Raw genomic sequence first — 57,671 nt, forward strand, 5'->3', positions numbered from 1 at the left:
CTCGCCGACCCCGACACCCTCCACCACACCCCCATCGGCGTCTTCCGCGACACCACCCGCCCCGTCTACGACACCCTCATGGCCGACCAGCTCGAAGCGGCGGTGGAGCAGTACGGGAAGGCGGACCTCGGGGCGCTCCTCACCGGCACCGATTCCTGGACGGTGACCTCGTCGGACTGAGGTGGTCGAGGGTGCGCGGGAGTACGGGCCCGGGCACCCTCGGTGACCGGGACCCGGCCCCGGTCGCCGGCGTGACCAATCACACCCCGGCGGCCACGGGCCGATCGCCCCAACGGATCCGGGCGCTCCATCGGCCCCGGGCCCGCCCCGGGGGCCGTTCGGGGGAGGCGGTCCCGAAAGGGCCTGACCTAGCCTGGAGCGGCAGTACGAGATCCGGGGGCCGAGCGCAAAGGAAGAGCGCGTCCATGGGCATCACCACCAGTTCCGTACGTCGTCGGCGTGCGGGATCCGCCGTGACGGCGGCCGTCCTCGGCCTCCTGGCGGCAGCCGCCGCGCCGGCCCTCGCCGCCACGGACGGCCCGGCCGGCACTCCGGCCCGGGACGCCCACGACACGCCCCGCACCGCCCCCCAGGGCGCGCACGACGCCGCCCGCACCGCCGCCCGGACCCCGCTGGCGATCACCCGGCTCGCCCAGGGCCCGGGCCACGACGTCGCGATCACCATCGACGACGGCCCCGACCCCCGCTGGACGCCGCAGGTCCTCCAGGTGCTGCGGCAGAACCACGTCAAGGCCACCTTCTGCATGATCGGGACCAACGCCCGGAAGTACCCGGACCTGGTGCGCGCGGTCGCCGCCGACGGCCACCGGCTGTGCGACCACACCTCCGACCACGACGAGACCATGGACCACAAGCCCGTCGCGTACCAGCGTCAGCAGATACTCGACGGCAAGGCCATGATCCAGAAGGCCGTCCCGGGCGTCGCCGTCGACTACTACCGCGCGCCGGGCGGTGCCTTCACCCCCGACAGCCGTGCGGTGGCCACCGAGAGCGGGATGCAGCCCCTGGGCTGGAGCGTGGACCCCAGGGACTGGAGCCGTCCGGGCCTGTCGGCGATCGTGTCCGCCGTGGAGGGCAAGCTGCCGCAGCAGCCGACCGTCCTGTTCCACGACGGCGGCGGCGACCGCAGCGAGACGGTCGCGGCGCTCAAGCAGTACCTGCCCTGGCTCACCGCGCGGGGCTACGCCTTCACCTTCCCGGTCCGCGCCACCCCGTAGGCCGTCTCTTCCGGATCTTGCCTGACCGACAAGATCCGGAAGAGACGGCCTAGCCCTCACCGGGCCGCGGCGGCCACGCGTTCCCGGTCGTCGAGGACCTCCAGCAGCCGGGCCGCGAACTCCCGCGGCCGCTCCGTGCAGCCCAGGTGCCCGCCCGGGAACTCGGCGAAGGCGGCCCCCGTCAGCTCCGCCAGCCGCCGGGCCGGCCCGTACAGCGCGGGCTGCGGGCGCGAGTCCCGTCCGGCGGCCGTGACCAGCCGTGCCGAGGCCTCCCGCAGAGCCGGAAGGTCGGCAGTGGTGCCCGTGAAGGGGCACAGGACGTGCTCCAGGAAGAACGGCATGTTGCCGTACGCGCGCGGCATCATCTCCCGTACCTCGGGGGCCGGTTCGTCCGGCTCCCGCTCCGGCCGGGCCTCCCCGAGGCCCTCGCCGAAGCGCTTCATCGCGGGTCCGCCGCCCTCCTCCAGGAACAGCGCCCGGACCTCGGCGAACAGGGCCCGGTACGGTGCGGGGTCCTCCAGCACCTCCACCAGCGGCGGCTCGTGCGCCACCACCCGGCGCACCCGCTCCGGATGGCGGGCCAGCAGGTCGAGCGCGACGATCGCGCCCGCGCTGCAGCCCAGTACGTACGCGGGCTCGTGCGGGGAGACCACGTCGAGCAGGCGGCACGCGTCGTCGGCCCAGTCCGCGGTCCGCTGTCCGGCGGGGGGTCCGTCGAGGGTGCTGCGGGACTGGCCGCGCGGGTCCTGGGCGACGACGGTGTACCCGGCGTCGGCGAGCGCGGGGGCGATCGCCGCGTACACGGCGGCGTCGGCTCCGCCCCCGGGGATCAGCAGCAGTACGGGGCCGCTGCCCCGCGTCTCGTAGTACAGGGTCGCGCCGGGCACCTTGAGGGTGTGGGTGGTGGGCGTGTCCATCAGCGGTCCTCCCCGTCGTCCTGCGCGCCGTCTCGCGTGCGGTCTCGCGTGCGGTCTGGCGCGCCGTCTTCCGCGCCGTCTTCCGCGTCCTCGCGGGACGGCCAGTTCTCCAGCGTCACGTGCAGCGCGTCGAGCGACCGCGCCCAGGACTCCCCCACCGTGCGGGAGTGGTTGAACCCGCTGCCGAGTTCGAGGTGGACGAAGCCGTGGAAGGCGCTGCGCAGCAGCCGGCCCGCGTCGGTCAGGTCCGGCTCGCGGAGCCCGTAGGCGCGCAGCATCCCGTAGGTCAGCTCGACGCTGCGGCGCAGGGCGGCGGAGTCCACCACCTCCTCCGGCCGGAAGCGCATCTGCGTCGCCTCGTACCGGCCGGGGTGCGCCAGGGCGTACGCGCGGTAGGCGTCGGCGAAGGCGACGAGCGCGTCCTTTCCGGAGCGGCCCGCGACGGCGTCCGCGATCCGCCCGGTCATCTCCTCGGAGGCCAGCAGCGCGACCCGCACCCGCAGGTCCCGCAGGTTCCGCACGTGCGAGTACAGGCTCGCGTCCTTGACCCCGAAGCGCCGCGCCAGCGCGGACAGCGTCACCTTCTCGATGCCGGCCTCGTCCGCCATGGCGGCGGCCGCCGCCACGAGGACGGCGGCGTTCAGCCCCGCGCGTACCACGGGACACCCCCTCGATCGTTGCCTAGATCATCCAGGCAGAAACCTAGGGGGTCTAGGTTCTGGTTGTCCAGCCACATACGGCGGGAGCCGTCCCGGCGCGCTCTGCGCCCGGACGGCTCCCGCGTGGTCTTCCCGTCGGCTCTTCCCGCGTGGCCGCTGCGCCTACTCGGCGATGTAGGTGTGGCCGCTGTAGGCGAAGACGAGGAGTTCGAGTTCGAGCTCCGGGTCCACCACGGTGCCCCCGGTGGGCTCGAAGTGTTCGTACCGGTTCCCGTTGAGGACCTTCACCTTCGCGTTCGTGTCCTCCACGTAGCGGACGCGCTCCAGCTCTTCGAGATTGGACGCGGGTCCGCCGCTGAGAATGACGTTCGGGCTCTGCACTGTCATGGTCGTCGTCTCCTTCGGCCGGGTGCGGAGGCAGCAGCCTCACTGCCTGCCCGCACAGGATCCGGGGTGCCGCTAAAGCTGGTCTTAAAGGGGAGGACCCGCGGGATCCGCCGGATCCGCGGGCCGGGGGGAACCCGTCGGCCCTACGAGGCCCAGGCCCCCGGGGCGCGGAAGTCCCCGTCCCCGACGGGCCAGTGGGTACGGGCCGGCCGGGGATCGGGCGGGGAGATCTCGGCGCCCATCATCCGGGCGGTGAGCAGCGCGGCGATGGCCGCGACCTCCTCCAGCGTGGGGGATCCGCCCACCACGTGGAAGGCCGCCTGCTGCAGCTGGGCCTCGGCGGGGCTCACAGCGGCAGGTTCCCGTGCTTGCGGCTGGGGCGCGGCACGTGCTTGCCGCGCAGCATCTCCAGCGCGTCGATGAGCCGGGACCTGGTCTCGGCGGGGTCGATGACGTCGTCCACAAGGCCTCGTTCCGCGGCGTAGTAAGGGTGCATGAGCTCGCTCTGGTACTCCTTGATCTTCATCTGGCGCACCGCGTCGGGATCGTCGGAGGCGGCGATCTCCCGGCGGAAGATGACGTTCGCGGCCCCCTCGGCGCCCATCACGGCGATCTCGTTGGACGGCCAGGCCAGCGCGATGTCCGCGCCGATCGAGCGGGAGTCCATGACGATGTACGCGCCGCCGTAGGCCTTGCGCAGGATCAGCGAGATCCGCGGCACGGTGGCGTTGCAGTACGCGTACAGCAGCTTGGCGCCGTGCCGGATCACCCCGCCGTGCTCCTGGTCCACGCCCGGCAGGAAGCCGGGTACGTCGACCAGCGTCACCAGCGCAATGCTGAAGGCGTCGCAGAACTGCACGAAGCGCGCGGCCTTCTCGCTCGCCTGGATGTCGAGGACGCCCGCCATGCACGACGGCTGGTTGGCGACGATGCCGACGGTCTGCCCGCCGAGCCGGGCCAGGGTGCAGACGACGTTCTGCGCCCACCCGGCGTGGATCTCGAAGTGCTCCCCGTGGTCGACGACCTCCTCGATCAGCTCGCGGATGTCGTACGCCTGGTTGGGGCGCGACGGCACCAGGTCGGCCAGGCGCTCGCAGCGCCGCCCGGCCGGATCCTCGGTGTCGGCGGCCGGCGGCAGCTCGCGGTTGTTGGCGGGCAGCAGCGACAGCAGGTAGCGCACGTCCTCCAGGGCGCTCTCCTCGTCGTCGTACGCGAAGTGCGCGACGCCGGAGGTGCCCGCGTGGCTGTCGGCCCCGCCCAGGGTCTCGCTGGTGACGGCCTCGCCGGTGACCGCCTGGACCACGTCGGGACCCGTGATGAACATCTGGGAGGTGCCGCGGACCATGAAGACGAAGTCGGTCAGGGCGGGGGAGTAGGCGGCCCCGCCGGCGCACGGGCCCATGACCACGGAGATCTGCGGGATGACCCCGGAACTGCGCACGTTGCGGGTGAAGATGCCGCCGTAGCCGGCGAGCGCGGTGACGCCCTCCTGGATGCGGGCGCCGGCGCCGTCGCACAGGCCCACCAGGGGCGCCCCGGTGGTCTCGGCGAGGTCCATCAGCTTGTGGATCTTCTGGGCGTGCGCCTCGCCCAGCGCGCCGCCGAAGACGCGGAAGTCGTGGGCGTACGCGAAGGCGGTCCGCCCGTGGACCAGGCCCCACCCCGTGATGACGCCGTCGGTGTGCGGCTTCCTGTACTCCAGGCCGAAGCCGGTGGCACGGTGCCGGCGCAGCCCCTCGATCTCGGTGAACGTCCCCTCATCGAAGAGGAGTTCGAGGCGTTCACGGGCGGTCAGCTTGCCCTTGGCGTGCTGGGCCTCGGTCGCCTTCTCGCTCGGACCGCGTACCACCTGCTCCCGCAGGTCGGCGAGCTCCGCCGTGCGTTCCCGCAGTGACGCGAACCGGATCTCCTCCTGGGTGCTCATGAGGACCCCTTTCGACGCAGACGCGCCGGTCCGGCCGGTGCGCGGCGACGAGCGTCCGGCGGCGGGCTAAAGCCGGGCTTGCACGCGGCACCCGGACACCGCCGGCGGCTCCGCCCGGAACCCGGGACACCCCCTACCCGGCCCGCGCGGACCCCACTGCGTGCGCCGCGCCCGGGACTTCGGGGGCCGGGGTGCGTATCAGTGGAACGTCACGTCCGAACCGCCGGAGGCCACTGTGAAGGAAATCCTCGACGCGATCGCCGCGTCGACCGCATCTGGCAGCGGTTCTCCCGCTGTCACCGCCGCCGACTTCGCGGCCCTGCCGCTGCCCGAGTCGTACCGCGCGGTGACCGTGCACAAGTCGGAGACGGACATGTTCGCGGGCATCGCGACCCGCGACCGCGACTCCCGCAAGTCCCTGCACGTCGAGCGGGTACCGCTGCCCGAGCTCGGGCCCGGCGAGGCCCTGGTGGCCGTCATGGCCTCCTCGGTCAACTACAACACCGTCTGGAGCTCGATCTTCGAGCCGCTGCCGACCTTCGGCTTCCTGGAGCGCTACGGCAGGCTGTCCCCGCTCGCCGCGCGCCACGACCTGCCGTACCACATCCTCGGCTCCGACCTGTCTGGTGTGGTGCTGCGCACCGGCCCCGGCGTCAACCGCTGGCACCCCGGCGACGAGGTCGTCGCCCACTGCCTGTCGGTGGAGCTGGAATCGGCCGACGGGCACAACGACACGATGCTCGACCCGGAGCAGCGGATCTGGGGCTTCGAGACCAACTTCGGCGGCCTGGCGGAGATCGCGCTGGTGAAGTCGAACCAGCTGATGCCCAAGGCGCGCCACCTCAGCTGGGAGGAGGCCGCGTCCCCCGGTCTGGTCAACTCGACCGCGTACCGCCAGCTGGTCTCCCGCAACGGCGCCGGGATGAAGCAGGGCGACAACGTCCTGATCTGGGGCGCCAGCGGCGGCCTCGGCTCCTACGCCACCCAGCTGGCCCTGGCCGGCGGTGCCAACCCGATCTGCGTCGTCTCCAGCCCCGAGAAGGCGGCCATCTGCCGGGCCATGGGCGCCGAGGCGGTCATCGACCGGAGCGCCGAGGGCTACAGGTTCTGGAAGGACGAGCACACCCAGGACCCGCGCGAGTGGAAGCGGTTCGGCAAGCGCATCCGCGAGCTGACCGGCGGCGAGGACGTGGACATCGTCTTCGAGCACCCGGGCCGCGAGACCTTCGGGGCCTCGGTGTACGTCACCCGCAAGGGCGGCACCATCGTCACCTGCGCCTCCACCTCCGGCTTCATGCATGAGTACGACAACCGCTACCTGTGGATGTCGCTGAAGCGGATCATCGGCTCGCACTTCGCCAACTACCGCGAAGCCTGGGAAGCCAACCGCCTCATCACCAAGGGCAGGATCCATCCCACCCTCTCCAAGGTCTACCCGCTGGAGGAGACCGGGCAGGCCTCCTACGACGTCCACCGCAACCTCCACCAGGGCAAGGTCGGCGTCCTCGCCCTCGCCCCCGAGGAGGGCCTCGGCATCCGCGACCACGAGCTGCGCGCGCAGCACCTCGACGCCATCAACCGCTTCCGCGACGGCCGTACGCTGCCGGAAACAGGATGACGGGTACGAGAGCCGCCGGGGCCGCCTTCCCCGGCGGCCAGGTGGCCCTCGCCCACGACGACGAGCTCCCCCCGGGCGGTGAGCTGCGCGCCCTGCTGGAGGACGTCCTCGCGGACGTGCGCGGCGCCTGCCCGCCGCTGGGCCAGCACCCGCCCGCCGTGGTGAGCGGCGCCCACGTCGTCGACCCGCCGTTCTACGGCAGCGGCGACATCGGGCGGATCGCCGTGTGCGCCACCGTCAACGAACTCGCGGCCGCCGGCGCCCGGCCCCTGGCCCTGACCCTGTCGGCGGTCGTCGAGGCGGGCCTGCCGCTGGAGCGACTGCACCGGCTGGCCCGCTCCGTGCGCGACGCGGCCCGCGAGGCCGACGTGGTGATCGCCGACGTGGACGTCCGGGTCGTCCGGGCCGGCGAGGCGGACCAGGTCTACCTGCACACCACCGGGATCGGCGCCTACCGCGGCGCCCCGCTGCGCACCCGCGACGCCCGCCCCGGGGACCGCGTCGTCCTCAGTTCCCCGCTCGGCGGACACGGCGCCCACATCCTGTCGGTGCGCCGGGGCCTCGGGTTCGAGAGCCTGGTGCCCAGCGGCTGCGCGCCGCTGACCGGACTGCTGGAGCGGGCCCGCGCGGCCGGGTCCGGCGCCGGGATCCGGGCCGTACGCACCGTGGCGCGCGGCGGCCTGGCCGCCGTGCTGCACGCGTACGCCCGCGAACTGGGCCACACCCTGCGCGTCGAGGAGAGCGCGCTGCCCGTGCAGTACGAGGCCCGGATGGCCCTGGAGGCCATGGCCGTCGACCCGCTGCACGCCTCCAGCGAGAGCTGCCTGTGCCTGCTCGTCGCGCCGGACGCGGTGGACGGTGTCCTGGCCGCGCTGCGCGGCCACCCGTACGGGCGGTTCGCGGCCGAGATCGGCACGGTCGTCGAGGACGGCGCCACGGCGGTCGAGCTGGTGCGCGACCAGGGCCGCGCCGTGCCCGTCACACCCGAACCGGCGGCCTTCCCCCGGCTGGCGTGAGCCCTGCCGGGGCCGTCGCCTTCGCCGGAGCCGCGGGGGCCGTCGCCTTCGCCGGACCTGCCGGGGCCGCGGGCCGGAAGCCGCGCAGCAGCACCACTCCGGCCGCCGTCGCCAGCGCCGGGAGCAGCCCCATCCCCGCCAGGACGCCCCACGCGGCGCCGGAGCCCTGGCCGGTGGCGTGCCCGGTGTCGGAGGAGACGTAGCCGGACGACTGCAGCACCAGCCCCATCAGGAACGGCCCGACGGCCATGCCCAGCCCCTCGCCGGCGCTGAACAGCCCCGACATCGCACCGGCCCGGCTGCGCCCGGTGCGGACGGCGTCCCCGGCCGCGCACTCGGCGAGCATCGCGTACAGGAACAGCAGCTGCCCCGCGTGCCCGGTGCCGACGACGAGGAGCGCCGCCGGGGCCCAGAACGGCGGCAGCACGGGCGCGGCCGGCAGCAGCAGGGCGCCCCCGGCGAACAGGGCGCAGGAGAGGGCGAGCACCCGCCGGTGACCGTACCGGGCGCCCACGCGGGTCCACAGGCCCGTGGTGAACAGACTCGGCAGGACGAACGCGGCGACCAGCACCCCCGTCATCCCGGGCCGCTCCAGGACGTGTTCGGCGTAGTAGGGGCAGCCCGCGAGCAGCACCCCGGTGCCGACGACGAGGACGGTCGCCCCGCGCAGCAGCGCGGCGAAGTCGGCATTGCCGCGCACCACGGCGAACCACGCGCGGGGTCCGGCAGCGCGCGGCTCTCCCGCGTCCCGCGGCGCCTCGCGCGGCGCGCCGGACGCGGTGGCCCGGGAGGTCCCGAAGAACACGCCGAGCGTCCCGACGGCGACCACGAGGGCGCCGAACAGTCCGGCCCAGCGGTGCCCGGACAGCCCCCCGCCGCCCGCCTCGACGACGGCGGGCGCGGCCGATCCGGCGACCAGGGCGGCGACGGCGATGCCGGCCACCCGGCCCCCCACCAGCCGCACCCGGTCCTGCGCGCTCGTGGCGATCTCGGCGGGCAGGGCGGCGTACGCCACCTGGAAGAACGCGAACGCGGTCGCGGTGAGCAGGAAGCCCGCGGCGGCCCACAGCGCCCCCGCAGACCCCCGCGCGGCCCCCGCGAACATCAGGGCGAAGGCGGCGGCCACACCGAGGCCCCCGCCCAGGACGTGGCCCCGCCGAGGGCCCCAACGGCCGTGGGTCCGGTCGCTGATCCGCCCCGCGAACGGGGTGAGCAGCACGTCCCAGACCTTCGGGACGAGGACGACGGCCCCCGCCACGGCGGCGCCGATGCCGAGGGTGTCGGTGAGGTAGGGCAGCAGGAGCAGACCGGGCAGCGTGTTGAAGGCTCCGGTCACCAGGGAGCCGGAGGCGTAACCGAGACGTGTACGGGCGGACATGCCCCGATCGTCGCCGTGCCGGGCCCGCCCCACCAGTCGGTGCTTCTCCCCTTTTCCGCAGGTCGCGGCGGTCCCCGGGCGCCCGCCCCGGACGGCCCGTCAGGGAACACCCCGACACCCGGCACCGGGGTCGCCGGTAGCCCTCCGCAGTAGCTGACATGCAGGTAGTGACGGTCCGGCGGGGGTGTGCGCGGGGAAGCCGGTCGGCGAGGCTGCCGGAGGGGGAACGCGCACACGAGGGGGATGCCCGTGCTTCACCAGCAGCAGCCGCTGACGGCGGCCCGGACGCGGGACCTCGCGGTCCTCCACCGCGAGCTGCGGCTGGCCGCCGACGGTCCCCGGTTCGTCCGGCTGACCGGCGAGCCGTGGAGCGGCAAGAGCCGCCTGCTGCGGCAACTGGCCGCCATCGCGCACGAGGAGGGGTGGACGGTGGCGTCCGGACGGGTGCCCAGGGCGGGCCGGACCCGGCCCTTCGAGGTGGTGGTCGACGCCCTGGACGACCATCTGGCCCGCGCCGACGGCACGTTGTTCGAACGGCTCGGCGAGGCGCGCACGCGCGCGCTCGCGCCCGTACTCCCCGCCCTCGCCACCCTGCCGGGAGCGGCGGAACGGCCCGACCCCGGTGCGGCGGTCCGTGCCCTGCGCGTCCTGCTGGGGCTGCTGGGGGAGCGCGGGACGCTGTTGGTCCTGGACGACGTGCACCGGGCCGGCCCCGAGGTCCTCGACCTGCTCGACCACCTCGTCCGGCATCCCCCGCAGGGCGCCGTGCTGACCGTCTTCGCGCACCGCTCCGTGCCGGGGGGCCGCCACCTGGCGGCCGTGCCGTACGACGCGCCCGGCGTCCGCCACCTGGCCCTGGGCCCGCTGCCCGCGGCCGACGCCCGCGCCCTGCTCCCGGCCGGGACGCCGCCGCTCGCCGCCGAGCTGGTGCTGCGCGACGCGGCGGGGGTGCCGGGGCTGGTGCACGCCCTGGCCCGGGGCGCCGCGCCCGGCCCGTCCTTCCACGCGACGGCCGAACTGGCCACGGGCATACCGCCGGTGCTCGCGCCCGACTCGATCGACCTGCACACGCTGTCCTCCCTGGGCTGGCGCTGCGCCTGCGCCGCCGCCCTGCTCGGCGACCCGTTCACCGCCGGCGCGCTCGCGCACACCGCGGGCGTGCCGGTGGAGCACGCGCTGGCCGGACTCGACGAACTGCACGCCGAGGGGCTGGTCCGGCCCGAGGGCACGGCCGGTACGCGGTTCTGCTTCGTCCGTCCGGCGGTACGGGCGCTGATCCACCACGCCTCGGGGGCCGGCTGGCGCAGTGCGGCGCTGGGGCGCGCCCTGGAGGCGCTGAGGGCCGAGGCCGGTACGGGGACCGGCCCGCAGGACGGCCGGCGGGAGGGCCTGCGGGAAGGCCTGCGGGAAGGCCCGGGGGACGGCCGGGAGCACGGCCGGGAGCACGGCCCGGAGGACGGCCCGGAGGACGGCGACGCCGGGGCCGCCGGGGCCCGCCGGACGCTGGCCGCGCACCTCGAACACGCCGCCGGGATCGGCCTGGAGGACATCCGCGCCCTGGCCCTGAGCGCCCGCGGGGGCCTGTACACCCGGCCCGCCCGCTCCGCCGCCGCCCTGCGCCGGGTGATGGCGGTGGGCCCGGTACCGGTGGAGGTCCGCCTCCTGCTCAACAAGGCGCTGGTGCTGTCGGGCCGCCTGGAGGAGGCGGTACGCGGCTACGAGGAGACCGGGCCGCGTTCGCACGAGGACCGGCTGCCCGGCGGCCGGACCGACACGGCGGTGTGGCAGGCCCGCGCCCTGCGATGGAGCGGCCGTCACGCGCAGGCCCGGTCCGTGCTCGACGGGGACGGCGGCCTGCCCCCGGGCGGGCCCGCCGCCGACGCGGAACGGGCGGCGCTGGCCCTGGAGCCGGGGGCGGGAGCGGACCCGGAGGAAGCCCGGCGCGCGGCCGAGCAGGCCCTGCGCACCGCGCCGGCCGACGATCCCGGGGCGCGGGGGCTCGCGTACGCGCTGCTGGCGGCCGCGTGCGCGGCGGCCGGTGACGGTCCGTCCGCCCGGGCGGCCGCGGACACGGCGCAGACCCTGCTGCTCCGGCCCGGCGGTACGGAGCCGGCGGCTTGCCTGGAGGCGCTGCGCTGGCTGGGGGCGGCCGAGACGGAACTGGGCGGGCCGGAGCGGGCCCGGCGGCACCTGGAGCGGGGTCTGGCGGCGGCGCTCGACCACGGGCAGGCGCATCTGGCGGGGCTGCTGGCCCTGGGCCTCGCGGAGGCCGCGGTGGCGGCCGGGGACGCCGAAGGGGCCCGGGCGCGCATCCGCCTGACGGCCGCTCTGGCGGAACAGACCGAGGTGCCCGTTCTCGCCGCCGCCGCACGGGAGGCGGAGCGCCGCATCGGGGAGCACGCGACGGGACCGCTGGACGCGAGCCGGATGTCCCTGCTCAGCGAACGGGAGCGCATAGTCACCGGGCTGGTGGGAGAAGGCCGTACGAACCAACAGATCGCGGCTCGGCTGGACATCAGTGTGAAAACGGTGGAGACGTATATGAGCCGGATCTTCAAGAAGCTCGGTATGAATTCCCGCGCGCAGGTGGCACATATTGTCGGACTCAGCGCCAATTACCGCTGACAACTGCCGTGCGCAAGTGCCACGGGCAGTATGTTTTCTGTGCGATCCCTATCTCTTTCACGCCGAAGCCCCGCTGTTTTCGGAAAAGTTTTTCCGAAACGCAGCGGGGCGAACGGCCCGGCTCTACCGGCGGGGGATCCGGGAGCCCGTGCTCCGGATCCTGCCCCCGCGCGCTTGTGGCCTGCTAAAGGATGGGGCTCACGGGCAGCCGACGTGCCACTCGTCGTCCTGCGGGCAGTTGAGGACGGGCAGGCTCACGCGCAGCTTGCTGATGGAGTCCGGCGCGGTCACCACGGTCTTGTTCCCGGCCTCGGAGGCGTGTGCGGCGCCGGCGGCGGCTCCCCACAGTCCGAACAGGAGAACGACTGCGGTGACGGTCTTTCGCATGGAAACGCTGTTCATGTCTAACCCCCGTGTCGACAACTTTCGTTTGCAGGAACATCCTGACCAGCGGACACGGCCCGTTCCAAGCAAAAAGGGGAGGCGTAAAGTTGCCTGGCAGCAAGTCCTGTCAGCACAACGGGGGTGGCAACGGGATGTCGGGGAGTTCCCTACAGGGGTCCGAGTTCGGCGAGTTGGACGATGCCAGTGCGTCCGCTTATCAACACGCCGTCCGATTGGGTCGTTTCGTCCGGACCGAGATCGCGTCCGCGCTGAACCTGACGGAGGCGGAAGCCGTCCGGGTCGAGGAGGCGCTCGGCACGTTCCGGCTGCTGCGCCCGATGCCGGGCCGCCCGGACGCGCTGGTGCCGGTGAGTCCCGACGCCGCGGCCGCGGACCTCGTGGGACCGGTGGAAGCCGAGATCCGCGAGATGCAGCAGTCGGTGACCGGGGTGAAGACCCAGATGCTGGCGCTGCTGCCGACGTACTTCGAGAACCGCCGCCGGCGCAATCAGACGGAGGCCTTCGACGTCGTCAGCGACGTCGGGGTGCTCCAGTCGATGCTGGACGAGTGCGGGGCCCGCTGCCGCCACGAGCTGCTGACGGCCATGCCGGGAGGGTCCCGCAACGCCAAGCGCATGGACGCCGCCCGGCCCAAGGCCCTCGACCGGCTCCGGCGCGGCGTCGACATCAAACACCTGTACCAGCACACCGTCCGCAGCGACCTCGCGACCGCCGACTACGTGCGCGCGATCACGGGCGAGGGCGCCGAAGTGCGCACCACCGACGAGGTGATCGACCGGATGGTGGTGTACGACCGGGAGGTGGCGTTCCTCCCGGAGCAGCACGTGGAGGGCCGCTTCCCGGGGGCGATCGTCGTCCGGGAGCCGACGCTCGTCGCCTTCCTGTGCAAGGTCTACGACCACATGTGGGCCGGAGCCACGCCGTTCGCGCCCGGAGGCGACGACACCGCCGACATCGCCGACGACCTCAAGCGGTCGATCATCCGGCTCATGGCACAGGGCCACAAGGACGAGATGGTGGCCCGCCGGCTCGGCATGTCGGTGCGCACCTGCCGCCGCCACATCGCCCGGATCATGGAGGAGATGGAGTCCACCAGCAGGTTCCAGACGGGTGTGAACGTCGCGCTCTACGGGCTCCTCGACGCCGACTTCGCCCCCTCGGGCGCGGACGGGGGAGATGCCGCCGGGCTGGGTACTAGCTGACGGACAGCAACCTGCCAGGTTCCACGGCTGGTTCCCTCCGCCGGACCCCCGGCAGCCTGGTGCGTGCGGCCTCAGCACCCGGTGGGGCCGGAGGGAGGGGCCAGCCATGGACACCGCCGTCATCGCCGCGGGACCGACGACCGCCGGGACCGCCGCACGGCACCTGGTACACCGTCCGCAGCCCTGGGAGCGGCACGGCCGCGCCGCCGTGCCGCCCGTGGCGGAGGAGTTCGTCCTGATGGGCGACCTGACCTCCGGCCACCCGCTGTTCGACGAGGGCCCCGGGCACTTCCACGACGTCGTCGCGGCGGCCGACATGCTCCGCGAGGTCGGCGAGTTCATCGGCCGCACCCACTTCGGCGTGCCCGCGGAGCGGACCGGCATCTTCTACCGGGTGGGCGTCGAGGTGGGCGACATCGGTCTGTGGCGCACCCGGCCCGGGGCCGCCCCCGGGAAGCTGACCACCACCATGGGCGTGCGCCCCGACAAGGTCATCGACGGGGTGCCGCGCGCGCTGGAGTTCCGCACGGCCCTGGAGATTGACGACGTGCCGTGCGGCACCGGCACGGCGAACCTGGTCTTCCTCGCCCCGATGGTGCACCGCAACCACCGCGAGCACAGTCGGCTGGCCGCGCTCGGCGCGGCGTCCGGAACCGACCGGCAGACGCCCCCGGGAGCCCCCGTGGACGCCGAGGAGGTGGGGCGCCGCGATCCGGACAACGTCCTGCTGCGCGGCCCCGTCGGACCCCACAACGGCAGGCTGTCCGTCGGTGTGGCCCTGCCCCCGCACTGGCTCGGCGACGCCACCGCGCGCGACGGGCACGTCCCCGCGCCGGCCCTGCTGGAATCCCTGCGCCAGACCTCCCTGCTCGCCGTCGGGCGCGGCTACGGCCTCGCGCCGGGGCGCAGCATGCTCGCCTCGCTCCAGGTCCACGTCCGCGGGTACGCCGAGGCCGACCTGCCGCTGCGCTGCGCCGCGGTGTCCGGCCGGCCGGGCCGGGACGCGGCGGGCCGGCGCACGGCTCCGCTGACCCTCACGCTCACCCAGGCGGGCCGGACCGTCCTGGAGGCCACCACCGTGGTCGTGGAGGACCACTGACGGGCGGTCAGCGCGCGGCGGCGTCCAGTGCCCGCCCCAGGGCCTCGGCGGCCTCGGAGTCGAGCATCGTGGTGATCTCGGTGTCCAGGGTGCGGCCCAGCCCCGCGTCGTAGACGGCCGCGCTGACGCAGAACGCGACGCCGCCGACGTCCAGGCAGTACGTGCGGAAGGCCCACTCGGCGCCCGCGCCGGGGGTGCCGTCCGGCCGGTGCACGCGGACCGGGCGGCCGTCCGGCCCGAAGCCGAACTCGGTGAACCGGAACTGCATGCCCTGCCCGATGGCCTTGCTGTAGGCCTCCTTCAGGGTCCACAGCCGCACCAGCCGCGGATTGCGCTGCGCCGGCTCCAGCTCGGTGAGGTTCAGCCGCTCGGCCGGGGTACAGATGTGCCGGTCCAGGCCCTTGCTGTAGATCTGGCGGTCCGCGAGCTCCGCGTCGACGCCGACGAGCCCGCGCGTGGTCAGGCCCACCAGCAGCAGGTCGCCGGTGTGGCTGAGGCTGATGTCGATCTGGTCGCAGCCGCGCAGGTACGGGCGCCCGGTGGGCCCGTAGGTGAGTTCCAGGTCCACCGCGTCCGCGTGCAGGGCCGCCGCGGCGGCGTGCTTGAGCAGCCTGCGCGAGGCCGCGTACCGCTCCCGGATGTCCTCGTGCGCGATGCTGCTGTAGCGGGCCCAGTCGCGGCCCAGCACGGCGCGCAGCGCGGGTCCGTCGGCGTCCCGGGGACGCCAGTCCGCGAGGGTGCCGTGCACCAGGGCCGTCCCGTGGGTGCGCAGGTCCGCGCGGACCGCCTCCCAGTCCGTGCCGTCGGCGCGCACCGCGATCGGCTCGCCCGGGGACACGGACGCCGGAGCGTTCACAGCGCACCGTCCCGGGCCACGGGCCGGGCGCCGGCGGCGGCCAGGACCTCGGTGTGTATCTGCGCGATGCTGCGGGCGCGCAGCACGGCGGAGACGGGCACGCGGCGCCCCGTCTCCTGCTCGATCAGCATGACCAGCCGCAGCAGGTGCACCGAGTCCCAGGACGGCAGGACGTCCAGGTCGGCACGGGCCTCCTCCTCGGTCAGCTCCAGGCCGAGTTCGTCACTGATCAGGCCGAGGAAGCCAGGGAGATCAGCGGGTGGTTCCTGCAGGCTCATCGTCGTCCCCTCCGAGGCACGGTTCGGTGGTCAGGTGGTCGGGTACAGGGGGGAGCTCCGCCAGGTCGTGGCGGAAGCGCAGCGAGCCGTCGGGGTCCCCGGCGGTCTCGGCGAAGCCCAGCGAGGGGTAGAAGCCGGCCGCCCTGGCGTTCTTGGCGGTCGGCCGGTGGCGGGCGTGCACGGCCGGCAGGCCGCGGTCCGCCGCGTGCGCCAGCAGGGTCGCGAGGACGGCCTGCTCGACCCCGCGCGCGAACACCCGGCAGCTGAGCCAGAAGCCGTCCAGGTGCAGCCCGTCGTCCGCGTACCGGCCGAGGACGGCGCCGGCCAGGCCGCTGTCGCCGAACCGGTCGCCGACGTGCACCGCGAGCACCAGGGCCGCCGGGTCGGCGGCCAGCGCGGCGATCCGGTCCGCGCCCAGGCGCTCCCCGGTGAGGTTGAACTGGTTGGTGCGCAGCGACAGCTGGGCGACGCGGTCGCCCTCGTGCGGTCCGGGCGGGGCGATCCGGACGCGGACGCCCAGACCGCGCAGGTACTCCTCGTACGATCCGCTGCCGCGCTCCAGCTCCGTACGGGCGGCCGCCTCGTGGTAGCGGGCGGTGCGGGCGAGGTCGTCGCCGGTCAGCCGGGGCGTGTCGAACCAGCCGTCGGCCAGCAGCCGGGTGACGTGCAGGGCCGGTTCCGTGCCCAGCGGCACCACGGCGGCGGCGGGGAGCCGGGCCCGCACCAGGGCGCGCTCGGCGGGGGAGTCGTCCGCGAAGACCAGCGCGTCGGCGCCGATGCCGAGGGCGGCGGCGATGTCCCGCAGGTTGCCGTCCTTGGGTTCCCAGTTGGCGTGGACGCGTACGAAGTCCCGCTCGCGCAGCACCATGTCCGGGTGGTCGCGGAGCACGCCGAGGACCGGGGCGGTGTCGTTCTTGCTGCTGACCGCGAGCAGGACCCCCTGGGAGGCGAGCTGCCGCGCGGTGCGCTGCAGGGCCGCGTGCGGCTCCCCGGCCAGGGTGCCGGCGGCGGCCGTGATCCCCTCGGGGCCGTCGTCGCCGAGGATCCCCGCCCACAGGGTGTCGTCGAGGTCCAGGACCAGGCACTTGCGGGTCATGCCCCGGTGGGCGCGCAGCACGTGCACGGCCTCCCGGGCGTAGGCGGCGAGCAACTGCTCGGTGTACGGGGCGTGCGTGTACAGGGCCAGGCGCGGGTCGGCGGCGGGGCCGCCGTCGGCGATCAGCGGCTCCAGGTCGACCACGGCCACCGTCGGGTGCTCGGCGGCCAGCCGCAGCAGCCGCGCGTTGAACTCCCGCCACACCGCCCCGAGCAGGGCCCGCTCCCGCTGCCCGACGAGCTGCTGGAGGCGGGTCCGGGGCAGGGGCAGGGTGTTGAGGACGAGCGGACCCGCGGCGTCCGCGGTGTGGGCGGCGGTGACCGCGCGCAGCCGCTCCAGCAGCCGGGCGCAGCCCGCCTCCACGTCCTGCCCGGTCCACGGCTCCGGGAGCTCGTCGAAGACGGCGCCCGCGTCGAGCACGCACAGGGTCAGGTCGGGCCGGTGGCGGCGCAGTTCGCCGCCGGGGTCGTGCAGGTCGCGCAGGTAGGCGCCGTGGTCCCCGGACAGCACGCGGGAGAGCAGCCCGTGCCGGGCCAGCTCGGCGACCAGCGGGTCGGTGAGCTGGACCAGGGTGGAGTGCCCGGTGACGGCCACCGTGACCAGGGGGGTGTCCGGGTGGCGGGCCAGGACCTCGGCCGCCGGGAGCGCCGCCAGGACCCGGCCGGCGCGCACCAGGTCGGTGCGGACGGCCTCGGGTTCCCGGTCGCCGTGGTCGGTCAGCCCGGCCAGCAGCGGGGCGACGCGGGGCCAGTCCCCGGCGAGGCGGCCCGCGCGGTGCAGGGCGCGCAGCTCCCGCACCGGGTCGGGGGGCGCCGCGGGGCCGGCGGGGGCGGTGGGGGAGGCGGGGGCGGTCATCCGGCGCCGTCCGTCTCCGGGACCCGCTCCAGGGCCAGCCCGCCCTTGATCCACTTGCTGGACTCGACCACCACGGCCAGGGCCCGCTCGCCCTCGCCCAGCTCCCCGGCGAGCAGGTCGAGCTGGATCAGGGGCAGGGCGTTGCCGGTGTTCCCGGTGTCGGACACGCAGGACACCTCGCGCAGCTCCGGCACGTCCATGTGCTCGGTGATGCGGGCCGTCATCCGGCCCGACAGCTGCGGGGGCAGGAGGTAGTCGAGGTCCTCGCGGGCCCAGCCGGCGGCGGCCAGCAGCTCCCAGAAGATCTCCGAGGCCATGGCCGGAACGCTCTCCTCGATGGCCTTGTAGTCCTCGAACAGCATCTGCCGGCCGGCCGTGTGGCGGGCCGCGCCCTGCCAGTCGACGATCTGGCCGGGGGCGCGGCCCCGCCCGGTGAAGCGGTGCAGCAGGCTCCGTACGGCGATGGCCTCGCCGACGGGCTCCGCGGCCACCACGGCCGCTCCCGCCCCGTCGCCGAACAGCACGTAGTTGACGAGCTCCTCGGTGGGCAGGCTGACCGCCTCGCGCCGCGGGTCGAGGAACCGGTCCGTGACGTCCCCGCCGACGACGAGGCCCGCGCGGTGCCCGCCCGCGAGCAGCGCGCGGGCCACGTCCAGGGCCTGCACGGCGCCCGAACAGCCCGCCTGCAGCTGGAAGGCGGGCAGGTGGCTGAGGCCCAGCCGGTCGGCGACCACGGTCGCGGTCGTGGGCAGCAGGGTGTCGGGCGTCGCGGTGGCCAGGACGAGGAAGTCGAGGTCGGCGGGGGCGAGCCCGGAGCCCGCCAGGGCCCGCCCGGCGGCCTCGGCGCACAGGTCGGCGAGGCTGTGGGTGAGGGTGCCGGTGCCCAGGTCCCAGCAGAAGTGCCGGGTACGGGTCCCCACGAAGAGGTCGATCCACTCCTCGCTGATCCCGAACACCTTGCCCAGCGTGGTGTTGTCCACCGGCTCGCCGGGCAGGGCGGTGCCCGTGCCGACGACGTACAGGGCGGTCTCGGTCACAGGTGTCACGGTCGTACCCCCACACTGATCCACTCGCCGACGAAGTCGGCCAGGGTGCCCACCGAGCGCAGCGCGGGCAGCAGTTGCTGCACCGCGATGCCGCCGGCCTGCGGCAGCGAGGTCTCGATCCGGTCCTTGAGTTGCATGATCATTACAGAGTCGAAGCCGAGGTCCTCGTAGAAACGGGAACGCCGGTCGACGCGTTCGGGCGCGTAGTCGCCCACCTCCACGACGGCGCGCACGACGGCGGCCAGCACCGGGTCCTCGGATCCGCCGCGCTCGCCCCCGTCCGCGACGGCGGCGGACGCGACGGCCGTCACGGTCGCCGGGCCGGACTCGGCCTCGGGAACGGGCGGGGCCACGTCGGCCCGCGGGCGGGCGGTCGCGGTGTGCCAGAAGCGGTGCTCGGCGGAGAAGGCGTACGGGGGCAGCCGCTCGGTGGTGCGCCAGGCGGGCTCGTACAGCTCCTCCCACCGCGGCTCCAGACCCGAGCGGTACAGGGCGGCGACCGTCTCGGCCAGGTCCCGGGCGCTCGCGTCCCGGCCCGGCGCCGGGTGCAGCAGCCGGATCCCGTCGGACATCCCGGACCGGCCCACGAGCTGGATCAGCTGCGGCGCCGGGCCGATCTCCACGAGCGCCGTCGGGGCGGTCCGCGCCACCAGGTCGGCCAGCGCGTCCGCGAACAGCACCGGCTCGGCGGCCTGACCGGCCCAGTAGGCGCCGTCCATCGGCTCGTCGGCCAGCAGCCGCCCGTACCGGGTGGAGGCGAGCGGGACGCGCGGCGCGGCGGGCGTGATCCCCGCCGCCGCGGCGGCCAGCGGCTCCAGGGCGGGAACCACCAGCGGCGAGTGGAAGGCGTGCGAGACGTTGACCGTACGGCAGTGGGTGCCGCGCCCGCGCAGCACCCCGGCGACCCGTTCCAGCGCCTCCAGGGTGCCGGACAGGACGGTGTTCTCCGGGCCGTTGACCGCGGCCAGCGACACCCCGGCACCGGCGGTGAGGAACTCCTCGACCGCCTCGCGTCCCGCCCGCACCGACAGCATGCCGCCGCCCTCGGGCAGCGCGTCCATCAGCCGCGCCCGCTCCGCGACCAGCCGGGCCGCCTGGTCCAGCGTGAGCACCCCCGCCGCCACGGCGGCCGCGAACTCCCCGACACTGTGCCCGAGCACCACGTGCGGCCCCGCGCCGAGCCCGCTCAGCGTCGCCGCCAGCGCGTGACCGACGGCGAACAGGGCGGGCTGCGCCCAGCGGGTGCGGTGCACGGCCGGATCCCCGTCCAGGATCAGGTCGCGCACCGAGCCGCCCAGGTACGGGGCGAGCGCCGCGTCGGCCTCGTCGAGCCGGCTCCGGTACAGCGGCGACTGCCGGTACAGGGCGGCCGTCATCCCGGGGTCCTGGACGCCCTGGCCGGTGAAGAGGAACCCGATGACCGGCGGGCGCCAGGCCCGGTCGGCGATCCCGGCGGCGAGCCGCGCGTCCTCGGCGGCCCCGCGCAGCGCCGCGGCCAGCTCCACGGTGTCGGAGGCGGTGAACGCCGCCCGGTAGGGCAGCCCCGTCTTGACCCGGTTGCTGGTCCAGCACAAAGCGGCGGCGTCCCCGCGCGGGCGGGCCGCCACCGCCTCGGCCTGCGCGGCCAGGTTGCGGCGCAGCGCCTCCGGGGTGTCGGCCGAGACCGTGAACACCCCGGTCGGCGCGGACGCCGCCCGGCGGCGCCCGGTCCGGGCCGTACGGGGCGCGGCGGCGAGCACCGCGTGCGCGTTCGTCCCGCCCATGCCGAAGCTGCTCACCCCCGCCACGACCTCACCGGCGGGCAGCCGCACCGGCGCCTTCAGCAGGGCCAGCCCCCGTTCGGCGAGCCGCAGTTGGGGGTTCTCGCGGTCCGCGAACCGGCTCGCCGGCACGATCCGGTGGTGCAGGGCGAGCGCCACCTTGATCAGCCCGGCGATCCCCGCGGCCCCCTCCGTGTGCCCGAGGTTGCCCTTGACGGAGCCGATCGCGCACGGCTCCTCGCGCGGTACGCCGTGCACCTCGCCCAGGGCCCCGCACTCGATGACGTCGCCGAGCGCGGTGCCCGTGCCGTGGGCCTCCACGAAGCGCACCTGCTCCGGGGTGACCCCGGCCCGGCGGTAGGCGGCCGCGACGACCTCCCGCTGGGAGTGCCGGTTCGGCGCGGTGACGCCGTTGCTGCGCCCGTCCTGGTTGACGGCGGTGCCCCGGATGACGGCGTAGACCCGCTGCCCGTCGGCGAGCGCGTCCTCCAGCCGCCGCAGCACCACCACTCCGACGCCGTCGCTGCGCGCGATGCCGTTCGCGTCGGCGCTGAACGGCCGGCACCGGCCGTCCGGCGAGGCCAGCCCCATCTGCGCGTACACCAGGCCCAGCGCCGGCGTCAGGATCAGGTTGACCCCGCCGGCCAGCGCCGTGCCGCACTCCCCGGACAGCAGCGAGTTGACCGCCAGGTGCACGGCGACCAGCGAGGAGGAGCAGGCCGTGTCCACGGACAGGCTCGGCCCCTTCAGGTCGAGGTGGTACGAGATCCGGTTGGCGGCCATGCCGGCACTGGACCCGGCGCCCAGCTGCGGGGTCACCCGCCCGTAGTCGCCCAGGTGCAGCTGGCCCCACTCGCTGCCCATCATGCCGACGAACACACCGGTGTCGCCGCCCGCCAGGGACCGCGGGGAGCGCCCCGAGTCCTCCACGGCCCGCCACGCGCACTGGAGCAGCAGCCGCTGCTGCGGGTCCATCGCGGCCGCCTCGCGCGGCGAGACGGTGAAGAAGTCGTTGTCGAACACGTCGGCGTCGTCGATGAACCCGCCGCGCACCGGCGTCTCGTACCCCGGCCCGAACCGGCGCGCGACGGGCTGCTCGCCGGTGGCGTCGCCGCCGCGCATCAGCAGGTCCCAGTAGGCGTCGGGACCCGGCGCCCCGGGGAAGACGCAGTCCAGTCCGACCAGGGCGACGGAGGCGGAGCTCACCGGGAGACCCCCGCCGTCGGCACCGTCACGCCCCGCGCCGTCAGATGGGCGACCAGCGCGACGACGGTCGGGTGGTCCCAGGCCAGCGACGGGTCCACGGCGATGCGGAACGTGTCCTCGATGTCCCCGCACAGGCTGAGCGCCCCCACCGAGTCCATGCCGTACTCGGCGAGCGGCACGGTGGGGTCGATGCTGTCCGGCAGCCGGTCGAGGTACACGGCGAGGCGGTCGGTCAGCCAGTGGTGCAGCGGGGCCGCGCTGTGCGGCGACACGGGCAGGGACATCCCTGGACTCCTTGCATGCGGGCGAAGGGGGAGGACGGTGGTCGGGGCCGTTGCCCGTCAGCCGGGAAGCGGGGTGTTGTGCAGGTCGTAGCTGCGCCGGTCCCCGAAGCGGGCCAGGACCTCCTGGTGGACCCGCGCCATGCACTCGGGGGGCAGCTCCACGGGCTCGGTGCCGAGCCTGCGCGTGATGCGGTGCAGGGCCGCGGCGGCCCAGGCCGGATCGGCCAGGAACGGGTCGAGCCCGTCGCGGTTGTGGCGGCGCACGCCGAGCACGGCCGCGGCGGCCAGGACCAGCACGTAGCGGTCGGTCAGCGCGAACCAGGCCGGCCCGACCGGGGTGCGGCCGTCCAGCGGCGGCAGCGCCAGCACCCGCCGGCGCAGGTCCCGCAGCTCCTCGACGAGGTGCTCCGTCATCGTGCGCAGGGCCCGCTCCACCGGATCGCGCCCCGGCAGTTCCGCGGCGGCGGCCAGCAGCGAGGCACTGAGGCTGTCGCGACCGCCGGCCAGCGCGAGCGCGTCGTAACGGAACGCCGGCAGGGGCGCGTCGGGCTGGAACAGCGCGGCGGGGGCCTCCTCCTCGGTGAACCAGGAACGGCTCGCCAGGTGCTTCAGCTGCGGGATGATCGTCGCCTGGCAGGCGACCGTCCCCGCGTGGCCGAGGCTGATCACCGGCACGTCCCGGATGTGCTTCTGCAGGACGCCGACCGTGCCGTCCCGCGTGTACAGCTGGGACCCCAGGACGGTGGACAGGTCGTACATCGTCTCGATCAGCACCCGCGGCAGCAGCAGCTTCACGGCCGCCGAGTACACGCTGGTCTCCGCCGGCAGCAGGTGCAGCGCCCGGGTGGCGACGACCGCCAGGCAGTCGTAGAGCAGCAGGTTCACGAACGCCCCGGTCAGGGTGTTCGCGGTGTGCTGCGGGTCCACCGGCGCCGTGCCGGCCGCGCCCGGCCCCCGCCGGCGGTCCACCAGCACGGCCGTACGCAGGCTCGTGTCCACGGCGGCCACCGACAGCGAGGCCATCAGGGTGCGGCTCATCTGGAACGACTGGAGCGAGGTCGTGACCCCGCTGCCGGGCGCGCCGAGCAGCGCGTCGGCGGGCACCGGGCAGTCGTCGAAGCGCACGCCCGAGAAGAAGCAGGACCGCAGGCCCACCGCCGCGGGCCGCCGCTCGGTGCGGTACCGGTCGGCGGGCAGGGTGCGCGGGTCCAGCAGCAGGGCGCTCTGCGTCCCCCCGGGGAAGTGCCCGCCGGTGCGGCAGAACAGCACCAGGGCGTCCGCCCGGTGCAGGTTGTTGACCACCGGCTTGGCCCCGGTGACCGACAGCCCGCCGCCGGGCACGGGCTCCGCGGCGATCTGGTTGCGCACGAAGTCGTTGGTGTGTGCGGTCTCGTGCTGGGCGATGGCCGCCTTCGACCCGCCCAGCAGCAGACCGCCCAGCCACGACCGCTGCTCCCGGCTGCCGCGCATCCACACGTCGGAGGCGGCCATGAAGGTGGTCATCCCGTAGCCCATGCCGAGGGACACGTCCCGCCGGAACACCGGCCGCATCACCCGCAGCAGGCCCTCGGGCGAGTCGAAGCGGCCACCGAGCTCGCGGGGGACGAACTCGCGGTGCATGCCGAAGTCGTCGAGCAGCCCCTCCGCCTCCGGGGACAGCGCGGCCGCCTGGTCGGAGGCCAGCAGGGCGCGGTGCCCGGCCGGGTTGCCGGGCGCGCCGGGGTCGCCGAGCAGGGCCTCCAGCGCGGCGGCCCGGACCCGGCCGCTCGTCGACTCCGGGGACGGCGCGGGCCGCCGCACCGGCGCCCGGGGGGCCGGTCCGGCGGCGACGGCGAGCGCGCTCACCACGCCGTCTCCTGCATGGCGGACCGGGTGCCGGCCCGGCCGGCCGGCCGCAGCAGGTCGTTGCCCAGCAGCGTGTCGCGCGGCCGGACCAGGGCGCGCACGGCCGGGTCGAGGACCTCGTAGACGCCGCTGACCTCGCCCTCCAGGAACAGCTTGCGGATCAGGGTCCGCTGGATCTTGCCGCTGGTGGTGCGGCGCAGGGTGCCGGGCCGCACCAGGAGCACATTGGCCGCGGGCACGTCGAAGTCCTGGCCGATGAGGACCTGGATGCGGCGGGCGAGGGCGCGCAGCGTCTCCCAGTCCGCGTTCTCCGGACGCACCTCGTGCACGACGACGAGCTGCTCGCGGTCCGCGTCCACGGTGAACACGGCCCCCTGTCCCGCCCCGAGGGCGGGCTCCCCCTCGCGCACCGCCCACTCGACGTCCTGCGGGTAGATGTTGCGGCCGTTGAGGATGATCATCTCCTTGAGGCGGCCCGTGACGTACAGCTCGTCCCCGTCGACCACCCCGAGGTCGCCGGTGCGCAGGAAGCCGCTCTCCCCGTCGTCCACCATGGCGTGGAAGGTACGGGCGGTGTCGGTGGGACGGCGCCAGTAGCCCTGGGCGACGCTGTCGCCGCGCACCCAGATCTCCCCGACCCGTCCCTCGGGCACCTCCTCGCCGATCACCGGCTCCACGATCCGCACCGCGAAGCCGCGCACGGAGCCGCTGCCGACCAGGGTCCGCACCGGCCGTCCCGGGCGCGGCGGCCGCAGCTCGTCGTATTCGAGGCCGGCCGCGTCGACGGTCAGCGTGCGCGGCCCGCTGCCGGGCGTGCCGCCCGACACCACGAGCGTGGCCTCGGCGAGCCCGTACGCCGGGTAGAGGCTCCCGCGGCGGAAACCGGCCGCGGCGAAGCGTTCGGCGAAGGCCTCCAGGGTCTGGTGGCGCACCGGTTCGGCGCCGTTGATCGCCAGCCGCCAGCTGCTCAGGTCGAGGTCCGCGAGCTGCTCGTCGGTGATCCGGCGCAGGCACAGGTCGTAGCAGAAGTTCGGGCCGCCGCCGACGGTCACCCCGTACTCGCCGATCGAACGCAGCCAGCGCACCGGCCGCTTGACGAACGCGGTCGGCGACATCTGCACCGACGAGGTGCCCAGCCACAGCGGGTGCAGCAGATGGCAGATGAGCCCCATGTCGTGGTAGTGCGGCAGCCAGCTGCCGAACACGTCGTCGGCCGTGGAGCGCAGGAGCCCCCGCATCGCCTCCATGTTGGCGAGGAGGTTGCGGTGACTGACCATCACCCCGCGCGGCCGGGACGTCGAACCCGAGGTGTACTGGAGGAACGCCAGGTCGTCCGGACCGGTGGGCGGCGGCTGCCAGGCATCGGCGTCCAGCCCCTCCTCCACGTCGGTGGCCAGGCACACCGTCTCGCCCCGGCCCGCCATGGCGAGCCACAGCGACACGTCGGGGGCGTGCGCGGAGTCGGTCAGCACCAGCCGCGCCCCGGTGTCGCGGATGATCCCCGACACGCGCTGCAGCCGCTCGCCCCGGTCGCCGGGCAGCGGGGCGGGAACGGCGACGGCACCGGCGTACAGACAGGCGGCGAACGCCTTCAGGAACCCCGGACCCGGCGGGTACAGCAGCAGCACCGGCTGCCCCAGGGCCCCGTGTTCGCGCAGCCGCACCGCGATGGCCCGGGCCGCGCGGTCCAGCTGCCCGTACGTGAGGTGCTCGGCGGCGGCGCCCGGGGCGTCACCGAGGAACACGTGAGCGTCGCGCTCGCCGAGTTCCGCGGCCCGGCCGCGGAGCACTTCGGTGAACGTAGCGAATCCAGTCAACGTCAGCCCCCTTCTGGCGCATCCGGGGCAACTGCCGAACGCCCGGCGCCCCTGCCGCCAACGCCTCGGCATGCTCCGCGCTCCGCCTAAAGCATGGCTTGCGGGTCCCGGGCCAGGGTGCGCGGCCCCGGATCAGGGGTTCCGCTGTCCGAAGCCGGGGGTGGGACCCGCCCTAGGGTGGCGAGGGCCGGGCAGCTGGGGGAGTCTGCCGCCACCCGTGCCACCGGAGTACCGAGGAACGGGGGCTGCATGCGATTTCGGGTGTTGGGGCCACTGGAAGTGGACGCGGCCGGCCCGGACGCGCGCCGGGTGACGCCCCGTGCGGCGAAGATCCGCGTGGTCCTCGCGACGCTGCTGGTACGAGCCGACGAGATCGTGTCCGTCGGCAGCCTCATCGACGAACTGTGGGGCGAGGACCCGCCGCGCACCGCGACGACCACGCTCCAGGTCTACATCTCGCAGCTGCGCAAGCTCCTGCACGCCGCCGACCCCGACGCGGGCCGCGAAGCCCTGGTCACCCGCCCGCCCGGCTACCTCATGCGGCTGGATCCGGACCGGCTGGACCTGTCCGCCTTCGAGGACCTGCACGCCCGGGGCCGTGCCGCCATGGCCCGCCACGACGCCCCGGCCGCCGCCGACCTCCAGCGCCGCGCGCTCGCGCTGTGGCGCGGCCCCCTGCTGTCCGACACCCCTCACGGGCCCCTGCTCGACAGCACCGCCATCCGCCTCGGCGAACTGCGCACGGCGGCACTCGAACAGCGCATCCGGGCCGACCTGCAACTGGGCCGCCACCACGACCTCGTGGGCGAACTCCAGGCGCTCGCCGCCGAACTCCCGATGCGCGAGGAGTTCCACGCCCACCTGATGGTGGCCCTCTACCGCTCCGGCCGGCAGGCCGACGCGCTGGAGGCCTTCGCCCGGCTGCGGCGCACCCTCGTCGACGAACTGGCGATCGAGCCGGGCCCGCCGCTGCAGCAGCTCCACGGCCGGATCCTGGCCGGCGACACCGCCCTGCTGCGCCCCTCGGCCGCCGCACCCTCCCCGCCCGGCGGCCCCCGTCCGACCGTGACCGCGACCGTGACCGCGGGCGGGAACACGGGCGGGAACACGGGCGGGAACGCCGTGTCCGCGGCCCCGCCGTCCGCCGTCGAACCGGAACCCGACCTGCCGCCCGCCGGCGTACCGGCCGGTGAACTCCCGCCGTCCGACCCGCTGTTCACCGGACGCGGCGAGGAGCTGGCCGCACTGGAGACGCTGCTGCGCGACGTCCCGGCGGGCGGCTGCGTCACGCTCACCGGCCCCGCCGGCACGGGCAAGACCGCCCTCGCCCTGGCCGCCGCGCACCGCGCCGACGGGCTCTTCCCCGACGGCCGGGTGTTCCTCGCCCTGCGCGACGCGGCCGGCGAACCGCTCGCACCCGCCGCCGCGCTGACCCTGCTGCTCCGCCGCTGCGGGGTCACCGGACCGCTGCCCGATGAGCTCGACGGGCTGCGCCGCACCCTGGACCGGCTCACCCTGGGCCGCAGGATGCTGTTCGTGCTCGACGACGCGGCGGGCGGGGACCGGACCGCCCCCCTGCTTCCCGCGACCCCCGGCAGCACCGCGCTGCTGACCGCCCGCCGGCCCCCCGCGGTCCCGGTCTCCCGGGTGCACCTGCTGGACGTCCTCGCCCCGGCGCAGGCCCGCCGGCTGCTGCTGGCCGCGTCGGGCCGGGACGGCGAGGACGACGGGCCCGAAGGGGCCTGCGCCGCCGTCGTCGAGGCGTGCGGCCGTCTGCCGTCGGCCGTACGGGCCCTCGCGGGCCGGCTGGCGGCCCGCCCGCACTGGACCGTGGCCTCCCTCGCCGCCAGGCTCGCCGACGAGCACGCCCCACTGGCCGAACTCCGCTCCGCGCAGCCCGGCCTGGACGCGGCCCTGCGCGGGGCCTACGACGAAGCCGGCGAACCGCTGCGGCGCGCCTTCCGGCTGCTCGCACTGCTGCCCGCCGGCCCCTTCCCCGCCACCGACGCGGCCGCCCTGCTCGGCCTGGCCGAACCGGACGCCGAAGCCGTGGTGGAGGGCCTCGTGGAGGCCCGTCTGCTGCGGGCCGAACCCCGCGGCGCCTACCGCCTGCACGTGCTGTGGCGGCTCCTGGCGGGCGAGCTCCTCACCGCGCAGGAGCCCCCCGGCGAGGTGGCCCGCGCCGTGGCCCGGCTCGCCGGAGCCCTGGCCGCCGAGGCGGAGGAGGCCGACGCGCTGCCGCACGCCGCCGAATGGTTCGCCGAACGCCGCACCGCGCTGGTCGCGGCCCTCGGCCGGGCCCACACGGCCGGGCTGTGGGAGCACACGGTGCGCCTCGCCGACGCCCTGACCGCCCCCCTGGAGGCCCACGCGGCCTGGGACGACTGGGAGCGGGCGCACACCCTGGCCCTCGACGCCGCCGAACACCTCGGCGACCTCGGCGCCCAGTCCCGGCTGCTGCGCTCGCTCGGCGACCTCGCCTGGCAGCGCCGGCGGACGGACACCGCCCGCGGCCTGTACGGGCGCGCGCTGCGGGCCGCCGACGGGGCCGACGCCCGGCCCGAGCGCGCCCGCGCCCTGACGGGCCTGGCCGAACTGAGCCTGGACGCCTCGGCCGTCACGGAGGCGGCCCGGCTGATCGGCCGGGTCCTCGACCCGGCGCCCGGGGACCCCCGCGACCACTACGAGGCCCGGCGGGTGCGGGCCCTGCTCGCCCTGGAGACGGAGGGCCCCGCCTCCGCGGAACCGCACTTCGCGCGGTGCCTGACCCTGGCGGCCCAGCTCGGCGACCGGCGGCGCGAGGCGTACGCCGTCCGGTGGCTGCGCCAGGTGCGCGGCGGCCTGCCGCTGCCGGACTGGACGGAGACCCGGCCCGGGGTGTGGCGGCTGCGCGCCGCGGGCTGAGCCGCCCCGCCACCGCCCCGCCCCGCCGAAGGGCCGCCTGCGGAGCGCGCGGGGACCGACCGACGCGCGCGACGCGTCACCACGTACCGACGTAAGGAGAGATGCCCGTGCTCACGGCGCTGGAAGGGGTGTACGGGGACCGCGCCGACGCGGTCACCGTCGCCGGCCGGACCGCCTCGTACGAGGAACTGCTGGGCGCGGCCGGGGCGGTGGCCGCCGACGTGGCCGGCGCCCCCGCCGTCGCGGTCGAGGCCACGGCCTCCCTGGAGACCGTCGCCGCGGTGGCCGGCTGCCTGCTGGCCGGGGTGCCCGTCGTCCCCGTACCGCCCGACGCGGGCGTCGCCGAACGCGAGCACATCCTGCGCGACTCGGGCGCCACCCCCGTCACGGCCGACTTCGCCCGCCGGGCCGCCTGGAGCGGCCCCGCACCGGCGGCCGACGCCCCCGCGATGGTCCTCTACACCTCGGGGACCACCGGCGCGCCCAAGGGGGTCGTGCTCGACGGCGCCGCCATCGCCGCCGGACTGGACGCCCTCGCCGAGGCCTGGCAGTGGAGCGCCGAGGACACCCTGGTCCACGGGCTGCCGCTGTTCCACGTGCACGGGCTGATCCTCGGCGTCCTCGGCGCGCTGCGCACGGGCAGCCGCCTCGTGCACACCGGCCGGCCCACCCCGGCCGCGTACGCCGAGGCGGGCGGCAGCCTGTACTTCGGGGTGCCCACGGTGTGGTCCCGCGTCGTCGGGGACCCGGAGCGGGCCCGCGCGCTGCGCTCCGCGCGGCTGCTGGTCTCGGGCAGCGCCCCGCTGCCGGAGCGGGTCTTCCGCGGCCTGGAGGAGCTGACGGGGCGCCGGCCGGTCGAGCGGTACGGGATGACGGAGACCCTGATCACGGTGAGCGGCCGGGCGGACGGCCCGCTGCGGCCGGGCGCGGTGGGGACCCCGCTGCCCGGGGTCCGCACGCGGATCGCGGCCGGACCGGGGGAGGAGATCGGTGAACTCCAGCTGACCGCACCCACGTTGTTCTCCGGCTACCTGGGGCGCCCCGAGGCCACGGCGGCCTCGTACACCGAGGACGGCTGGTTCCGCACGGGCGACATCGCCGCGATCGACGCGGACGGCACCCACCGCATCGTGGGCCGGGCCTCCGTCGACATGATCAAGTCGGGTGGGTACCGGATGGGGGCGGGCGAGATCGAGAACGCCCTCCTGGACCACCCGCGGGTGCGCGAGGCGGCCGTCGTCGGGGTGGCGGACGCCGATCTGGGCCAGCGCGTGGTCGCGTTCGTCGTGGCCTCCGGGGTGACCGGGGCCGAGCTCACCGACTTCGTCGCCACGCGCCTGTCGGTGCACAAGCGGCCGCGCGAGGTGCGGTTCGTGGCCGCGCTGCCGCGCAACGCCATGGGCAAGATCCAGAAGCGGCTGCTGCCGGCGGGGGAGGGGTGAGGTGCGGCCCGCGCGGCCCTCAGCGCGCCCCCGGGGCCCCGGCGGACCCGGCCGGCTCGCCGTGCCCGGCCGGCTCGGGCTCGGCCGTGGGGCGGTAGTGCCGCAGGAACAGCTCTTCGAGCGTCGGGGGCCGGCTGACGAGGCTGCGCACCCCCGACTCGGAGAGCACCCGCAGGAGCGTGCCGAGGTGCTCGGCGTCGACCTGGGCGGTGACCTTCGTCCCCCGGACCTCCAGGCCGTGGACCCCGGGCAGCTCCTCCAGGCCCTCGGCGGGGGCGGCGAGTTCGGCGGTCACGGAGGTGCGGGACAGGTGCCGCATCCGGCTGAGCGAGCCCGTCTCCACCGTGCGCCCGTCGCGGACGATGCTGACGCGGTCGCACAGCGCCTCGACCTCGGTGAGGATGTGGCTGGACAGCAGGACCGTGCGGCCCTCGTCGGCGGCCTCGCCGACGCAGCTCTGGAAGACCTCCTCCGCCAGCGGGTCCAGGCCGGAGGTGGGCTCGTCGAAGACGAGCAGTTCGGCGTCGGAGGCGAAGGCGGCGACCAGGGCGACCTTCTGCCGGTTGCCCTTGGAGTACGCGCGGCCCTTCTTGCCCGGGTCGAGCTCGAAGCGGTCCGTCAGCTCCTTGGCGGCCCGGGGGTCGGTGGCGCCGCGCAGCCCGGAGAGGAAGCCGAGGGCCTCGCCGCCGGAGAGGTTGCGCCACAGGTTCACGTCGCCGGGTACGTAGGCGATCCGGCGGTGCAGCGCGACCGCGTCGCGCCAGGGGTCGCCGTCCAGCAGCCGCACGCGGCCGCGGTCGGCGCGGATCAGGCCGAGGAGGATGCGCAGGGTGGTGGACTTCCCCGCGCCGTTGGGGCCCAGGAAGCCGTGCACCTCGCCCTTCTCGACGCTCAGGTCGAGGCCCTTCAGCGCGTGGGTGCGGCCGAACGACTTGTGCAGTCCGGCAATCTCGATTGCCATCATCATATTTCGGAAGATACCTTAGTTTCAGAATATCGTGAAGCTAGTGGAAGGTATCGCCTGACGGTCGATCACGGGGAGACGGTGTGGACGCGAGTGCCGGCGCCAGCGAGCAGCGGGGCTACAACGAGGAGGTGTCGGCCTTCGTCGAGCGGTTCGCCGCCGACCTGGTGGCCGCCGGAGTCCCCCGGATGCCCTCCCGGGTCTTCGCGTGCCTGCTCGCCGAGGATGCGGGCGCGCTCAGTGCCGCGGAACTCTCGGAGCGGCTGAGGGTCAGCCCCGCGGCGGTGTCGGGGGCCGTCCGCTACCTCGCCCAGGTGCACATGGTCAGCCGGGAGCGGGCGCCGGGCGAACGCCGGGAGATCTACCGCGTCCACGCGGACCTCTGGTACGAGGCGGTCACCAGCCGGGACCAGATGCTCAACCGCTGGGCGGCCACCCTCAAGCAGGGGGTCGAGGCGCTGGGCCCCGGTACGCCGGCGGGTCTGCGGGCCGAGGAGACGGCCGACTTCTTCAGCTTCGTGAAGCTGGAACTGGACTCGCTGATGGACCGCTGGCGGGCGCACCGGGGCGAGTGATCATCCGGGTGGCGAGGGTGCTGACGGCCACCGTCGCGCCGACCGACACGGCCAGGCCCAGCCAGGCCGTGTCGAACCACCGGTTGCCGAGGTGGCCGAGGGTCACCAGGTAGGCCGCCCACAGCAGTCCGGCCAGCGCCGACCAGCCCATCTGGCGCGGCCGCAGGGCGGGCGAGGTGCCGAGGGCGATGTCCAGCACGGTCCGCCCGGCGGGGACGAAGCGCGCGGCCAGGGCGACCCGGCCGGCGTGCCGGGCCAGGCCGCCCTGGAGCCGGGTCGTCGCCTGCCGCCACGCGGGGTGCCGGTCGAGGCGGGTGTGCAGCCAGGAGGATCCGCGCCGGGCCAGCAGGACCAGGGCGAGGTCGCCGAGGAAGGACGCGGCGGCAACCGCCAGGACCGGCAGCACCGGGGGGATGTGGTGCTGCGCGGTCCAGGCGGCCGCGGCCACCACGAGGGTGCCGCTGGGCAGCACCGGCAGGAGCGAATCGCCGAACACCGCGGCCAGTGCGAGGGCCAGGATCCACCAGGAGAGCGGAAGGGTGCCGGCGTTCATGTCGGGCTGCATGTGTATGACTCTACCGAACATTCAGAAATTTGTGAACTTACATAAATGGCCAAGGGATGATGCCGCGAGGAGCGTGCGGGCAATGGTGCCGCGGGCGGGGCGCCGTCGCCCCGCCCGCCCACCCCCTAGTACGTGTGGAAGCCCCGGCCGCTCTTGCGGCCCAGGAAACCCGCGTCGACCAGGTGCTCCAGGTGCCGGGCCGGCACCAGCGACGGCTCCCGGAACGAGGCGTGCAGACTGTTCTGGATCTGCAGCGACACGTCCAGGCCGATCGTGTCCAGCAGCGTCAGCGGGCCCATCGGATAGCCGCAGCCCGCCGTCATCACCGTGTCGATCTCCCCGGCGGCGGCCCGGCGCTCCTCCAGCAGCCGCACCGCGCTGTTCAGGTACGGGAACAGCAGGGCGTTGACGATGAACCCGGCCCGGTCGCCGATGCCGACCGGGTGCTTGCCCAGCCGCCCGCACACCTCGTGGACCGTGCCCAGCGCGTCCTCGGCCGTCAGCACCGTGCCGACCACCTCCACCAGCCGCATCACCGGAGCCGGGTTGAAGAAGTGCATGCCGAGCACGTCCTCGGGGCGCGAGGTCACCGCCGCGCACTCCACCACCGGCAGGCTCGACGTCGTCGTCGTCAGCACCGCGCCCGGACGGCACACCGCGTCCAGCCCCCGGAAGATCTCCCGCTTGACCGGGAGTTCCTCGGCGACCGCCTCCACCACCAGGTCGCAGTCGGCCACCGCCTCCAGCGAATCCGCCGGAACCAGCCGCTCCAGCGCGGCCCGGCCGTCCTCGGCGCTGATCCGGCCCCGCTTGACCCCGCGCTCCACGGAGCCCGCCACCTTGTCCAGCGCCGCCTTCGCGCGCACGTCCGTACGGGCCACCAGCCGGGTGTCGTACCCGGACCGGGCGAACACCTCGGCGATGCCCGACGCCATCGTCCCGGAACCGATCACCCCGACCCTGCGCACCGGCCGCGACGGCCGCCCGCCGCCCGCGCCGCCCGCGCCACCCGAGGCGCCCGTCGCGGCCACGGCGGCCCGCGGACCCGACGGCCCCTCGGGCCAGGTGTGGAACCCGCGGCCCGCCTTCGCGCCCAGCAGCCCCGCCGTCACCATGTGGTCCAGCAGCGGCGGCGGCAGGAACTGCGCCTGCCCCGTCTGCTCGTACAGCCCGCGCAGGGTGTCGCGCGCCGTGTCCAGACCGATCAGGTCCAGGTGGGCCAGCGGCCCCAGCGGCAGCCCGCAGCCCAGCATCATCGCCGCGTCGATGTCGTCGCGCGACGCGTAACGGCGCTCGTACATCGCGATGGCGCCGTTCAGGTACGCCATCAGCAGCCCGCCGCCCGTGAAGCCCGGCTGGTCGCTGGAGGCCACGGCCGTCCGGCCCAGCGCGGCCACCAGCTCGCCGGCGGACCGCCCCACCGACGGATCGGTCAGCGGCGTGGTCACCACCTCCACCACACCGCCGTCCGGCGCGTGGCCCACCGGGTGCAGTCCGACCGTGCGCGGCAGCCGCCCGCACGCCGCCGCCACCCGGGTCACCGACAGCGAGGTCGTCGTCGCGAACACCGCCCGCGGACCGCACAGTCCGTCGGCCCGCCGCAGCACCTCCGTCTTCAGCGCGAAGTCCTCCGGCACCGCCTCCACGACCAGTTCACTGCCCGTGATGGCCGCCAGGTCGGCCGTGTACGTGATCCGGGCCCGGGCCGCCGGATCCTCCAGCCCCGGCTCGGTGCGCTCCCGGCCGCCGGCCACGGCGTCGCCGTCCGCCTCCACGGCCACCACACGGGCTCCCGCCGAGGCGAGCGAACGGGCCAGCGCGGAGCCGACCGTACCGAGGCCGATCACCGCGACCGCGGAGAAGGGCAGGGGACCGGGAAGGGGTGCCGCGGATGCTGCCGTCATGCTGCTGAGTCCTTTCGGGGGGCGGGAGCCGCCTCCTCGTCCCAGCGGACGAGAACCGTGCCCAGGGACATGCCGCCGCCGAAACCGGCGAGCAGCAGGACGTCCCGGTCCCGGAACGCCCCGGACCGGTGCGCCTCGTCGAGGGCGAGGGGAATGGAGGCGGCGCTGGTGTTTCCGTGCTCGGCCACGGTGAGGTGCGTACGGGCGCGGGGCAGGCCCAGCCGGGGCACGGTCTCGCCCAGCATCACGCCGTTGGCCTGGTGCGGGACGAAGTGGTCGACCTCGGACGGCTCCAGACCGTGCCGGTCCAGCACCTCGCCGACCGCGCGCGGCAGTTCGGCGGCCACGAAGTCGCGCACCCCGCGCCCGTTCATCCTGAAGTGGTGCAGTCCCCCGGCGACCGTCTTCTCCGAGGCGGGCAGCCGGCTGCCGCCGGCCTCGACGTGGATCAGCTCGGCCTGGTCGCCCCGGCTCGCCAGGTGCGAGCCGAGGACCCCGTAGCCGGACCGCACCGGGCCCAGCACCACGGCGCCCGCGCCGTCACCGAACAGGACGGCCGTGCGCCGGTCCTCGCGGTCGATGATCCGCGAGTACACGTCGGCGCCGATGACCAGGGCGTGACCGCGGACCGAGCCGTCCTGCTCCGGCAGCAGCCGGGCCGCCGTCACCAGACCGAACACGAACCCGCTGCACACCGAGTTCAGGTCGAATGCGGCCGCGTTCACCGCGCCGATCCGGTGCTGGACCAGACAGGCCGTGGCCGGCTGCGGGGAATCCGGCGTGGACGTCGCCATCACGATGCACGACAGGTCGGCCGCCGAGATCCCGGCCGCGTCCAGCGCGGCCCGCGCCGCCTCGACCGCCAGGTCGGAGGTGGCCTCGGACTCGGCCGCGTACCGGCGCTCCCGGATGCCCGTCTTCCGCCAGATCCAGTCCTCGGTGACCCCCGCCCGCTGCGCGACGAGCCGATTGGAGACCGTGTCGGCAGGCAGATAAGACCCGGTTCCCAGAATTCCTATTGCTGCTGTCATGACCGGCTCCTCACCGTGGAGGTGGCAGAGAGTGCGGGAAGTGCGAGAACTGCGGGAAGTACGGGAAACGCATTCACCGCGGGGTGCTCGAATGGGACATTCAGCAATGGTTCTCGGAGCCCGTTGCGGGCGGTAACCCTTGCTCCGCCCCCTAGCCGCCCCTAGTGGCCCGGCACACCGATGACCGGGAGATGTTTTTAGCCGACCTTTAGAGCTGGAGGTCAGCGTCTCGACGGTCTGCATGGAATTCCCCCGGTCCTCGGTCCGCCCGCGCGCCCGGCGGAGCCCTGAAGACACATCAGGCAAACAGGCGAAGGGGGAGATCGTGGCTGACCCGGTGAATTCGGTACGGCAGACGACGGCGGCTCCGGAGGAGTCCGGTACACCGGGCCGTACCACCGGGCCGATCGCGGTCATCGGCATCTCCTGCCGGTTCCCGCAGGCCGACGGACCCGCCGCGTACTGGCGGCTGCTGCAGGGCGGCACGGACGCCGTCACCGACGCGCCCGAAGCGCGCCGCGACGTCGTCGCGGCAGGGGCCGGTCCGGCCGCCGCCCGGGGCGGCTACCTCGACCGCGTCGACACCTTCGACGCCCGGTTCTTCGGGATCTCCCCGCGCGAGGCCGCGGCCATGGACCCGCAGCAGCGCCTCGTCCTCGAACTCGCCTGGGAGGCCCTGGAGGACGCCGGCATCCTGCCGGGCACCCTCAAGAACAGCGGCACCGGCGTGTTCGTCGGCGCGATCTGGGACGACTACGCCGATCTCGTGCGCCGCTCCGGCGGCGCCGGAGCCGGAGCGCACACCTTCACCGGGCTCAACCGGGGCGTGATCGCCAACCGGGTCTCGTACACGCTCGGCCTGCACGGGCCCAGCCTGACCGTCGACACCGCCCAGTCATCCTCCCTCGTCGCCGTGCACCTGGCCTGCCAGGCCCTGCTCAGCGGGGAGGCCGACCTGGCCATCGCCGGCGGTGTCAACCTCCGCGTCACGCCCGCGAGTTCCGAGATCACCGCCGGATTCGGGGCCCTGTCGCCCGACGGCCGCTGCCACACCTTCGACGAGCGTGCCAACGGGTTCGTACGCGGCGAGGGCGGCGGCCTCGTCCTGCTCAAGCCCCTCGACCGGGCCCTCGCCGACGGCGACCGCGTCCACTGCGTGCTCCTCGGCAGCGCCGTCAACCACGACGGGGCCACCGACGGGCTCACCGTGCCCAGCCCCACCGCCCAGGCCGAGGTCATCCGCCGGGCCCTGGAGGCCGCGGGCACCGACCCCGCCGAGGTCCAGTACGTCGAACTGCACGGCACCGGCACCCCGGTCGGCGACCCGGTCGAGGCCGCCGCGCTCGGCACCGCGCTGGGCACCGCCCGCGACGCGGCCGACCCGCTCCCCGTCGGCTCCGCCAAGACCAACATCGGCCACCTCGAAGCCGCCGCGGGCATCGCCGGCCTCATCAAGGCGGCCCTCGCCGTCGGCCACCGAGAACTGCCCGCCAGCCTCCACCACCGCACCCCCCACCCCGCCATCGACCTCGACGCGCTGCGACTGCGGGTGCAGACCGAGGCCGGACCCTGGCCGCACCCCACCCGCCCCCTCGTCGCGGGCGTCAGCTCCTTCGGCCTCGGCGGCGCCAACTGCCACGTCGTCCTCGGCGAGGCCCCGGCGACCTCCCCCGCCCCCGCCGCCTCCCCCGCCCCGGCCGCCTCCCCCGCCCCGGCCGCGGACACCGAGCCCGCCGCGGACACCGAGCCCGGCCGCACCCTGCTCTTCCCGCTCTCCGGCCGCGGCGAGCCGGCCCTGCGCGCCCAGGCCGCCCGGCTCGGCGCGTACGCCGCCGGCCACACCGGCACGGCCGCGGACCTCGCCCACGCCCTCGCCGCCACCCGCACCGCCCACGAGGACCGGGCCGTCGTCCTCGCCGAGGACCTCGCGGGCCTCACCGCCGGACTCGACGCGCTCGCCACCGGAACCGGCTCCGCCCACCTGGTCCGCGGCCGGGCCGCATCAGGCCGCACCGCGTTCCTCTTTTCCGGACAGGGCAGCCAGCGCCCCGGCATGGGACGCGAACTGCACGCCGCGCACCCCGTGTTCGCCGCCGCCTTCGACGAGGTGTGCGCCGCCCTCGACGCCCACCTGCCCCACCCGCTGCGCGAGGTCGCCTTCGCCGCCCCGGGCACCGACGGAGCCGCCCTCCTCGACCGCACCGCCTGGACCCAGCCCGCCCTGTTCGCCTTCGAGGTCGCCCTCCACCGCCTCCTCGGCCACCTCGGCGTCCGCCCCGACTTCGTCGTCGGCCACTCCATCGGCGAACTCGCCGCCGCGCACGTCGCCGGGATCCTCTCGCTGCCCGACGCGGCCGCGCTCGTCGCCGCCCGCGGACGCCTCATGGACGCCCTCCCCGAGGACGGCGCGATGGCCGCCCTCCAGGCCGACGAGTCCGAGGTGACGCCCCTGCTCGCCGGGCGCACCGACCGGGTGTGCGTGGCGGCCGTCAACGGCCCCCGCTCCGTCGTGGTCTCCGGGGACGAGGACGCCGTCGACGCCCTCGCCGCGCACTTCGCCGCGCTGGGCCGCAAGACCAAGCGGCTGCGGGTCAGCCACGCCTTCCACTCCCCGCACATGGACGGCATGCTCGACGCCTTCGCCGCCGTCGCCGCCTCGGTCACCTACGCCCCGGCCCGCGTTCCCGTCGTCTCCAACCTGACCGGACGGATCGTCACCGACGGGGAGATCGGCACCGCCGAGTACTGGGTGCGCCACGTCCGCGAGGCCGTCCGCTTCGCCGACGGCATCCGCGCCCTCGACGCCGCCGGCGTCACCACGTACGTCGAACTCGGCCCCGACGGCGCCCTGTCCTCCGCCGGACGCGACTGCGCCGGCGAGGACGCCGCCTTCGTGCCCGTCGCCCGTACCGGCAAGCAGCCCGAGCCGCAGTCGCTCAACGCCGCCCTCGCCCGGCTGCACACCCTGGGCGCCGCCGACGGGCTCGACTGGCAGGAGCTCCTCGGCACCTCAGGCCCGGCGCCCCGCCTGGACCTGCCGACCTACGCCTTCCAGCGCCGCCGGCACTGGATCGAGGCGGCCCCGGCCGCGGAGGCCGCCACCGACCCGGCGATCGCCCCGGCCCCGGAGCGCGCCGTCACCGACCACGAGGACGAGGACGAGGACGCGGAGACCGGCTCCCGCGCCGGCGCCCTGCGCACCCGCCTCACCGCACTGCCCGCCGCCGACCGCGAGCAGGCCGTGCTCGACCTGCTCCGCGCGGACATCGCGGCCGTCCTGCGCCACGACGAACCCGGCGACATCGACCTGCGCGAGACCTTCCACGAGCTCGGCTTCGACTCCTGGACCGCCGTCGAACTGCGCGACGGCCTCACCCGCACCACCGGCCTCGCCCTGCCCAGCAGCCTGCTCTTCGACTACCCCACCCCCGTCGCCCTCGCCCGCAACCTCGCCGACCGCGCCCTCGGCGACCCGGCCGGCCCGGCCGCGACCGCCCGCCACACCGGCGGACCGGCCGACGAGCCGATCGCCGTCGTCGCCATGGCCTGCCGCTTCCCCGGCGGCACCGACTCCCCCGAGGCCCTGTGGGAGGTCCTCGCCCACGGCCGCGACGTCACCGGCCCCTTCCCCACCGACCGCGGCTGGGACCTGGAAGGCCTGTACGACCCCGAAGGCCGGCCGGGCACGCACTACGTGCGCGCGGGCGGCTTCCTCGACGGCGCCACCCTCTTCGACCCCGCCTTCTTCGGCATCTCCCCGCGCGAGGCCGCCGCCATGGACCCGCAGCAGCGCCTGCTGCTGGAGACCTCCTGGGAGGCCCTGGAGCGGGCCGGCCTCGACCCCCTCGCCCTCAAGGGCACGGACACCGGCGTGTTCATCGGCGCCACCTTCCAGGACTACGGGCCGCGCCTGCACGAGGGCACCGAGTCCACCGAGGGCTACCTGATGACCGGCAGCACGCCCAGCGTCGCCTCCGGCCGCATCGCCTACACCCTCGGCCTCGAAGGACCGGCCGTCACCGTCGACACCGCCTGCTCCTCCTCGCTGGTCGCCCTGCACCTGGCCGCGCAGTCCCTGCGCCAGGGCGAGTGCACCCTCGCCGTCGCGGGCGGCGTCACCGTCATGCCGACCCCCGGCCTCTTCGTCGAACTCACCCGCCAGCGCGCCCTGTCCGCCGACGGCCGCTGCAAGTCCTTCTCCGCCGACGCCGACGGCACCGGCTGGGCCGAGGGCGCCGGCGTCCTGCTGCTGGAGAAGCTCTCCGACGCCCGCCGCAACGGCCACCAGGTCCTCGCCGTCATCCGCGGCTCCGCCACCAACCAGGACGGCGCCAGCAACGGCCTCACCGCCCCCAACGGCCCCTCCCAGCAGCGCGTCATCCGCCAGGCCCTCGCCAACGCGGGCGTCACCGCCGACACCGTCGACGCCGTCGAGGCCCACGGCACCGGCACCCGGCTCGGCGACCCCATCGAGGCGCACGCCCTGCTCGCCACCTACGGCCAGGGCCGCGACGCGGACCGGCCGCTGTGGCTCGGCTCCCTGAAGTCCAACACCGGCCACACCCAGCAGGCCGCCGGTGTCGCGGGCGTCATCAAGATGATCCTGGCCCTGCGCCACGGCATCCTGCCCAAGACCCTGCACGCCGAGGAGCGGTCCCCGCACATCGACTGGTCCGCCGGCTCCGTCGAACTGCTCACCGACGCCCGCCCGTGGCCCGACGCCGGGGAGACGGGCCACCCGCGCCGCGCGGGCGTCTCCTCCTTCGGCATCAGCGGTACCAACGCCCACCTCATCCTCGAAGAGGCCCCGGCGACGCCCGAGCCGGACACGGAGGCCCCCGCCGCCGCCGGACCGGTGGCGTGGCTGCTGTCGGCCAAGACCGAGGACGCCCTGCGCGAGCAGGCCCGGCGGCTGCGCGCCCACGCCGCCGCACACCCCGACACTCCCGACACCGCCCTGGCGGCGGCCCTCGCCGGGCACCGCTCCGTCTTCCCCCACCGCGCGGCCGTCCTGGGCTCCTCCCGCGAGGAACTGCTGGCGGGCCTGGAGGCCCCCCTGGTGTCCGGTGTGGCGGACGCGGGCGGCAAGACGGTGTTCGTCTTCCCCGGGCAGGGGTCGCAGTGGGCGGGTATGGGTGTCGAACTCCTGGATTCCTCGCCGGTGTTCGCGGCCCGGTTCGCCGAGGTCGCGGCGGCCGTCCAGGCGCATGTGGACTGGTCGGTGGAGGGGGTGCTGCGCGGGGAGGGTGACCTGACCCGTATCGAGGTGCTCCAGCCGGTGCTGTTCGCGGTGATGGTGTCCCTCGCCGAGTTGTGGCGGGCCGCCGGAGTCCGGGCCGACGCGGTGGTGGGTCACTCGCAGGGTGAGATCGCCGCCGCCGTCGTCTCGGGTGCGCTGTCGTTGGAGGACGGCGCGAAGGTCGTGGTGCTGCGTTCGCAGCTGTTCGCGGACGAGCTGGTGGGCCGGGGCGCGGTCGCCTCGGTGTCGCTGGGCGCGGACGCGGTGCGCGAGCGGCTCGCCCCGTACGGGGACGCGCTGTCGATCGCGGGGATCAACGGTCCGGGCACGGTCACGGTGGCCGGTGAGGTGGCTCCGCTGGAGGAGCTCGTCGCCGCCCTGGAGGCCGAAGGGGTCCGGGCGAAGATCATCCCCTCCACGGTGGCCTCCCACTGCGCCCAGGTCGACCGCCTCAAGGACCGGATCCTGGACCTGCTGGGCTTCGTAGAGCCCCGGACCGGATCCGTCCCGCTGTACTCCACCGTCACGGGCGAGGTCCTGGACGGCTCCGGACTCACCGCCGCCTACTGGTACGAGAACTGCCGCCGGCCGGTGTCCTTCGAGCCGGTGGTGCGTTCCCTGCTGGCGGACGGGTTCCGGGCGTTCGTGGAGTCGAGTGCGCACCCGGTGCTGACCTACGGGCTGGTGGAGACGGCGGAGGCGGCGGGCGCGGAGATCCTGGCGACGGGCACGCTGCGGCGCGGTGAGGGCGGCCTGGCCCGCTTCACCACCTCCCTCGCCACCGCCTGGACCCACGGCGTCGACGTCGACTGGAACTCCGTCCTCACCGACTCCGGAGCCACCGCGGCCACCGAACTGCCCACCTACCCCTTCCAGCGCGCACGCCACTGGCTCGACGCCCCGGCGGCCGGCGCCGCCGACGTGTCCGCCGCGGGTCTGGCAGAGGCCGGGCACCCGCTGCTGGGCGCCTGCGTCCGGGTCGCCGACGGCGACCGGTTCCTGCTGACCGGCCGGATCTCCCTCCAGGGCCACCCCTGGCTCGCCGACCACGGCGCGCTGGACACCGTCCTGCTGCCGGGCACCGCCTTCGTCGAGCTCGCCGTCCGGGCCGGTGACGAGGCCGGCTGCGCCCACCTCGAAGAGCTCACCCTCGAAGCCCCGCTCGTGCTCGCCCCGCGCGCGGCCGTCCAGCTCCAGGCCGTCGTCGGAGCCCCCGACGGATCCGGCCGCCGCTCCGTCGCCGTCTACGCGCGGCCCGACGATGCCGACACGGACGCCGCCTGGACCCGCCACGCCAACGGCTTCCTGGCCCCCGCCCCCGCCCCCGCCGCCGACGCGGACCTCACCGCCTGGCCACCGGCCGGTGCCGAGCCCGTCGACATCGAGGGGTTCTACGAGCGGACGGCGCAGGCCGGTTACGCGTACGGGCCCGCGTTCCAGGGCCTCAAGGCCGCCTGGCGCGTCGGTGCGACGGTGTACGCGGAGGTGGCCCTGGACTCCGCCCAGCGCGAGGAGGCGGCCGGTTTCGGCCTGCACCCCGCCCTCCTCGACGCCGCCCTCCACGCCGAACAGCTCGTCCGCGCCGCCCGAGGCGAGGACTCCGGCGTCCGGCTGCCCTTCGTGTGGAGCGGCGTGTCCCTCCACGCCACCGGCGCCACCGCACTGCGCCTGCGCATGACCTCCCTCGGCACCGACACGGTGGCGCTGGACGTGGCCGACGCCGAGGGCCGCCCCGTGGCCGCCGTCGAGTCCCTCGTCCTGCGGCCCGTCGCCGCGGGAGCCCTGCGCGGCGCACACCGCGACGGACTCCACCGCGTGGAGTGGTCGGCGCTCCCCGCGGCCGACGCCGCCGCGCTCCCCGACTGGACCGAGCTGGGCGGCGCAGCCCACCCCCGCCTCGCCGACCTCACCGCCGCCCTCGACCAGGGGCTCGCCGTCCCCTCCACGGTCGTCTACTCCCGCACACCCGGCACCGGCACGGACGCCGACGCGGACGGGGCCCGGACCGCCGAAGCCGCCCGCGCGGCGACCTCCGAGGTCCTCGCCCTCGTCCGGGACTGGCTCGCCGAGGACCGGCTGGCCGCCGCCCGCCTGGTGATCGTCACCCGGGGCGCCGTCCCCGTACGCGCCGGAGAGGACGTCACCGACCTCGCGCACGCCCCGCTGTGGGGCCTGCTGCGCTCCGCCCAGACCGAGAACCAGGACCGCTTCGTCCTCGTCGACCTCGACCCGTGGGAGGGCGGCGGTACCGACACCGCCCTCGCCGCCGCACTCGCCACCGGCGAACCCCAGCTCGCCGTCCGCGACGGCTCCCTGCTCGCGCCCCGGCTGGTCCGGGCCACCGAGCCCGCGGGCCGCCGACCCCTCTGGAGCCCGGAGGGGACGGTGCTGGTCACCGGGGGTACGGGGGCGCTGGGTGCGCTGGTGGCCCGGCACCTGGTCACCGAGCACGGGGTGCGGCACCTGCTGCTGACGGGCCGTCGTGGTCCGGACGCCCCGGGTGCCGCGGAACTGGTGGCGGAGATCAGCGGGTTGGGGGCCAGGGCGGAGGTCGTGGCGTGTGACGCGGCGGACCGGGAGGCGCTGGCTTCGGTGCTGGCGGGCATTCCGGCCGACCGTCCGCTGACCGGTGTGGTGCACGCGGCCGGTGTCCTGGACGACGGTCTGGTCGCCTCGCTGACCGACGAGCGCCTCGACGCGGTGATGCGCCCCAAGGTGGACGCGGCGTGGAACCTCCACGAGCTGACCCGCGACCTCGACCTCACCGCCCTGGTGTTCTTCTCCTCCATCGCGGGCGTCTACGGCAACCCCGGCCAGGCCAACTACGCCGCCGCCAACGCCTTCATGGACGCCCTCGCCCACCGCCGGCACGCCCAGGGCCTGCCCGCCACCTCCCTCGCCTGGGGCCTGTGGGAGCAGTCCAGCGGCATGCTCGCCCACCTCAAGGACGGCGACCTCGGCTGGATGACCCGCGCCGGCATCCTCCCGCTGGCCTCCGACCACGGCATCGCCCTGCTCGACTCGGCGCTGCGCGCCCCCGGCGAACCCCTGCTGGTCCCCGTACGCCTGGACGCGGCCACCCTGCGCACCCGCGCCTCCGCCGGGCTGCTGCCCCCGCTGCTGCGCTCCCTGGTGCGCACCCCGGCCCGGCGCGCCGTCGACGCGGCCGCCCCGGAGGCCGAGGTCTCCTCGCTGGTCCGCCGCCTCGCCGCCCTCGGCGGAGCCGAGCGGGAACGCGAACTCCTCGACCTCGTACGCGGCCGGGTCGCCGCCGTGCTCGGCCACGCCGACCCGTCGGCGATCCGCCCCGACAAGGCCTTCAAGGAGCTCGGCTTCGACTCCCTGACCGCCGTCGAACTGCGCAACCAGCTCGGCGCCGCCACGGGCCTGCGGCTGCCGGCCACCATCGTCTTCGACCACCCCACGGTCAACGCGGCCGCCCGCTTCCTCCTCGCCGAACTCCTCGGCGCCCAGGACGGCACCCCGGCCGCCGGCACCGACGAGCCCGTCGCCGTCACCGCCGCCGCTTCCGACGAGCCGATCGCGATCGTCGGCATGGCCTGCCGCTACCCCGGCGGGGTCGGCTCGCCCGAGGACCTGTGGCGGCTCGTCGCCGAGGGCCGCGACGCCGTCGCCGGGTTCCCCACCGACCGCGGCTGGGACCTCGCCACCCTCTTCGACTCCGACCCGGAACGGCTCGGCACCACCTACGCCCGCGAAGGCGGATTCCTCTACGGGGCCGGGGACTTCGACCCCGTCCTCTTCGGGATCTCCCCGCGCGAGGCCCTCGCCATGGACCCGCAGCAGCGGCTCCTCCTCGAAGCCTCCTGGGAGGTCTTCGAGCGGGCCGGCCTCGACCTCGACAGCGTGCGCGGCAGCCGGACCGGCGTCTTCGCCGGATCCATGCACCACGACTACGCCTTCCGCGTCGAGGAGAACCCGCAGAAGGTCGAGGGCTACGGGCTCACCGGCACCCAGGGCAGCGTGGTCTCCGGCCGCGTCGCCTACGCCTTCGGGCTGGAGGGCCCGGCGATCACCGTCGACACGGCCTGCTCCTCCTCGCTGGTCGCCCTGCACCTGGCCGCGCAGTCGCTGCGCCAGGGCGAGTGCACGATGGCCCTGGCCGGCGGTGTCGCCGTCATGGCCACCCCCAGCGTGTTCGTCGAGTTCAGCCGCCAGCGCGGCATGGCCGCCGACGGCCGCTGCAAGTCCTTCTCCGCCGACGCCGACGGGACCGGCTGGGCGGAGGGCGTGGGCGTGCTCCTCCTGGAGAAGCTCTCCGACGCCCGCCGCAACGGACACCGGGTCCTCGCCGTCGTCCGCGGTACGGCCACCAACCAGGACGGCGCCTCCAACGGGCTGACCGCCCCCAACGGCCCCGCCCAGCAGCGCGTCATCCGCCAGGCCCTCGCCAACGCCCGGCTCGCCCCGCAGGACGTGGACGCCGTCGAGGCCCACGGCACCGGCACCACCCTGGGCGACCCGATCGAGGCCCAGGCCCTGCTCGCCGCATACGGCCAGGACCGGCCCGAGGACCGGCCGCTGTGGCTCGGCTCGCTGAAGTCGAACATCGGGCACGCGCAGGCCGCCGCCGGTGTCGCGGGCGTCATCAAGATGGTCATGGCCATGCGCGAGGGCGTCCTCCCGAAGTCCCTCCACGTCGACGAGCCCACGCCCGAGGTGCTGTGGTCCGCGGGCGCGGTGGAACTCCTCACCGAGCCCGTCGAGTGGCCGGAGACCGGCCGCCCGCGCCGGGCCGCCGTCTCCTCGTTTGGCATCAGCGGCACCAACGCCCACGTGATCATCGAGCAGGGGCCGCAGGAGCCCGCGCCCGCTCCCCCCACCGGTGAGGAGCCCGCCGGGCCGCTGCCCTGGGTGGTCTCGGCCCGCAGCGCCGGAGCGCTGCGCGGCCAGGCCGCACGGCTGCTGGACCTGGACGCCTCCCTGCCCGCCGCGGACGTCGCGGCGGCGCTGCTGACCACCCGCTCGCCGCTGGAGCACCGAGCGGTCGTCCTCGCCGGTGACAGGGACGGCTACGCGGCGGGCCTGCGCGCCCTCGCCGAGGGCGCGGGCGCGCCCGGCCTGACGCAGGGCGTCACGGGAACCGGCGAGCGGCTCGCCTTCCTGTTCTCGGGGCAGGGTGCGCAGCGTCCGGGGATGGGGCGTGAGCTGTACGGGGCCCAGCCGGTGTTCGCGGCCGCGTTCGACGAGGTGTGCGCACACTTCGACCTGCCGCTGAGGGACCTGGTGTTCGGGGGCGGGGAGGAGATCCACCACACGGAGAACACCCAGCCGGCGTTGTTCGCCGTCGAGGTGGCGCTGTACCGGCTGGCGGAGTCGTTCGGTCTGCGTCCGGACTTCGTCGCCGGGCACTCGATCGGTGAGATCGCCGCCGCACATGTCGCCGGGGTGCTGTCCCTCGCGGACGCGGCCCGCCTGGTGACGGCGCGCGGTGCGCTGATGGGCGCCCTGCCCGAAGGCGGCGCGATGGTCTCGATCCGCGCCACCGAGGACGAGGTCCGCGAACTGCTGACCGCCGATGTGGACATCGCGGCGGTCAACGGGCCCGAGTCCGTGGTGATCTCAGGCGCGGAGGAGGCCGTCCTCGCGGTGGCCGCCACACTCCGGGAGCGCGGTCGCAAGACCAAGCGGCTGACCGTCTCGCACGCCTTCCACTCCCCGCTGATGGAGCCGATGCTGGAGGCCTTCCGCGAGGTCGCGGAAACCCTCACCCACTCGGCCCCCGCCATCCCGGTCGTCTCGAACGTCACCGGCGGGCAGATCACCGAGTTCTCGGCCGCCTATTGGGTCGAGCATGTCCGTGGTGCGGTCCGGTTCGCCGACGGGGTGCGCCACCTCGCCGAGGAACAGGGTGTCGGTCACTTCCTGGAGCTGGGTCCGCAGGGCGTTCTCTCCGCCATGGCGGGGGAGTCGCTGCCGGAGGCCTTCTCCGGGCTGCTGACCCCGGTGCTGCGCAAGGACCGTCCCGAGCCCGAGGCCTTCCTCGGCGCCCTCGCCGAGGCCTGGACCCGCGGCCTTCCCGTCGACTGGAGCCCCCTCCTCGCCGGCCGCCCGGCCCGCCGGGTGGACCTCCCCACGTACGCCTTCGAACACCAGCGGTTCTGGCTCGCCCCCTCCCACACCTCCAACGGCGAGGCGGCCGGACTCGGCCTCACCTCCGCCGCCCACCCGCTGCTCGGGGCCTCGGTCGAGCTGGCCGACGGGGACGGGCTGGTCCTCACGGGCCGGCTGTCCGCCGACACCCTGCCCTGGGCCGCCGATCACGCCGTGGCCGGCACGGTCCTGCTGCCCGGCACCGCCTTCGTCGAACTCGCCCTGCGCGCGGGCGACGAGGTGGGCTGCGGCACCCTGGAGGAACTGACCCTGGAAGCCCCGCTCGCGCTCCCCGAGCGCGGCGCGGCCCGCCTCCAGGTCGCCGTGGGCTCCCCGGACGAGGAGTCCGGCTCCCGCAGCGTCGTGATCCACTCGCGGCCCGAGGGCGCCGAGGCGGCCCTGCCGTGGACCCGGCACGCCACCGGCACCCTCACCGCCGCCGCGCCCGCGCCCAGCGGTGCGGAGTTCGCCGTCTGGCCGCCCGCCGGGGCCCGTCCGGTGGACCTGGGCGGGTTCTACGAGGGCCTCGCCGAGGCCGGATACGCCTACGGGCCCGCGTTCCAGGGCCTGAAGGCCGCCTGGCGGACGGGCGAGGAGGTCTACGCCGAGGTCGTCCTCGACCCGGCCCGGCAGGAGGAGGCCGCCGGCTTCGGCCTGCACCCGGCCCTGCTCGACGCCTCCCTGCACGGCATGCTGCTCGACGTCGCGTCCGGCGCCGACACCGGCCTGCGGCTGCCCTTCGCCTGGAGCGGGGTCACCGTGCACGCCGAGGGCGCCTCCGCCGTACGGGTCCGGCTGGTGCCCGCCGGCGCCGACGCCGTGGCGGTCACCGTCGTGGACCCGGCCGGACTGCCGGTCGCGACCATCGACTCCCTCACCCTGCTGCCCGTCTCCCACGACCAGCTGCACCGGGCGCGGACGGCCGACCAGGACGCCCTGTACCGGGTCGACTGGACCACGGCCACCGCCGCAGACGCGCCGCAGCTGAACTGGGCGGTGCTCGGCGCGCCCGCCGACCCGGACGACGAGGGCATGCCGGCCCACCGGGACCTCGACGCGCTGGCCGCCGCCGTGGCGGGCGGCGCCCCCGCCCCCGACGCGGTGCTGCTGCCGGTCCCCCGGACGCGTACCGCCGTACGGGCGGACGGGGTACGGGAGGCCACCGCGAGCCTGCTGCGCACGCTCCAGCACTGGTTCGCCGAGCCCGCGTTCGGCGCGTCCCGCCTGGTGGTGGCGACGCGCGGCGCGGTCGCGGCCCGCCCCGGCGAGGACGTCACCGACCTGACCCACGCCGGGCTGTGGGGCCTGGTGCGCTCCGCACAGGCGGAGAACCCCGGCCGGCTCGTGCTGATCGACACCGACACCTCCGTCGAGGAGGCCCCGGTGATCCCGGCCGTCGCCACCGGCGAGAGCCAGATCGCCGTCCGCGATGGCGAGTTCCTCGTCCCGCGCCTGGCCCGGGCCGACGCGGCGGCCCTGCTCGCCCCGCCGCGCGACGTCCCGCACTGGAGGCTCGACACCACCGGCGGCGGCACCCTGGAGAGCCTGGCCCTGGTGCCGTTCCCGGAGGCGGCCGAGCCGCTCGCCGCCGGGCAGGTGCGGATCGCCGTCCGTGCCGCAGGCCTGAACTTCCGTGACGTCCTGATGGCGCTCGGCATGTACCCGGACAAGATCGTCCTGGGCAGCGAGGCCTCCGGCGTCGTCATCGAGACCGGCCCCGGCGTCACCCACCTCGCCCCCGGCGACCGGGTGATGGGCATGGTCCCGCACGCCTTCGGCGAGGTCGCCGTCGCCGACGCGCGCACCGTGGCGCGGATGCCCGCGGGCTGGTCCTTCGAGCAGGCCGCCTCCGTGCCCGCGGTGTTCCTGACCGCCTACTACGGGCTCGTCGACCTGGCCGGGCTGAAGGCCGGGGAACGGATCCTCGTGCACTCGGCGGCCGGCGGCGTCGGCATGGCCGCCGTCCAGCTCGCCCGCCACCTCGGTGCCGAGGTGTTCGGCACGGCCAGCGAGGGCAAGTGGGACGTGCTGCGCCGGCAGGTCAGGCTGGAGGGCGCCCACTACGGTTCCTCCCGCTCGACCTCCTTCGAGCAGCGGTTCACGCACGCCACCGGCGGCCGCGGCATGGACGTGGTCCTGGACTGCCTGGCCGGGGAACTGGTCGACGCGTCGCTGCGGCTGCTGCCGCGCGGCGGCCGGTTCATCGAGATGGGCAAGACCGACATCCGCGATCCGCAGGACGTGGCCCGCGCCCACCCGGGCGTCCGCTACCAGGCCTTCGACCTGATGGAGGCCGGTCCCGAGCGCATCGGCGAGATGCTCACCGCACTCGCCCGGCTCTTCGAGGCGGGCGTGCTGCGGCCGCTGCCGGTGCGCACGTGGGACATCCGGAAGGCCTCGGAGGCGTTCCGGTTCATGAGCCAGGCCAAGCACACGGGCAAGATCGTCCTGACGGTCCCGCAGGGCTGGGACCCGGCCGGGACGGTCCTGATCACGGGCGGTACGGGCACTTTGGGCGCCCTCGTCGCCAAGCACCTGGTCACCGAGCACGGCGTACGCCACCTGCTGCTGGCCGGCCGGCGCGGTCCGGATGCCGCCGGGGCGGCCGAACTGGTGGCGGAGATAGCGGAGCTGGGCGGTTCGGCCGAGGTCGTGGCGTGCGACGCCGCCGACCGCGACGCGCTCGCCGCACTCCTCGCCGCCATCCCCGCCGGCCGGCCGCTGCGCGCGGTCGTCCACACCGCCGGGGTCGTCGACGACGGGGTGCTGGACGCGCTGACCCCGCAGCGGCTGGCAGCCGTCCTGCGGCCCAAGGTCGACGCCGCCGTCAACCTGCACGAGCTCACCCGCGACCTGGACCTGACCGCCTTCGTCCTCTACTCGTCGGCGGCCGGTGTCCTGGGGAACGCGGGCCAGGCCAACTACGCGGCGGGCAACTCCTTCCTGGACGCCCTCGCCCAGCACCGGCGGGCCCACGGACGGCCGGGCGTCTCCCTCGCCTGGGGCCACTGGGCCGAATCCAGCGGCATGACCGCCGGACTCGACACCACCGACCTGGCCCGCCTCGGCCGGTCCGGATTCCTGCCCATGACCAACGAGCAGGGGCTGGCCCTCCTCGACGACTCCCTCGTCCAGGACGAGGCGCTCCTCGCCCCCGTCCGGCTGGACCTGGCCGGCCTGCGCGGCCAGGCCCGCGACGGCTCCCTGCCCGACGTGCTCAAGGGCCTCGTACGGGCCCCGGCACGCCGGGTCGCGGGACCGGCCGCCGCAGCGGACGGGGCCGAGCCCCTGGCCCGGCGGCTCGCCGCCCAGCCGGAGTCCGAGCGGGAGCACCTCCTGCTGGAGCTGGTGCGGACCAACGTCGCCACCGTCCTCGGACACGGGGCGCCCGGCGCCGTCGGCGCGGACCGCACCTTCAAGGAACTCGGCTTCGACTCGCTGACCGCCGTCGAGTTCCGCAACCGGCTGGGAGCGGCGACCGGACTGCGGCTGCCCCCCACGCTGATCTTCGACTACCCGACGGCCAGCACGCTCGCCAAGCACCTGCTGAACGAGCTGGTGCCCGCGGAGGCCGCCGCCCCCGGCGCCGACCTCCTCGCCGAACTCGGCCGCTTCGAAGTGGCCGTGCTCGCCGCCGACCCGGACGCACCCGGACACGACGAGGTGACGGGCCGCATCGAGGAACTCCTGCAGCGCTGGAAGGCGGCGACCGCCGCCTCCGCGCCGACGGCCCCCGCCGGCGGGGAGGACGTGGCGGACCGGCTCTCGTCGGCCTCGGCCGACGAGGTACTCGACTTCATCCAGAACGAGCTCGGGGTCTCCTGATCCCCGGCGACCGCGAGAACAGGGAAGGACACGCCGCGATGGCGAACGAGGACAAGCTGGTCGAGTCCCTCAAGCGAGTGGCCGCCGAGCTCCACGAGACCCGGCAGCGGCTGAGCGATGCCGAGAGCCGGGGCAGCGAGCCCATCGCCCTCGTGGGCATGGCCTGCCGCTACCCGGGCGGGGTCCGCTCCCCCGAGGACCTGTGGCGGCTGGTCGCGGAGGGACGCGACGCGATATCCGCCTTCCCGGCCGACCGCGGCTGGGACCTGGACACCCTCTACCACCCGGACCCGGACCACCCCGGGACGACGTACACCCGCTCCGGCGGATTCCTGCACGACGCTCCGGAGTTCGACCCCGGCCTGTTCGGGATCTCCCCGCGCGAGGCACTGGCCATGGACCCGCAGCAGCGGGTCCTGCTGGAGACCTCCTGGGAGGCCCTCGAACGGGCCGGGCTCGACCCCGGCACGCTGAAGGGCACCCAGACCGGCGTCTACGTGGGCGCCGCGACCCCCGCCTACATCGTCGGCGGACACAACACCCAGGGCGGCGCCGAGGGCTACACCCTCACCGGCACCTCCGGCAGCGTCGTCTCCGGGCGCCTCGCCTACCACTACGGCTTCGAGGGCCCGGCCGTCACCGTCGACACGGCCTGCTCCTCCTCCCTGGTCGCCCTGCACCTGGCCGCCCAGGCGCTGCGGGGCGGGGAGTGCTCGATGGCGCTCGCCGGCGGCGTCAGCGTCATGTCCGTCCCCGGTCTGTTCGTCGAGTTCAGCCGCCAGCGCGGACTGTCCGAGGACGGCCGCTGCAAGGCGTTCGCCGCCGCCGCCGACGGCACCGGCTGGGGCGAGGGCGTCGGCGTGATCGTCCTTGAACGGCTCTCCGACGCCCGGCGCAACGGCCACCAGGTCCTCGCCGTCATCCGCGGCTCCGCCACCAACCAGGACGGCGCCTCCAACGGCCTCGCCGCCCCCAACGGCCCCTCCCAGCAGCGCGTCATCCGCCAGGCCCTGGCCAACGCCCGGCTGCGCGGGCGGGACGTCGACGTCGTGGAGGCGCACGGCACCGGCACCACCCTCGGCGACCCGATCGAGGCGCAGGCGGTCATCGCCACCTACGGCCAGGACCGGCCGCAGGACGCCCCGCTCTGGCTGGGCTCGCTGAAGACCAACATCGGGCACACCGCCGCGGCCGCCGGCATCGCCGGCGTCATCAAGATGACGATGGCGATCCGCAACGGCGTGCTCCCCAAGACCCTCCACGTCGACGAGCCCACCCCGCACGTCGACTGGTCGGCCGGCGCCGTCGAACTGTTGACCGACGCCCGGGAGTGGCCCGACCACGAGCGGCCCCGCCGGGCCGCCGTCTCCGCCTTCGGCATCAGCGGCACCAACGCCCACCTGATCCTGGAACAGGCCGCCCCCGCGCAGGAGGCGGCCCCCGCCCCGGCGGCCGGCCCCGCCCCCTTCACGGCCACGGCCCCCACGCCCTGGCCGCTCTCCGGCCACAGCGCGGCCGCCCTGCGCGGCCAGGCGGCCCGGCTGCACGCCTTCGCCGCCGGCCCGGACGCCCCGCGCCCCGCCGACACCGCCCTCTCGCTCGCCGTCACCCGCTCCGCGCTGGCCCACCGCGCGGTCGTCGTCACCGGCCCGGACGCGGGCCCGGACGCGGGCGCGGACACCGGCGGCCCGGACACCGCTTCCGACGCCGGTACGGATGCCCGTACCGACGCCCGTACCGACGCCCGTGCCGAAGCCCTCGCCCGGCTCGCCGCCGGCGAGAGCGCCGCCCGGCTCGTCGAGGGCACCGCCGACATCGAGGGCAAGACCGCCTTCGTCTTCCCCGGCCAGGGCTCCCAGTGGGCCGGCATGGCCGTCGAACTGTACGCCTCCTCCCCGGCGTTCGCCGCCCGCCTCGACGCCTGCGCCGAAGCCCTCGCCCCGTACACCGACTGGTCGCTCCTCGACGTCCTGCGGCAGCAGGACGGCGCCCCCGGCTTCGACCGCGTCGACGTCGTCCAGCCGGTCCTGTGGGCCGTCATGGTCTCCCTCGCCGAACTGTGGCGCGCCTGCGGCATCGAGCCCGCCGCCGTCGTCGGCCACTCCCAGGGCGAGATCGCCGCCGCCGCCGTCTGCGGAGCCCTGTCGCTCCAGGACGCCGCGAAGGTCTCCGCGCTGCGCGCCAAGGCCCTCCTCGCCCTGGCCGGCAAGGGCGGCATGATGTCCGTCGCCGACACCGCCGAAGCCGTCCGCACCCGCATCGCGCCCTGGGGCGACCGGCTGGCCGTCGCCGCCGTCAACGGCCCCCGCTCCACCGTCGTCTCCGGCACCCCGCAGGCCCTCGACGAACTCCTCGCCGCCTGCGAGGCCGACGGGGTCCGCGCCCGCCGCGTCAACGTCGACTACGCCTCCCACGGCCCGCAGGTCGAGGAGATCCGCGACGCCGTCATCGGCGCCCTCGCCGGCATCACCCCGCGCAAGGCCCGCGTGCCCTTCCTGTCCACGGTCACCGGACGGCCCGTCGACGGCACCGAACTCGACGCCGAGTACTGGTACACCAACCTCCGCCGGACCGTCCGCTTCGAGGACGGCGTCCGCGCCCTCCTCGAACGCGGCCACGGCTTCTTCATCGAGGCCAGCGCCCACCCGGTGCTCACCGTCGGCGTCCAGGAGACCATCGACGCCGCCGGCCTGCCGGCCGTCGCCCTCGGCTCGCTGCGCCGCGACGAGGGCGGCCCGCAGCGCTTCCTCACCTCCCTCGCCGAGGCCTGGACCCGCGGCGCCTCACCGGACTGGCACGCCGTGCTCGCCGGACACGCCCCCCGCACGGCCGACCTGCCCACCTACGCCTTCCAGCGCAGCCGCTACTGGGCCGGTGCGGCCGCCGGCGCCGCCGACGTGTCCGCCGCGGGCCTGGCCGAGGCCGGACACCCGCTGCTGGGCGCCCGCGTGCCCGCCGCCGACGGCGACCGGTTCCTGCTGACCGGCCGTATCTCCCTCCAGAGCCACCCCTGGCTCGCCGACCACGCCGTCGGCGACACCGTCCTCCTCCCGGGCACCGCCTTCGTCGAACTGGCCGTCCGCGCGGGCGACGAGGCCGGCTGCGGCCGGCTGCGCGAGCTGACCCTGGAGACCCCGCTGACGCTGCCCGCGACCGGGGCCGTCCAGCTCCAGCTCGTCGTCGGCGAACCCGCCGCCGACGGCAGCCGCCCGGTGACCGTCCACGCGCGGCCCGAGGACTCCGCCGCGGACGCGCCCTGGACCCGGCACGCCACCGGCGTCGTCGGCCCCGCCACCGCCACCGCCACCGCCACCGCGCCCGTAGAGCTAGCCGAGTGGCCGCCCGTGGGCGCGGAGCCCGTGGACATCGAGGGCTTCTACGAGCGGACGGCCGAGGCCGGTTACGCGTACGGGCCCGCGTTCCAGGGCCTGAAGGCCGCCTGGAACGCGGGCGGGACCGTGTACGCGGAGGTGGCGTTGGATTCCGCGCAGCGCGAGGAGGCGGCCGGTTTCGGCCTGCACCCCGCCCTCCTCGACGCCGCCCTCCACGCCACGCTGCTCGGCACCGACACCGCCTTCGACGGCGTCCGGCTGCCCTTCGCCTGGAGCGGAGTGAGCCTGCACGCCACCGGCGCCGCCGCCCTGCGCGTCCGCATCACCCCGGCCGCCGACGGCGAACTCGCCGTGGACCTCGCCGACCCCGAAGGCCGGCCCGTCGCCACCGTGGACGCCCTCGGCCTGCTGTCCGTCACCCCCGACCGGCTCCGTGGCACCCGCGCGGACACCCTGCACCGCGTCGCGTGGAACGAGGTCCCGACGCCCGCCGACGCGCCCGCCGGGACCTGGACCGAACTCGGCGGCGCCGACTTCCCCGACCTCGCCGCGCTGACCGCCGCCCTCGACGCCGGGACCGCCGCCCCCACCCACGTCCTCCTCACCCACCCGGCGACCGACGCCACGGGCTCCGGTCAGGACCCGGCCCGCGCCGCCCGCGCCGCCACCGCCGCGCTCCTCGGCACGCTCCGCGACTGGCTCGCCGACGAACGCCTGGCCGCCCTGCGCCTGGTCGTCACCACCACCGGCGCGGTCCGCACCGGCTCCAGCGACCCCGCGCCCGACCTGGTCCTCGCCCCGCTGTGGGGCCTCGTCCGCTCGGCGCAGTCCGAACACCCCGACCGCGTACAGCTCGTCGACCTCGACGGCACCGACGCCTCCCGGGCCGCACTGGAGCGCGCCGTCGCCACCGGCGAACCCCAGCTCGCCCTGCGTACGGGCACCGCCCGCGCCCCCCGCCTGGTCCGCGCCGACCCCGCCGCACCCGCCGGGGACACCCCCTGGAGCCCGGAGGGGACGGTGCTGGTCACCGGGGGTACGGGTGCGCTGGGTGCGCTGGTGGCCCGGCACCTGGTCACCGAGCACGGGGTGCGGCACCTGCTGCTGACGGGCCGTCGTGGTCCGGACGCCCCGGGTGCCGCGGAACTGGTGGCGGAGATAAGCGGGTTGGGGGCCAGGGCGGAGGTCGTGGCGTGTGACGCGGCGGACCGGGAGGCGCTGGCTTCGGTGCTGTCGGCCGTTCCGGCCGACCGTCCGCTGACCGGTGTGGTGCACGCGGCCGGTGTCCTGGACGACGGTCTGGTCGCCTCGCTGACCGACGAGCGCCTCGACGCGGTGATGCGCCCCAAGGTGGACGCGGCGTGGAACCTCCACGAGCTGACCCGCGACCTCGACCTCACCGCCTTCGTCCTCTTCTCCTCCGCCGCCGGCGTCCTCGGCAACCCCGGCCAGGCCAACTACGCCGCCGCCAACGCCTTCATGGACGCCCTCGCCGCCCACCGCCGGGACCAGGACCTGCCGGCCCGCTCCCTCGCCTGGGGCCTGTGGGAGACCAGCGGCCTCACCGGCCACCTCACCGCCGGGGACCTCGGCTGGGCCTCCCGCGCCGGCATCCTCCCCCTCACCGCCGCCCAGGGCCTCGCCGCCCTCGACGCGGCCACCGGTGCGGACGCCGCCGACACCGAACCCGTCCTGGTCCCCGTACGCCTGGACGCGGCGACCCTGCGCACCCGCGCCGCCGCCGGGCTGCTGCCCCCGCTGCTGCGCTCCCTGGTCCGCACCCCCGCCCGGCGCACCGTCGAAGCGGGCACCGAGGCCGAGGCCTCCACCCTCGCCCGCCGCCTCGCCGTCCTCGGCGAGGGCGAACGCGAACGCGAACTCCTCGGCCTCGTCAGCGGGCAGGTGGCGGCCGTCCTCGGCCACGCCGACCCGTCGGCGATCCGCCCCGACATGGCGTTCAAGGAGCTCGGCTTCGACTCCCTGACCGCCGTCGAACTGCGCAACCGGCTGAACGCCGCCACCGGCCTGAAGCTGCCCGCCACGCTCATCTTCGACCACCCCACCCCGGCCGCCCTGGCCCGCCACGTGCTCTCCGGGTTCCTCACCCCGCCCGCCGCCGACACCGCCACCCCCGCCCCGGCGCCCGCCCGCGCCCCCGACGAGCCGATCGCGATCGTCGGGATGGCCTGCCGCTACCCCGGCGGGGTCGGCTCGCCCGAGGACCTGTGGCGGCTCGTCGCCGAGGGCCGCGACGCCGTCGCCGGGTTCCCCACCGACCGCGGCTGGGACCTGGACGCCCTCTACGACCCCGAGGGGCGCCGACCCGGCACCTCGTACACCCGCAACGGCGGATTCCTCTACGACGCCGCCGACTTCGACCCCGAACTCTTCGGGATCTCCCCGCGCGAGGCCGTCACCATGGACCCGCAGCAGCGGCTCCTCCTCGAAGCCTCCTGGGAGGCCTTCGAACGCGCCGGCCTCGACCCCGCGGACCGCAAGGGCACGCGGACCGGCGTCTTCGCCGGAGTCATGTACCACGACTACGCCGACCACGTGGAGCGGGCCGCCGACAGCGCCGAGGGCTACCTGCTCACCGGCACCTCCGGCAGCGTCGTCTCCGGCCGCCTCTCCTACGCCTTCGGGCTGGAGGGCCCGGCCGTCACCGTCGACACCGCCTGCTCCTCCTCCCTCGTCGCCCTGCACCTCGCCGCCCAGGCGCTGCGGGCCGGCGAGTGCACGATGGCCCTGGCCGGCGGTGTCACCGTCATGGCCACCCCCAGCGTCTTCGTCGAGTTCAGCAAGCAGCGCGGACTGTCGGCCGACGGCCGCTGCAAGTCCTTCTCCGCCGCCGCCGACGGCGCCGGCTGGTCCGAAGGCGCCGGTGTGCTCCTCCTGGAGAAGCTCTCCGACGCCCGCGCCAACGGCCACCGGGTCCTCGCCGTCCTGCGCGGCTCCGCCGTCAACCAGGACGGCGCCAGCAACGGCCTGACCGCCCCCAACGGCCCCTCGCAGCAGCGCGTCATCGAACAGGCCCTCGCCAACGCCCGGCTGACCACCCACGACGTCGACGCGGTCGAGGCCCACGGCACCGGCACCACCCTCGGTGACCCCATCGAGGCCCAGGCCCTGCTGGCCACCTACGGCCAGGACCGGCCCGAGGACCGGCCGCTGCTGCTCGGCTCCGTCAAGTCCAACATCGGGCACGCGCAGGCCGCCGCCGGAGTCGCCGGCGTCATCAAGATGGTCATGGCCATGCGCGAGGGCGTCCTGCCCAAAACCCTGCACGTCGACGAGCCGTCGGCCCACGTGGACTGGTCGGCGGGCGCCGTGGAACTCCTGACGGAGTCCGTGGACTGGCCGCAGACCGGCCGGCCGCGCCGCGCGGGCGTCTCCTCTTTCGGCGCCAGCGGCACCAACGCCCACGTCGTCCTGGAACAGGCGCCCGAACCGGCACCCGCCCCCGCCGCCACCCCCGACACGGACGGCGGCCCGGTCACCTGGACCGTCTCCGGCCGCGGCCCCGAAGCGCTGCGCGCCCAGGCCGCACGGCTCGCCGCGTACGCCCGTACGCACACCGGCCTGGACCCACGCGCCGTCGCGCGGGCCCTCGCCACCACCCGCTCCGCGCTCGAACACCGGGGCGCGGTCACCGCCACCGGCCTGGACGGACTGCTGGCCGGACTCGACGCCCTGGCCGGGGCCGCCAAGGCTCCCGTCCAGCCCGGAAAGCTGGCCCTCCTGTTCTCGGGGCAGGGTGCGCAGCGTCCGGGGATGGGGCGTGATCTGTACGGGGCCCAGCCGGTGTTCGCGGCCGCGTTCGACGAGGTGTGCGCGCACTTCGACTTCCCGCTGAAGGAGCTCGTGTTCGGGGGCGGGGAGGAGGTCCACCGGACGGAGTTCACGCAGCCGGCGTTGTTCGCGGTCGAGGTGGCGCTGTACCGGCTGGCGGAGTCGTTCGGTCTGCGTCCGGACTTCGTCGCCGGGCACTCGATCGGTGAGATCGCGGCGGCGCATGTCGCCGGGGTGTTGTCGCTGGCGGACGCGGCCCGTCTGGTGGCGGCCCGTGGTGCGCTGATGGGTGCGCTGCCGGAGGGCGGGGCGATGGTGTCCGTCCGGGCGACGGAGGACGAGGTCCGGGAGCTGTTGACCGCCGGTGTGGATATCGCTGCGGTCAACGGGCCGGAGTCGGTGGTGATTTCGGGTGCGGAGGAGGCCGTTCTCGCGGTGGCCGCCACGCTGGCCGATCGGGGTCGCAAGACCAGGCG

30 protein-coding genes and 1 pseudogene (1 of these 31 running past the window's edge) are annotated in these 57,671 nt (G+C 75.4%); 12 read left to right on the forward strand and 19 right to left on the reverse strand.

Annotation, left to right across the window (positions count from 1 at the left end; translation table 11 throughout):
• Positions 1 to 180 (forward strand): annotated as a pseudogene (locus tag ACZ5D2_RS21885) (2-oxoacid:ferredoxin oxidoreductase subunit beta); the annotation flags it as partial.
• Between the two features lie 245 nt (positions 181 to 425).
• Positions 426 to 1,238, forward strand: a complete 813-nt coding sequence (locus ACZ5D2_RS21890) for a polysaccharide deacetylase family protein (protein WP_468931235.1) — start codon at positions 426 to 428, stop codon at positions 1,236 to 1,238.
• A gap of 56 nt (positions 1,239 to 1,294) precedes the next feature.
• Here the strand turns inward: ACZ5D2_RS21890 and ACZ5D2_RS21895 are convergent, their stop codons facing one another.
• The 5 genes from ACZ5D2_RS21895 to ACZ5D2_RS21915 all read right to left on the reverse strand — a co-directional run bounded on the left by ACZ5D2_RS21895 (position 1,295) and on the right by ACZ5D2_RS21915 (position 5,125).
• Positions 1,295 to 2,155, reverse strand: a complete 861-nt coding sequence (locus ACZ5D2_RS21895; protein WP_468931238.1) for an alpha/beta fold hydrolase — start codon at positions 2,153 to 2,155, stop codon at positions 1,295 to 1,297.
• Positions 2,155 to 2,814, reverse strand: coding sequence for a TetR-like C-terminal domain-containing protein (locus ACZ5D2_RS21900; protein WP_468931241.1), 660 nt, complete (start codon positions 2,812 to 2,814; stop codon positions 2,155 to 2,157). The genes ACZ5D2_RS21895 and ACZ5D2_RS21900 overlap by 1 nt, the downstream gene beginning before the upstream one ends.
• A 162-nt stretch (positions 2,815 to 2,976) precedes the next feature.
• Positions 2,977 to 3,201 (reverse strand): DUF5988 family protein, encoded by a 225-nt coding sequence (locus ACZ5D2_RS21905; RefSeq protein WP_266845079.1) that lies wholly within the window; start codon positions 3,199 to 3,201, stop codon positions 2,977 to 2,979.
• A 143-nt stretch (positions 3,202 to 3,344) separates the two neighbouring features.
• A complete protein-coding gene (locus tag ACZ5D2_RS21910) occupies positions 3,345 to 3,551 on the reverse strand; it encodes an acyl-CoA carboxylase epsilon subunit (RefSeq protein ID WP_266845078.1) in 207 nt (68 codons plus the stop codon).
• Positions 3,548 to 5,125, reverse strand: coding sequence for an acyl-CoA carboxylase subunit beta (locus ACZ5D2_RS21915; RefSeq protein WP_331733232.1), 1,578 nt, complete (start codon positions 5,123 to 5,125; stop codon positions 3,548 to 3,550). The genes ACZ5D2_RS21910 and ACZ5D2_RS21915 overlap by 4 nt, the downstream gene beginning before the upstream one ends.
• 235 nt (positions 5,126 to 5,360) lie before the next feature.
• Between ACZ5D2_RS21915 and ccrA the strand changes: the two genes are divergently transcribed.
• Together ccrA and ACZ5D2_RS21925 are read left to right on the forward strand one after the other, a co-directional pair.
• The gene (gene ccrA, locus ACZ5D2_RS21920) at positions 5,361 to 6,743 is read left to right on the forward strand and encodes a crotonyl-CoA carboxylase/reductase (RefSeq protein WP_371681548.1); all 1,383 of its coding nucleotides are present in this window, start codon (positions 5,361 to 5,363) and stop codon (positions 6,741 to 6,743) included.
• Positions 6,740 to 7,759 carry an AIR synthase-related protein gene (locus ACZ5D2_RS21925; RefSeq protein ID WP_331733228.1) on the forward strand — a complete coding sequence of 340 codons (1,020 nt, stop codon included), beginning with the start codon at positions 6,740 to 6,742 and terminating at the stop codon, positions 7,757 to 7,759. Before ccrA ends, ACZ5D2_RS21925 begins: the two co-directional genes overlap by 4 nt.
• Here the strand turns inward: ACZ5D2_RS21925 and ACZ5D2_RS21930 are convergent.
• Positions 7,722 to 9,137, reverse strand: coding sequence for an MFS transporter (locus ACZ5D2_RS21930; protein WP_468931248.1), 1,416 nt, complete (start codon positions 9,135 to 9,137; stop codon positions 7,722 to 7,724). The two genes, ACZ5D2_RS21925 and ACZ5D2_RS21930, sit on opposite strands and share 38 nt — an antisense overlap.
• Before the next feature lie 243 nt (positions 9,138 to 9,380).
• Here ACZ5D2_RS21930 and ACZ5D2_RS21935 point away from each other — a divergent pair, with 243 nt between their 5' ends.
• A complete protein-coding gene (locus ACZ5D2_RS21935; protein ID WP_468931250.1) occupies positions 9,381 to 11,762 on the forward strand; it encodes a helix-turn-helix transcriptional regulator in 2,382 nt (793 codons plus the stop codon).
• A 198-nt stretch (positions 11,763 to 11,960) separates the two neighbouring features.
• On the opposite strand, the gene ACZ5D2_RS21940 is transcribed toward ACZ5D2_RS21935, so the two are convergent.
• On the reverse strand, positions 11,961 to 12,164 hold the full coding sequence (locus ACZ5D2_RS21940; RefSeq protein ID WP_331733218.1) for a hypothetical protein: 204 nt from the start codon (positions 12,162 to 12,164) through the stop codon (positions 11,961 to 11,963).
• 215 nt (positions 12,165 to 12,379) lie between these two features.
• Between ACZ5D2_RS21940 and ACZ5D2_RS21945 the strand changes: the two genes are divergently transcribed.
• Complete coding sequence (locus tag ACZ5D2_RS21945; RefSeq protein ID WP_371681547.1) at positions 12,380 to 13,369, forward strand: helix-turn-helix transcriptional regulator; 990 nt, start codon at positions 12,380 to 12,382, stop codon at positions 13,367 to 13,369.
• Between the two features lie 106 nt (positions 13,370 to 13,475).
• Complete coding sequence (locus ACZ5D2_RS21950) at positions 13,476 to 14,468, forward strand: AfsA-related hotdog domain-containing protein (RefSeq protein WP_468931255.1); 993 nt, start codon at positions 13,476 to 13,478, stop codon at positions 14,466 to 14,468.
• A 7-nt stretch (positions 14,469 to 14,475) separates the two neighbouring features.
• Here ACZ5D2_RS21950 and ACZ5D2_RS21955 read toward each other — a convergent pair whose 3' ends face one another.
• Genes ACZ5D2_RS21955 through ACZ5D2_RS21990 form a run of 8 tightly spaced genes read right to left on the reverse strand, consistent with a single transcriptional unit; the run spans position 14,476 to position 25,511 of the window.
• Positions 14,476 to 15,324: a 4'-phosphopantetheinyl transferase family protein gene (locus ACZ5D2_RS21955; protein ID WP_371681546.1), complete on the reverse strand. Its 849-nt coding sequence runs from the start codon at positions 15,322 to 15,324 to the stop codon at positions 14,476 to 14,478.
• On the reverse strand, positions 15,321 to 15,602 hold the full coding sequence (locus ACZ5D2_RS21960; RefSeq protein WP_331733207.1) for an acyl carrier protein: 282 nt from the start codon (positions 15,600 to 15,602) through the stop codon (positions 15,321 to 15,323). Before ACZ5D2_RS21960 ends, ACZ5D2_RS21955 begins: the two co-directional genes overlap by 4 nt.
• Entirely contained in the window at positions 15,577 to 17,553 is a 1,977-nt protein-coding gene (locus ACZ5D2_RS21965; protein ID WP_468931260.1) for an HAD-IIIC family phosphatase, read from the reverse strand. Before ACZ5D2_RS21965 ends, ACZ5D2_RS21960 begins: the two co-directional genes overlap by 26 nt.
• A complete protein-coding gene (locus tag ACZ5D2_RS21970; RefSeq protein WP_468931262.1) occupies positions 17,550 to 18,590 on the reverse strand; it encodes a 3-oxoacyl-ACP synthase III family protein in 1,041 nt (346 codons plus the stop codon). The genes ACZ5D2_RS21965 and ACZ5D2_RS21970 overlap by 4 nt, the downstream gene beginning before the upstream one ends.
• Positions 18,591 to 18,595: 5 nt before the next feature.
• The gene (locus ACZ5D2_RS21975) at positions 18,596 to 21,565 is read right to left on the reverse strand and encodes a type I polyketide synthase (protein WP_331733198.1); all 2,970 of its coding nucleotides are present in this window, start codon (positions 21,563 to 21,565) and stop codon (positions 18,596 to 18,598) included.
• On the reverse strand, positions 21,562 to 21,849 hold the full coding sequence (locus ACZ5D2_RS21980; protein ID WP_331733195.1) for an acyl carrier protein: 288 nt from the start codon (positions 21,847 to 21,849) through the stop codon (positions 21,562 to 21,564). Before ACZ5D2_RS21980 ends, ACZ5D2_RS21975 begins: the two co-directional genes overlap by 4 nt.
• Positions 21,850 to 21,906: 57 nt before the next feature.
• Positions 21,907 to 23,694, reverse strand: coding sequence for an acyl-CoA dehydrogenase (locus tag ACZ5D2_RS21985; RefSeq protein ID WP_331733190.1), 1,788 nt, complete (start codon positions 23,692 to 23,694; stop codon positions 21,907 to 21,909).
• On the reverse strand, positions 23,691 to 25,511 hold the full coding sequence (locus tag ACZ5D2_RS21990) for a fatty acyl-AMP ligase (protein ID WP_331733185.1): 1,821 nt from the start codon (positions 25,509 to 25,511) through the stop codon (positions 23,691 to 23,693). The genes ACZ5D2_RS21985 and ACZ5D2_RS21990 overlap by 4 nt, the downstream gene beginning before the upstream one ends.
• A 249-nt stretch (positions 25,512 to 25,760) precedes the next feature.
• Between ACZ5D2_RS21990 and ACZ5D2_RS21995 the strand changes: the two genes are divergently transcribed.
• Complete coding sequence (locus ACZ5D2_RS21995) at positions 25,761 to 28,415, forward strand: AfsR/SARP family transcriptional regulator (protein WP_468931268.1); 2,655 nt, start codon at positions 25,761 to 25,763, stop codon at positions 28,413 to 28,415.
• A 101-nt stretch (positions 28,416 to 28,516) separates the two neighbouring features.
• The gene (locus ACZ5D2_RS22000; protein WP_468931270.1) at positions 28,517 to 29,857 is read left to right on the forward strand and encodes an AMP-binding protein; all 1,341 of its coding nucleotides are present in this window, start codon (positions 28,517 to 28,519) and stop codon (positions 29,855 to 29,857) included.
• A gap of 19 nt (positions 29,858 to 29,876) precedes the next feature.
• Here ACZ5D2_RS22000 and ACZ5D2_RS22005 read toward each other — a convergent pair whose 3' ends face one another.
• A complete protein-coding gene (locus ACZ5D2_RS22005; protein ID WP_468931273.1) occupies positions 29,877 to 30,824 on the reverse strand; it encodes an ABC transporter ATP-binding protein in 948 nt (315 codons plus the stop codon).
• A gap of 80 nt (positions 30,825 to 30,904) precedes the next feature.
• Here ACZ5D2_RS22005 and ACZ5D2_RS22010 point away from each other — a divergent pair, with 80 nt between their 5' ends.
• Positions 30,905 to 31,396, forward strand: a complete 492-nt coding sequence (locus tag ACZ5D2_RS22010) for a GbsR/MarR family transcriptional regulator (RefSeq protein WP_331733169.1) — start codon at positions 30,905 to 30,907, stop codon at positions 31,394 to 31,396.
• Here ACZ5D2_RS22010 and ACZ5D2_RS22015 read toward each other — a convergent pair.
• The 3 genes from ACZ5D2_RS22015 to ACZ5D2_RS22025 all read right to left on the reverse strand — a co-directional run bounded on the left by ACZ5D2_RS22015 (position 31,332) and on the right by ACZ5D2_RS22025 (position 34,896).
• Positions 31,332 to 31,961, reverse strand: a complete 630-nt coding sequence (locus ACZ5D2_RS22015; RefSeq protein ID WP_371681545.1) for a DedA family protein — start codon at positions 31,959 to 31,961, stop codon at positions 31,332 to 31,334. The two genes, ACZ5D2_RS22010 and ACZ5D2_RS22015, sit on opposite strands and share 65 nt — an antisense overlap.
• A gap of 125 nt (positions 31,962 to 32,086) precedes the next feature.
• Positions 32,087 to 33,865, reverse strand: a complete 1,779-nt coding sequence (locus ACZ5D2_RS22020) for a 3-hydroxyacyl-CoA dehydrogenase family protein (RefSeq protein WP_468931277.1) — start codon at positions 33,863 to 33,865, stop codon at positions 32,087 to 32,089.
• Positions 33,862 to 34,896: a 3-oxoacyl-ACP synthase III family protein gene (locus tag ACZ5D2_RS22025; protein ID WP_468931280.1), complete on the reverse strand. Its 1,035-nt coding sequence runs from the start codon at positions 34,894 to 34,896 to the stop codon at positions 33,862 to 33,864. The genes ACZ5D2_RS22020 and ACZ5D2_RS22025 overlap by 4 nt, the downstream gene beginning before the upstream one ends.
• 325 nt (positions 34,897 to 35,221) lie before the next feature.
• Between ACZ5D2_RS22025 and ACZ5D2_RS22030 the strand changes: the two genes are divergently transcribed.
• Together ACZ5D2_RS22030 and ACZ5D2_RS22035 are read left to right on the forward strand one after the other, a co-directional pair.
• The gene (locus tag ACZ5D2_RS22030) at positions 35,222 to 50,074 is read left to right on the forward strand and encodes an SDR family NAD(P)-dependent oxidoreductase (protein ID WP_468931283.1); all 14,853 of its coding nucleotides are present in this window, start codon (positions 35,222 to 35,224) and stop codon (positions 50,072 to 50,074) included.
• Positions 50,075 to 50,151: 77 nt separating this feature from the next.
• Positions 50,152 to 57,671, forward strand: partial view of an SDR family NAD(P)-dependent oxidoreductase gene (locus tag ACZ5D2_RS22035; protein ID WP_468931330.1) — the 5' portion only. The gene runs 4,324 nt beyond the window's last position; 7,520 of the gene's 11,844 nt are visible here — the first part of the coding sequence; its start codon is at positions 50,152 to 50,154; the stop codon falls past the right edge of the window.

The sequence above is a fragment of the Streptomyces sp. NPDC031479 genome (assembly GCF_055581065.1).

Bases quoted from the DNA above. Each gene is read 5' to 3' on its own strand.
- ACZ5D2_RS22020 (WP_468931277.1), bottom strand. From the start codon at position 33,865: ATGACGGCAGCATCCGCGGCACCCCTTCCCGGTCCCCTGCCCTTCTCC.
- ACZ5D2_RS21930 (WP_468931248.1), bottom strand. From the start codon at position 9,137: ATGTCCGCCCGTACACGTCTCGGTTACGCCTCCGGCTCCCTGGTGACC.
- ACZ5D2_RS21960 (WP_331733207.1), bottom strand. From the start codon at position 15,602: ATGAGCCTGCAGGAACCACCCGCTGATCTCCCTGGCTTCCTCGGCCTG.
- ACZ5D2_RS22000 (WP_468931270.1), top strand. From the start codon at position 28,517: ATGCCCGTGCTCACGGCGCTGGAAGGGGTGTACGGGGACCGCGCCGAC.
- ACZ5D2_RS21905 (WP_266845079.1), bottom strand. From the start codon at position 3,201: ATGACAGTGCAGAGCCCGAACGTCATTCTCAGCGGCGGACCCGCGTCC.
- ACZ5D2_RS21940 (WP_331733218.1), bottom strand. From the start codon at position 12,164: ATGAACAGCGTTTCCATGCGAAAGACCGTCACCGCAGTCGTTCTCCTG.
- ACZ5D2_RS21895 (WP_468931238.1), bottom strand. From the start codon at position 2,155: ATGGACACGCCCACCACCCACACCCTCAAGGTGCCCGGCGCGACCCTG.
- ACZ5D2_RS21935 (WP_468931250.1), top strand. From the start codon at position 9,381: ATGCCCGTGCTTCACCAGCAGCAGCCGCTGACGGCGGCCCGGACGCGG.
- ACZ5D2_RS21965 (WP_468931260.1), bottom strand. From the start codon at position 17,553: ATGACCGCCCCCGCCTCCCCCACCGCCCCCGCCGGCCCCGCGGCGCCC.
- ACZ5D2_RS22015 (WP_371681545.1), bottom strand. From the start codon at position 31,961: ATGCAGCCCGACATGAACGCCGGCACCCTTCCGCTCTCCTGGTGGATC.
- ACZ5D2_RS22025 (WP_468931280.1), bottom strand. From the start codon at position 34,896: ATGACAGCAGCAATAGGAATTCTGGGAACCGGGTCTTATCTGCCTGCC.
- ACZ5D2_RS21890 (WP_468931235.1), top strand. From the start codon at position 426: ATGGGCATCACCACCAGTTCCGTACGTCGTCGGCGTGCGGGATCCGCC.
- ACZ5D2_RS21925 (WP_331733228.1), top strand. From the start codon at position 6,740: ATGACGGGTACGAGAGCCGCCGGGGCCGCCTTCCCCGGCGGCCAGGTG.
- ACZ5D2_RS21950 (WP_468931255.1), top strand. From the start codon at position 13,476: ATGGACACCGCCGTCATCGCCGCGGGACCGACGACCGCCGGGACCGCC.
- ACZ5D2_RS21995 (WP_468931268.1), top strand. From the start codon at position 25,761: ATGCGATTTCGGGTGTTGGGGCCACTGGAAGTGGACGCGGCCGGCCCG.
- ACZ5D2_RS22005 (WP_468931273.1), bottom strand. From the start codon at position 30,824: ATGATGATGGCAATCGAGATTGCCGGACTGCACAAGTCGTTCGGCCGC.
- ACZ5D2_RS21980 (WP_331733195.1), bottom strand. From the start codon at position 21,849: ATGTCCCTGCCCGTGTCGCCGCACAGCGCGGCCCCGCTGCACCACTGG.
- ACZ5D2_RS21915 (WP_331733232.1), bottom strand. From the start codon at position 5,125: ATGAGCACCCAGGAGGAGATCCGGTTCGCGTCACTGCGGGAACGCACG.